55 protein-coding genes and 1 pseudogene (1 of these 56 only partly in view) are annotated in these 54,096 nt (G+C 68.4%); 30 read left to right on the forward strand and 26 right to left on the reverse strand.

Features of this window, described 5'->3' with window-relative positions:
* Positions 1-156 (reverse strand): annotated as a pseudogene (locus tag ASD34_RS27000) (TRAP transporter substrate-binding protein); the annotation flags it as partial.
* Between the two features lie 141 nt (positions 157-297).
* Between ASD34_RS27000 and ASD34_RS04650 the strand changes: the two are divergent.
* Positions 298-1,080 (forward strand): IclR family transcriptional regulator, encoded by a 783-nt coding sequence (locus tag ASD34_RS04650; RefSeq protein WP_056573429.1) that lies wholly within the window; start codon positions 298-300, stop codon positions 1,078-1,080.
* Positions 1,081-1,249: 169 nt separating this feature from the next.
* Here ASD34_RS04650 and ASD34_RS04655 read toward each other — a convergent pair whose 3' ends face one another.
* Positions 1,250-1,975, reverse strand: a complete 726-nt coding sequence (locus ASD34_RS04655; RefSeq protein WP_056573432.1) for a response regulator transcription factor — start codon at positions 1,973-1,975, stop codon at positions 1,250-1,252.
* Positions 1,976-2,455: 480 nt separating this feature from the next.
* On the opposite strand from ASD34_RS04655, the gene ASD34_RS27820 reads away from it, so the two are divergent.
* The 3 genes from ASD34_RS27820 to ASD34_RS04665 are packed head-to-tail and all read left to right on the forward strand — an operon-like array spanning position 2,456 to position 3,141.
* Positions 2,456-2,623, forward strand: a complete 168-nt coding sequence (locus ASD34_RS27820; protein ID WP_200937525.1) for a hypothetical protein — start codon at positions 2,456-2,458, stop codon at positions 2,621-2,623.
* A gap of 33 nt (positions 2,624-2,656) precedes the next feature.
* Complete coding sequence (locus ASD34_RS04660) at positions 2,657-2,878, forward strand: hypothetical protein (protein WP_235509976.1); 222 nt, start codon at positions 2,657-2,659, stop codon at positions 2,876-2,878.
* A gap of 11 nt (positions 2,879-2,889) precedes the next feature.
* Complete coding sequence (locus tag ASD34_RS04665) at positions 2,890-3,141, forward strand: hypothetical protein (RefSeq protein WP_056573669.1); 252 nt, start codon at positions 2,890-2,892, stop codon at positions 3,139-3,141.
* A gap of 36 nt (positions 3,142-3,177) precedes the next feature.
* Here the strand turns inward: ASD34_RS04665 and ASD34_RS04670 are convergent, their stop codons facing one another.
* Entirely contained in the window at positions 3,178-4,131 is a 954-nt protein-coding gene (locus ASD34_RS04670) for a formate dehydrogenase accessory sulfurtransferase FdhD (RefSeq protein ID WP_200937526.1), read from the reverse strand.
* 107 nt (positions 4,132-4,238) lie between these two features.
* On the opposite strand from ASD34_RS04670, the gene ASD34_RS04675 reads away from it, so the two are divergent.
* The 14 genes from ASD34_RS04675 to ASD34_RS28520 all read left to right on the forward strand — a co-directional run bounded on the left by ASD34_RS04675 (position 4,239) and on the right by ASD34_RS28520 (position 19,706).
* Positions 4,239-4,829, forward strand: coding sequence for a DUF3305 domain-containing protein (locus ASD34_RS04675; RefSeq protein ID WP_056573676.1), 591 nt, complete (start codon positions 4,239-4,241; stop codon positions 4,827-4,829).
* Entirely contained in the window at positions 4,822-5,436 is a 615-nt protein-coding gene (locus ASD34_RS04680) for a DUF3306 domain-containing protein (RefSeq protein WP_056573436.1), read from the forward strand. The genes ASD34_RS04675 and ASD34_RS04680 overlap by 8 nt, the downstream gene beginning before the upstream one ends.
* Entirely contained in the window at positions 5,396-7,474 is a 2,079-nt protein-coding gene (locus tag ASD34_RS04685) for a 4Fe-4S dicluster domain-containing protein (RefSeq protein ID WP_056573439.1), read from the forward strand. The genes ASD34_RS04680 and ASD34_RS04685 overlap by 41 nt, the downstream gene beginning before the upstream one ends.
* Positions 7,471-8,088: a molecular chaperone gene (locus ASD34_RS04690; RefSeq protein ID WP_056573442.1), complete on the forward strand. Its 618-nt coding sequence runs from the start codon at positions 7,471-7,473 to the stop codon at positions 8,086-8,088. Before ASD34_RS04685 ends, ASD34_RS04690 begins: the two co-directional genes overlap by 4 nt.
* A 113-nt stretch (positions 8,089-8,201) precedes the next feature.
* Positions 8,202-8,426 carry a hypothetical protein gene (locus ASD34_RS04695; RefSeq protein ID WP_056573445.1) on the forward strand — a complete coding sequence of 75 codons (225 nt, stop codon included), beginning with the start codon at positions 8,202-8,204 and terminating at the stop codon, positions 8,424-8,426.
* A gap of 9 nt (positions 8,427-8,435) precedes the next feature.
* Entirely contained in the window at positions 8,436-11,411 is a 2,976-nt protein-coding gene (locus ASD34_RS04700; RefSeq protein WP_056573448.1) for a formate dehydrogenase subunit alpha, read from the forward strand.
* Positions 11,412-11,420: 9 nt separating this feature from the next.
* A complete protein-coding gene (gene fdh3B / locus ASD34_RS04705) occupies positions 11,421-12,041 on the forward strand; it encodes a formate dehydrogenase FDH3 subunit beta (RefSeq protein WP_056573451.1) in 621 nt (206 codons plus the stop codon).
* Between the two features lie 14 nt (positions 12,042-12,055).
* Positions 12,056-12,289, forward strand: coding sequence for a hypothetical protein (locus tag ASD34_RS04710; protein ID WP_157609638.1), 234 nt, complete (start codon positions 12,056-12,058; stop codon positions 12,287-12,289).
* Positions 12,290-12,301: 12 nt separating this feature from the next.
* Entirely contained in the window at positions 12,302-13,561 is a 1,260-nt protein-coding gene (locus tag ASD34_RS04715) for a formate dehydrogenase subunit gamma (RefSeq protein WP_056573460.1), read from the forward strand.
* On the forward strand, positions 13,558-13,944 hold the full coding sequence (locus ASD34_RS04720; RefSeq protein WP_056573461.1) for a hypothetical protein: 387 nt from the start codon (positions 13,558-13,560) through the stop codon (positions 13,942-13,944). Before ASD34_RS04715 ends, ASD34_RS04720 begins: the two co-directional genes overlap by 4 nt.
* 150 nt (positions 13,945-14,094) lie before the next feature.
* The gene (glp, locus tag ASD34_RS04725; protein ID WP_056573464.1) at positions 14,095-15,348 is read left to right on the forward strand and encodes a gephyrin-like molybdotransferase Glp; all 1,254 of its coding nucleotides are present in this window, start codon (positions 14,095-14,097) and stop codon (positions 15,346-15,348) included.
* Positions 15,345-17,267 carry a molybdopterin biosynthesis protein gene (locus ASD34_RS04730; protein WP_056573467.1) on the forward strand — a complete coding sequence of 641 codons (1,923 nt, stop codon included), beginning with the start codon at positions 15,345-15,347 and terminating at the stop codon, positions 17,265-17,267. Before glp ends, ASD34_RS04730 begins: the two co-directional genes overlap by 4 nt.
* 38 nt (positions 17,268-17,305) lie before the next feature.
* Entirely contained in the window at positions 17,306-18,136 is an 831-nt protein-coding gene (locus ASD34_RS04735; protein WP_056573470.1) for a substrate-binding domain-containing protein, read from the forward strand.
* 76 nt (positions 18,137-18,212) lie between these two features.
* Positions 18,213-19,706: an ABC transporter permease gene (locus tag ASD34_RS28520; protein WP_056573472.1), complete on the forward strand. Its 1,494-nt coding sequence runs from the start codon at positions 18,213-18,215 to the stop codon at positions 19,704-19,706.
* Between the two features lie 12 nt (positions 19,707-19,718).
* Here the strand turns inward: ASD34_RS28520 and ASD34_RS04745 are convergent, their stop codons facing one another.
* Both ASD34_RS04745 and ASD34_RS04750 read right to left on the reverse strand, forming a co-directional pair.
* A complete protein-coding gene (locus ASD34_RS04745; RefSeq protein ID WP_056573476.1) occupies positions 19,719-21,236 on the reverse strand; it encodes a tripartite tricarboxylate transporter permease in 1,518 nt (505 codons plus the stop codon).
* A gap of 16 nt (positions 21,237-21,252) precedes the next feature.
* Positions 21,253-21,741 carry a tripartite tricarboxylate transporter TctB family protein gene (locus ASD34_RS04750; RefSeq protein ID WP_056573481.1) on the reverse strand — a complete coding sequence of 163 codons (489 nt, stop codon included), beginning with the start codon at positions 21,739-21,741 and terminating at the stop codon, positions 21,253-21,255.
* A 260-nt stretch (positions 21,742-22,001) separates the two neighbouring features.
* Here ASD34_RS04750 and ASD34_RS04755 point away from each other — a divergent pair, with 260 nt between their 5' ends.
* Entirely contained in the window at positions 22,002-22,424 is a 423-nt protein-coding gene (locus ASD34_RS04755; RefSeq protein ID WP_056573484.1) for a MarR family winged helix-turn-helix transcriptional regulator, read from the forward strand.
* A 4-nt stretch (positions 22,425-22,428) separates the two neighbouring features.
* On the opposite strand, the gene ASD34_RS04760 is transcribed toward ASD34_RS04755, so the two are convergent.
* Genes ASD34_RS04760 through ASD34_RS04775 form a run of 4 tightly spaced genes read right to left on the reverse strand, consistent with a single transcriptional unit; the run spans position 22,429 to position 26,682 of the window.
* Positions 22,429-24,039, reverse strand: a complete 1,611-nt coding sequence (locus ASD34_RS04760; RefSeq protein ID WP_056573486.1) for a GMC family oxidoreductase — start codon at positions 24,037-24,039, stop codon at positions 22,429-22,431.
* 6 nt (positions 24,040-24,045) lie between these two features.
* Positions 24,046-25,047 carry an ABC transporter substrate-binding protein gene (locus ASD34_RS04765; RefSeq protein WP_056573489.1) on the reverse strand — a complete coding sequence of 334 codons (1,002 nt, stop codon included), beginning with the start codon at positions 25,045-25,047 and terminating at the stop codon, positions 24,046-24,048.
* 46 nt (positions 25,048-25,093) lie between these two features.
* Positions 25,094-25,918 carry an ABC transporter ATP-binding protein gene (locus ASD34_RS04770; protein WP_056573492.1) on the reverse strand — a complete coding sequence of 275 codons (825 nt, stop codon included), beginning with the start codon at positions 25,916-25,918 and terminating at the stop codon, positions 25,094-25,096.
* Complete coding sequence (locus ASD34_RS04775) at positions 25,915-26,682, reverse strand: ABC transporter permease (RefSeq protein ID WP_056573495.1); 768 nt, start codon at positions 26,680-26,682, stop codon at positions 25,915-25,917. Before ASD34_RS04775 ends, ASD34_RS04770 begins: the two co-directional genes overlap by 4 nt.
* Positions 26,683-26,825: 143 nt before the next feature.
* Between ASD34_RS04775 and ASD34_RS04780 the strand changes: the two genes are divergently transcribed.
* From ASD34_RS04780 to ASD34_RS04795, 4 genes are all read left to right on the forward strand, one after another.
* Positions 26,826-27,524 (forward strand): GntR family transcriptional regulator, encoded by a 699-nt coding sequence (locus tag ASD34_RS04780; RefSeq protein ID WP_235509977.1) that lies wholly within the window; start codon positions 26,826-26,828, stop codon positions 27,522-27,524.
* Positions 27,521-28,672, forward strand: a complete 1,152-nt coding sequence (locus ASD34_RS04785) for a mandelate racemase/muconate lactonizing enzyme family protein (RefSeq protein ID WP_056573501.1) — start codon at positions 27,521-27,523, stop codon at positions 28,670-28,672. Before ASD34_RS04780 ends, ASD34_RS04785 begins: the two co-directional genes overlap by 4 nt.
* 178 nt (positions 28,673-28,850) lie before the next feature.
* Entirely contained in the window at positions 28,851-29,636 is a 786-nt protein-coding gene (xth, locus tag ASD34_RS04790; RefSeq protein ID WP_056573504.1) for an exodeoxyribonuclease III, read from the forward strand.
* A 5-nt stretch (positions 29,637-29,641) separates the two neighbouring features.
* Positions 29,642-30,175, forward strand: coding sequence for a hypothetical protein (locus tag ASD34_RS04795; RefSeq protein ID WP_056573507.1), 534 nt, complete (start codon positions 29,642-29,644; stop codon positions 30,173-30,175).
* 27 nt (positions 30,176-30,202) lie between these two features.
* Here ASD34_RS04795 and ntrC read toward each other — a convergent pair whose 3' ends face one another.
* The 12 genes from ntrC to ASD34_RS04855 all read right to left on the reverse strand — a co-directional run bounded on the left by ntrC (position 30,203) and on the right by ASD34_RS04855 (position 44,062).
* Entirely contained in the window at positions 30,203-31,735 is a 1,533-nt protein-coding gene (gene ntrC, locus ASD34_RS04800) for a nitrogen regulation protein NR(I) (protein ID WP_056573511.1), read from the reverse strand.
* A gap of 26 nt (positions 31,736-31,761) precedes the next feature.
* Entirely contained in the window at positions 31,762-32,841 is a 1,080-nt protein-coding gene (glnL, locus tag ASD34_RS04805) for a nitrogen regulation protein NR(II) (RefSeq protein ID WP_056573514.1), read from the reverse strand.
* 14 nt (positions 32,842-32,855) lie between these two features.
* A complete protein-coding gene (locus ASD34_RS04810; RefSeq protein ID WP_056573517.1) occupies positions 32,856-33,383 on the reverse strand; it encodes a hypothetical protein in 528 nt (175 codons plus the stop codon).
* A 236-nt stretch (positions 33,384-33,619) separates the two neighbouring features.
* Positions 33,620-35,035, reverse strand: coding sequence for a type I glutamate--ammonia ligase (gene glnA / locus ASD34_RS04815; protein ID WP_056573520.1), 1,416 nt, complete (start codon positions 35,033-35,035; stop codon positions 33,620-33,622).
* 147 nt (positions 35,036-35,182) lie between these two features.
* Positions 35,183-35,983, reverse strand: a complete 801-nt coding sequence (locus ASD34_RS04820) for a competence/damage-inducible protein A (RefSeq protein ID WP_200937527.1) — start codon at positions 35,981-35,983, stop codon at positions 35,183-35,185.
* Complete coding sequence (locus ASD34_RS04825) at positions 35,980-36,879, reverse strand: EI24 domain-containing protein (RefSeq protein ID WP_056573525.1); 900 nt, start codon at positions 36,877-36,879, stop codon at positions 35,980-35,982. Before ASD34_RS04825 ends, ASD34_RS04820 begins: the two co-directional genes overlap by 4 nt.
* Positions 36,880-36,936: 57 nt before the next feature.
* A complete protein-coding gene (locus ASD34_RS04830) occupies positions 36,937-37,911 on the reverse strand; it encodes a sterol desaturase family protein (protein WP_056573529.1) in 975 nt (324 codons plus the stop codon).
* Between the two features lie 16 nt (positions 37,912-37,927).
* Positions 37,928-38,764, reverse strand: a complete 837-nt coding sequence (locus ASD34_RS04835; RefSeq protein WP_056573532.1) for a polysaccharide deacetylase family protein — start codon at positions 38,762-38,764, stop codon at positions 37,928-37,930.
* A complete protein-coding gene (locus tag ASD34_RS04840) occupies positions 38,748-39,755 on the reverse strand; it encodes a YncE family protein (protein WP_056573536.1) in 1,008 nt (335 codons plus the stop codon). The genes ASD34_RS04835 and ASD34_RS04840 overlap by 17 nt, the downstream gene beginning before the upstream one ends.
* A gap of 105 nt (positions 39,756-39,860) precedes the next feature.
* Positions 39,861-40,601 carry a pseudouridine synthase gene (locus ASD34_RS04845; protein ID WP_056573541.1) on the reverse strand — a complete coding sequence of 247 codons (741 nt, stop codon included), beginning with the start codon at positions 40,599-40,601 and terminating at the stop codon, positions 39,861-39,863.
* A 61-nt stretch (positions 40,602-40,662) separates the two neighbouring features.
* Positions 40,663-42,399 carry a gamma-glutamyltransferase gene (gene ggt, locus ASD34_RS04850; RefSeq protein WP_056573543.1) on the reverse strand — a complete coding sequence of 579 codons (1,737 nt, stop codon included), beginning with the start codon at positions 42,397-42,399 and terminating at the stop codon, positions 40,663-40,665.
* A 58-nt stretch (positions 42,400-42,457) separates the two neighbouring features.
* The gene (locus ASD34_RS04855) at positions 42,458-44,062 is read right to left on the reverse strand and encodes a methyltransferase regulatory domain-containing protein (protein WP_056573546.1); all 1,605 of its coding nucleotides are present in this window, start codon (positions 44,060-44,062) and stop codon (positions 42,458-42,460) included.
* Between the two features lie 146 nt (positions 44,063-44,208).
* Here ASD34_RS04855 and ASD34_RS04860 point away from each other — a divergent pair, with 146 nt between their 5' ends.
* Positions 44,209-44,415, forward strand: a complete 207-nt coding sequence (locus ASD34_RS04860; RefSeq protein WP_056573549.1) for a hypothetical protein — start codon at positions 44,209-44,211, stop codon at positions 44,413-44,415.
* 39 nt (positions 44,416-44,454) lie between these two features.
* On the opposite strand, the gene ASD34_RS04865 is transcribed toward ASD34_RS04860, so the two are convergent.
* Complete coding sequence (locus tag ASD34_RS04865) at positions 44,455-44,892, reverse strand: PPC domain-containing DNA-binding protein (RefSeq protein ID WP_056573552.1); 438 nt, start codon at positions 44,890-44,892, stop codon at positions 44,455-44,457.
* A gap of 31 nt (positions 44,893-44,923) precedes the next feature.
* Positions 44,924-45,283: a hypothetical protein gene (locus ASD34_RS27430; RefSeq protein ID WP_157609629.1), complete on the reverse strand. Its 360-nt coding sequence runs from the start codon at positions 45,281-45,283 to the stop codon at positions 44,924-44,926.
* A gap of 246 nt (positions 45,284-45,529) precedes the next feature.
* Between ASD34_RS27430 and ASD34_RS04875 the strand changes: the two genes are divergently transcribed.
* Positions 45,530-46,306: a MauE/DoxX family redox-associated membrane protein gene (locus ASD34_RS04875; protein WP_056573558.1), complete on the forward strand. Its 777-nt coding sequence runs from the start codon at positions 45,530-45,532 to the stop codon at positions 46,304-46,306.
* 134 nt (positions 46,307-46,440) lie between these two features.
* Here the strand turns inward: ASD34_RS04875 and ASD34_RS04880 are convergent, their stop codons facing one another.
* The gene (locus ASD34_RS04880; RefSeq protein ID WP_056573561.1) at positions 46,441-47,307 is read right to left on the reverse strand and encodes a c-type cytochrome; all 867 of its coding nucleotides are present in this window, start codon (positions 47,305-47,307) and stop codon (positions 46,441-46,443) included.
* Between the two features lie 74 nt (positions 47,308-47,381).
* Between ASD34_RS04880 and ASD34_RS04885 the strand changes: the two genes are divergently transcribed.
* Genes ASD34_RS04885 through ctaD form a run of 3 tightly spaced genes read left to right on the forward strand, consistent with a single transcriptional unit; the run spans position 47,382 to position 51,252 of the window.
* A complete protein-coding gene (locus ASD34_RS04885) occupies positions 47,382-47,804 on the forward strand; it encodes a c-type cytochrome (protein ID WP_157609630.1) in 423 nt (140 codons plus the stop codon).
* On the forward strand, positions 47,801-48,742 hold the full coding sequence (locus ASD34_RS04890) for a c-type cytochrome (RefSeq protein WP_056573567.1): 942 nt from the start codon (positions 47,801-47,803) through the stop codon (positions 48,740-48,742). The genes ASD34_RS04885 and ASD34_RS04890 overlap by 4 nt, the downstream gene beginning before the upstream one ends.
* Positions 48,739-51,252 carry a cytochrome c oxidase subunit I gene (ctaD, locus tag ASD34_RS04895; RefSeq protein WP_056573570.1) on the forward strand — a complete coding sequence of 838 codons (2,514 nt, stop codon included), beginning with the start codon at positions 48,739-48,741 and terminating at the stop codon, positions 51,250-51,252. Before ASD34_RS04890 ends, ctaD begins: the two co-directional genes overlap by 4 nt.
* Positions 51,253-51,381: 129 nt before the next feature.
* Here the strand turns inward: ctaD and ASD34_RS04900 are convergent, their stop codons facing one another.
* Positions 51,382-51,873: a hemerythrin domain-containing protein gene (locus ASD34_RS04900; protein WP_056573573.1), complete on the reverse strand. Its 492-nt coding sequence runs from the start codon at positions 51,871-51,873 to the stop codon at positions 51,382-51,384.
* Positions 51,874-52,152: 279 nt separating this feature from the next.
* Between ASD34_RS04900 and ASD34_RS27825 the strand changes: the two genes are divergently transcribed.
* Complete coding sequence (locus tag ASD34_RS27825; RefSeq protein ID WP_157609631.1) at positions 52,153-52,305, forward strand: hypothetical protein; 153 nt, start codon at positions 52,153-52,155, stop codon at positions 52,303-52,305.
* 16 nt (positions 52,306-52,321) lie between these two features.
* Entirely contained in the window at positions 52,322-53,530 is a 1,209-nt protein-coding gene (clsB, locus tag ASD34_RS04905; RefSeq protein ID WP_056573575.1) for a cardiolipin synthase ClsB, read from the forward strand.
* A 26-nt stretch (positions 53,531-53,556) separates the two neighbouring features.
* On the opposite strand, the gene ASD34_RS04910 is transcribed toward clsB, so the two are convergent.
* Positions 53,557-54,096: the 3' portion of a cysteine hydrolase family protein gene (locus tag ASD34_RS04910; protein ID WP_235509978.1), read on the reverse strand. 42 nt of this gene lie beyond the right edge of the window; the window shows 540 of its 582 coding nt (coding positions 43-582); its start codon lies off the right edge, out of view; its stop codon occupies positions 53,557-53,559.

Consider the following 54,096-nt stretch of genomic DNA (forward strand, 5'->3'; position numbering starts at 1 on the left):
CTCGGCGAAGCGCTTGACGCCGAAGCTCACGGGATGGTCGGCGTTGTTCAGGTGGCCGAAGCGGATCACGCGCTCCTGCTGTGCCTGCGCCGCAGCAGGAACGACCAGGGCGAGGGCGAGGCCGGCGGTGGCCAGCGAGCGGTAAAGCGTTCTCAAAGTTGTTCTCCAGCGTGCGATGTGAGCGATCCATGCCGGGGCGCCCACAAGCGCCTCCGGCCCCAGACGGCGCGATCTTATCGAGTTAGTGGAAAATCTTTCTACTAGTGAAAACACTTGGCAAAATGCTAGAGTCGTCGCATGACCGCCATACTCGAACGCAGCTTCAAGGTGCTCGAACATCTCTCCGGCCACCCCGAGGGCCGCGCGCTTTCCGCGCTGTCGGCCGAGCTGGAAATGCCCTTGAGCGCCACCCATCGCCTGCTGAGTGAACTGGTGCGCTACGGCTACGTGCGGCAAGACCAGAGCCATGGCGACTACATGCTGACCATCAAGCTGGTCTCGCTGGGCCTGAGCTTCCTGAGCAACAGCGGCATCGTCGACGTGGCGCAGCCGCTGCTCGACAGGCTCGCGGTCGAATCGGGCGAGCTGGTGCGGCTGGCGGTGGTCGATGGCGACGAGCTCACCTTCGTCGCGAAGGCGCAAGGCGCCACGCGCGGGCTGCGTTACGACCCGGACATGGGCCTGTCGGTGAACCTCTCGTGCAGCTCCGCGGGCCACGCCTGGCTCTCGACCATGACGGACGAACAGGCGCTGCAACTCGTCGCAAAACAGGGCTTCGGCCAGCCGGAAGATTTCGGCCCCAAGGCGCCGACCACCATGAAGGCGCTGCTCGTGTTTCTGCGTGCCACGCGCAAGCGCGGCTTCTCGATGATCAACGAGGTGTTCTCCCCCGCCATGACCGCCATGGCCGCGCCGGTGCGCGGCGCGCACGGCGGCGTGATCGGCGTCATCACCGTCGCGGGACCGCTGGTGCGGCTCACGGAAGAACGCATGCTCGCGCTCGGCCCGCGGCTGCTGGCCGCGGCGGACGACGTGGCGCGTGCCAGCGGCGCGTCCGCGCTGTTCAAGCGCCGGGCCTGAAGGCCCCGCCAGGTCGTCAGTCGACCTCGACCCCGAACAGCACGAAGCCCGCGCCGCCTGCGGGATGGACCATGGTGCAGGCCACCGCCGCAGCAGGCAGCGCGTTCACGGCGTGTTCTTTTCGCAGCCTGTGAGCGACGCCGGTGTGGTGCCCGTCGCCCGCGCCCCTTCAATCGACGCGGCGATGGTGCGCGCGTTCCAGCGTGTAGCCCACGCCGTAAAGCGAGCGCACCCGGAATTCGTCGCCAACGATCGATTCCAGCTTCTTGCGCACGCGGGACACCAGCGCGTCCAGCGACCGGCTGGCGCCCTGCTCGCCATTGCACCGGGGACCCTGGGGCAATTGCTGCCGCGACACGGGCATGTCGAGGTAGCGCACGAGCACCCGGGCGATCTCGAATTCGCTCGGCGTCAGGATGGTTTCGCGGTTCGCGTACGCCACCGCCAGGCGGCTGCGCACGAGCTGAAAGCCGTAGAGGCTTTGCGGCTTCATGTTCCGGCGCAAGGACTTCTGGCCGCACAGCAAGGACACCCGCGCCACCACCTCGTCGGGGCTCCACGGGCACACCAGAAAATCGTCGACGTCGAAGACCGACACGCGCGGCGTTTCCAGCACGGTGCGCGAGCGCGTCAGCGCAATCACCGGCGCCGTGGCCGAACGACTGGCGCTGATGCCGAACAGCATTTCCAGCAGCGAGCCCTCCATCGCCTCGCCCATCAGCAGGAACAACCCGACGCCCGGCATCGACGCGGCCTCCAGCAGGTCATCCTCGTTCACGACACACAACGGGTTGAAGCCCGCGTCCTTCAACCGGCTTCTCAGCCAGTCGACCTCCTCATCGGGATCCGTCAGCACCACCACGCGACTGTTCTTCTGCTCCACCCTGTCCACCATCGGCTTCCTTTTTCATCCGCTCCCCTGCGCGTCTCACAACGGAGTGAAATGTATTAACGATTATGAACAGTCGACAGGGAAAAGTGCCGATATTGGCCAACGGAAACAGGTAGGTCTGTTCTTTTGTCATCGTGTGCGAACAAACGCACACTAAACAGACCTCATCTCCTCGCGACGAGGGTCGATGGTTTCCTTGATCAAGCTTGCATTTCGCCAAGGCCGATCAATCAGGAAGCCCTCTGCGAAATACCCGGAAACTGGCGACGAGACGCACGAACGGTTCACGGGCAGGTGCGGTCCGAGCTCCGAGGCGCAGCACCGCCCAGCCGTGAAATACTGCGCAATCCCGCTCGGAGATTGGCCACGCCCTTCCCAATTTGCTCACAGATGTGAGCATTTCCCTGTGCGATTGTTAATGCTGCAACTATCGTCCTGCCCCTGAGCACCCGAGGTGCACAAGAAATCAAACAGGGAGTTCCCATGACCAGATCCACCCCCTCCACGATCACCGTGATGCTCGCGCTGGCGGCATCCGTTCTCATGAGCGCATGTGTGCACCACCACGCGCCACCGCGTGCAGAACCCGGCCCCGCGCACAAGGGTGGCAACTTCTGCCCGCCGGGCCAGGCCAAGAAGGGCAACTGCTGATCGCCCGCGATGCTGAATCCATTCCTGCGTGACATGAGTCCCGACGAACTCCCGGCCGGCACGTCGCGGCCGGCTTACATCGCGCTGCTGCCTGTGCTGGCCTACGTGCTCGTGGCCGTCGTCTTCCTGAGCATGTCGGTGGTCGTGCCGAGCCTGGTCGTGGCCTGCCTGTTCGCGACTGCTGCGGCCATGTCGCTGGGTGCGGGCGTGGTCCTCGGCATGAGCCTCTGGATCTTTCCGCAGCTGTCGTGCTGAGGGTCGGCTGCATGAGCACATCGAACGCCTCGGTCTTCCGCGTCCAGAGCTGGCGCACGACCCTGCTCGCGGCCTCGGTCGTGCTGCTGATCGTGATGGCGCTGCTCATGAAGTGGCTCGTCGAGCTGCAGGTGGAAACGGCGCAGGAGCGGCAACTGCGCGAAGCCGTGGCGCGCGAGGCGCAAGCCCGCTGCTTCTTGCTCGCCACACGTCAGGAAGCGGACGCCTGTCGGGCCGCCACCGCGGCGAACGTGACACCCTGACGTGGGTCGCGCGCCCGTGACGACGCCCGATGAACCTCAGTCGGTCGCGAACATCTGCGCCTGTACCCGCGCCTCCCCGTTCGCCTGCGGCTCGGCGTCGAAGCGCTCGAACCCGCAGTAGCACAGGAAGTGGCGGTTGGCGGCGCGGCCGAACAAGGTCATGCCGAGCTTGCTGGCCAGCTCGTGGCCCATCGCGGTGACGCCGTTGCGCGAGACGATGATCGGCACGCCCATGTGGGCCGATTTCATCACCATCTCGCTGGTCAGCCGGCCCGTGGTGTAGAAGACCTTGTCGCCGCCATCGATGCCATGCACCGCCATCCACCCGGCAATGGAATCGATGGCGTTGTGTCGTCCGACGTCTTCCACGAAGACCAGCATCTCGGTGCCGCGGAACAGCGCGCATCCGTGCACCGAGCCGGCCCGCCGGTGCACGCTGTTGCGCGATTTCATGCGTTCGAGAATGCGCAGCAGCGTGCCCTGCGCAATGCGCGCCGACTGCGACGTCGGCAGCTGCACGGCGCCGATCTGGGCCATCGCGTCGCCGAAGACGGTGCCTTGTCCGCAGCCCGTGGTCACGACCCGGTGCGCGGTTTTTTCAGCGAGATTGGTGATGCCCGCGTGCGTCTTCACGGCCGCTGCCTCGACGCTCCAGTCGACATCGATGCTCTCGACATCGCTCGCTCGGCGCACCAGGCTCTGATTGAGCAGGTAGCCCAGCACCAGCAGTTCGGGCGCGGCGCCCAGGGTCATGAGCGTCACGAGTTCGCGCTTGTCGACGAAGACGGTCAACGGCCGCTCCGCCGGGATGTCGATGTCACGGCGCTCGCCGTGCTGGTCGACGATCTCGATGCGGCGCAGCAGCGGGCCACGCGCCGGGTTCAGCCGCGGCGCGTCGGCGCGCGGGGGCAGCGCCACGGCGTCGAAAGCCAGCGGCACTTCGTCTGCGTCGTCTGCTTGGGCTGCTTCGTCTTCATCAAGTAAGGCCATGCGGGGAATGCTACGCCACCACGCTGCCGCGACATGCCGGGGTTTTCGCGTCGGCCATCGAGGGGTACTGCGCGCAGACTCGCGTGCCATCGGCTATGGTTCGCTCAATGCTTTCTTCGGACACCCCTGCGACCGCGCCCACGGGCCGCCCGACGCTCGACGTCGCGGTGGTCATGCGCCGCGAGCGCCTGCATGGCCCGTCGAGCCACTGGCAACCGTGGCGCTGGACGCTCGACAGCGTGCAGCCCGACGAGCCCGGCTTCGGCACCGAACCGCGCCTGCTGCGCGACGACGCCGGCGAGCAGCAATGGCTGCATCCCGGCTTCAAGGTCGAGCTGTTCCGCGACGAGGCCGAGGGCTATCACCTCAACGCGATCACGCCGACGCCGTGCTGGTTCGTGCTGTGGCGCATGGACGAGGAAGCGACGCTGTCCACGGAGCCCATTCCCCGCCCCGTCGTGGTCACGCTCAGCTATTACGAGGCCGGGCGCTGGCTCGATGCGCAGGAAACCGTCGAGCAGGTGCCGGCCCCCGCAGAGGTGGTCGACTGGGTGCGCGCGTTCGTCGACGAGCACTACGTGGTCGAGCCCAAGCGCCGTCGGCGGCCCGAGAGCTTCCGGTCGCTGGTCGACCGTTTCGGCAACGCCGCGAGCGTGTCGACCGAGAAAAAACGCGGACGGGGTGCGGGCGATGTCTGAGGGTTTTCTCGGACGGTGGTCGCGCCGCAAGCAGGAGGTGCGCGCGGCCGAGACCGTCGTGGAAGAGAAGAAGGCGTCGCCAGCAGATGACCCCGTTCCGGCGCCCGCCCTCGTCGCGGAACCGGCCGCCCTGCCGCCCGAAGCCGATCCGCACGCCGCGCCGCCATTGACGCTCGCGGATGTGGACGCGCTCGGCATCGAGTCCGACTACACGCCCTTCCTCACGAAGCAGGTGGCACCCGAGGTCAAGAACGCGGCCTTCCGCAAGCTCTTCGCCGATCCGCATTTCAACGTGATGGACGGCCTGGACACCTACGTCGACGACTACTCCCGGTCCACCCCCGTGCCCGAAAGCGTGCTGCGCCAGATGGCCAGCGCCCAGTTCCTCAAGCTCTTCGACGAAGGCCCCGAAGACATTCCCCCTGAAACCCCCGACGACGCCGAGGCGACGGACGTGGCACAGTGCCAGGGTTCCGAAACGCTTCCCAGCCCGCCGGTTGCACAGACGCAACCCGCCAGCCAAGAAACCGATGACCACCACGCTGATCTGCGATTGCAACCAGACGATGCCACTCGAGCCGAAGACGCTCGGCGCGGCACTGGCTGAAACCCTCCCGCTGCATTCATCGCTGTGCCGCCGCGAGGCGACCTCTTTCCAGCGAGCGATCCAGTCCGGCGACGACGTCGTGGTCGCCTGCATCCAGGAAAAACGGCTGTTCGGCGAACTCGCCACGCAGACGCCCGACGCCACCTCGCCGATCCGCTTCATCAACATCCGCGAGACGGGCGGCTGGAGCCGCGACGCGAAAAGCGCGATGCCGAAGATCGCCGCGCTGCTGGCCGCCGCCAGCCTGCCCGAGCCCGACCCCGTCTCGACCGTGACCTACAACAGCCAGGGCCGGCTGCTGATCATCGGCCCGCTCGACGCCGCCGAGCGCGCCGCGGTGCTGGTCGGCGACACGCTCGACGTCACCGTGCTCGCGCAGGGCCCCGGTGCGGCCGGTGGCGCCCAGGCGCGCCGCTGGCCGGTCATTGCCGGGCGCATCGATTCGCTCAAAGGCTGGCTCGGCGCCTTCACGCTGCGCTGGACGCGCGACAACGCGATCGACCTCGACCTGTGCACCCGCTGCAACGCCTGCGTGGCCGCCTGCCCCGAGCAGGCCATCGGGCTGGACTACCAGATCGACAACGCGCGCTGCACCTCGCACCGCGACTGCGAACGCGCCTGCAGCGTGGCGGGCGCCATCAATTTCAGCCGCGAGCCCCAGGCGCTCGACGCGGCCTTCGACCTCGTGCTCGACCTCGGCGCCGCGCCGCAGATCGACTGGCACGCGCCGCCGCAGGGCTACTTCCACCTGCCCGGCGGCGTCGCGCAGACCGAAGGCCTGCAGACGCTGCTGCGCCTGCGCGAGCTGGTGGGCGAATTCGAAAAGCCCAAGTTCTTCGACTACAAGCAGAAGCTCTGCGCGCACAGCCGCAACGAAGTGGTCGGCTGCAACGCCTGCGTCGACGTGTGCTCGGCCCATGCCGTGAGCAGCGACCCGCAGCGCCAGCGCATCGTGGTCAACCCGAACCTGTGCGTCGGCTGCGGCGCCTGCACCACGGTGTGCCCGACGGGCGCGCTGGGCTACACCTACCCGCGCGCGCCCGACCAGGGCCTGAAGCTGCGCAAGTTGCTCGGCACCTATGCGGCCGCGGGCGGGCGCGACGCCGCGCTGCTGCTGCACAGCCAGGAAGGCGGACAAGCGCTGATCGAGCAACTCGGGCGGCAGGCGCAGCTCGGCAAGGCGCAGGGCGTGCCGGCGCGCGTGATTCCGGTCGACCTGTTTCATGCGGCCAGCACCGGCATCGACCTGTGGCTCAGCGCGATTTCCTTCGGCGCCTCGCAGGTCGCGGTGCTGTGCACCGGCGAAGAGGCGCCGCAGTACCTCGCCGCGCTCAAGCAGCAGATGAAGCTCGCGCAGGCGCTGCTGCTGGGCCTGGGCTACACCGGCACGCACTTCCACGTGATCGAGGCCGATTCGCCTGTGGTTCTGGACGCCGCGCTGGCCGGCTTGCGCACGACCACGCAGCGCGTGCCCGCCACGGCCGCCCGCTTCGCCGTCGGCGCCGACAAGCGCGACCGGCTCGAGATGACGCTCGACCACCTCATGGGCGCGGCCCCTGCCCTGCAGACGCCCACGGAGGCGCCGCTGGCTTTCGCGCTGCCGGCCGGATCGCCGCTGGGCGCCATCGCAGTCGACAAGGACAAGTGCACGCTGTGTCTGGCCTGCGTCAGCGCCTGCCCGTCGGGCGCTTTGCTGGACAGCCAGAGCGCGCCGCAACTGCGCTTCATCGAAAAGAACTGCGTGCAGTGCGGGCTGTGCGAGATCACCTGCCCCGAAGACGCCGTCTCGCTCGTGCCGCGCCTGCTGGCAGCGCCGGAGCGCAAGCAGCAGGTGCTGCTGAACGAGGCCAGGCCCTGGGCCTGTATCCGCTGCAGCAAACCCTTCGGCACGCAGAAAGCCATCGAGGCCATGCTCGGCAAGCTGGCCGGGCACGCCATGTTCCAGGGCGAAGCGCTGGAGCGCCTCAAGATGTGCAGCGACTGCCGCGTCATCGACCTGTACAGCGCCACCAACGAAGTGAAGATCGCCCCGCTATGAGCCAGACCTTTCCCGCCACGTCCGCACTCGACGAGGAGGTGGCCCGGGCCGAGCTCTACGGCCTGCTGGCGCGGCTCTGGTACGCCGCGCCCGATACCACATTGCTCGAAGCGTTCCAGGTCGCCCCCACCGAGGCGCCGGCCGCCGGCGCCTTTCTCGAAGAACCGTGGCGCCAGCTGGTCGGTGTCGCACGCGACACCACCGCGGGGGCCGCGCACGAGGAATACGACGCGCTCTTCGGCGGCATCGGCAAGCCCGAGGTGCTTCTGTTCGGTTCGCATTACCTCAGCGGTTTTCTCAACGACAAGCCGCTCGTGCAACTGCGCAACGACCTCGACCGGCTGGGCCTGGCGCGCACCGAGACCACCTACGAAACCGAGGATCACATCGCCTGCCTGTTCGAGGTCATGCGCTACCTGATCGCCGGGGAGGACGTGGAGGTGGCCAACCTCACGCAGCAGCAGGCCCTCTTCTCCAAACATATCCAGCCCTGGCTGCCCGCGCTCTGCGATGCGGTGTCGCAGCATCCGCGGGCCCGGTTCTACGCGGCCCTGGCCGTCTTCACGCGCGCGTTCGGCGATGTCGAGGCGCAGGCCTTCGACATGCTGGACTGAAGCGAACGAATGCAAGGGGTATTCAGGTTGCTCACACGTTGTTGCTGGTCTAGTATCCACAAGGCCGACCGGGTTTCCCTCTCGCGTCGCGCCTAGCCACTCCTGGAGTCAATATGCAGGACAGCCAAAACACCGGCATCAAGCCGGCCTCCCGCCGGGGATTCTTCATCGGCGCCGCCACCGCCGGCGCCGCCGCAGTGGCCGTCACGTCGCTGCCAAAAATGGCCGAGACGCCCGCCGCCGCCGCCGCCTCTTCCTTGCCGCCCCCGCCTGAAAACGGCGGGGGCTATTCCCTGAGCGAACACGTCAAGCGTTACTACGCCACCACGTCAGCCTGAGGAGACCCCGTGCTTCTGACCAGAAAATCCCCAGGCACCGCGAGCCAGCGGGCCTCCGACACCTCGCCCTTCGTCCACAGCTTGCGGCGCGGCCTCGCGAACGCCTTGCCAACGATGGACCGCCGCGCGTTCCTGCGTCGCTCCGGCCTCGGCGTCGGCGTCGGCCTGGCGGCCACCCAGCTCACGCTGATCCAGAAAGCCAAGGCCGCCGACGGCAGGCCCACGGCCATCGGCGCCGGCAAGATCGAAGTGAAGCGCACCGTGTGCTCGCATTGTTCGGTGGGCTGCGCGTCCGACGCCGTGGTCGAGAACGGCGTGTGGGTACGGCAGGAACCCGTGTTCGACTCGCCCCTCAACCTGGGCGCCCACTGCGCCAAGGGCGCGGCGCTGCGTGAGCACGGTCACGGCGAATACCGCCTGCGCTACCCGATGAAACTCGTCAACGGCAAGTACGAGCGCATCAGCTGGGACACCGCCCTCGACGAAATCACGGCCAAGCTCAAGGAACTCACCAAGGCCAGCGGGCCCGACGCGATCTACTGGATCGGCTCCAGCAAGCACAGCAACGAGCAGTCGTACTTGCTGCGCAAGTTCGTGAGCTTCTTCGGCAGCAACAACTGCGACCACCAGGCGCGCATCTGCCACTCGACCACGGTTGCGGGCGTGGCGAACACATGGGGCTACGGCGCCATGACCAATTCGTACAACGACATGCGCAATTCGAAGATTGCGATGTACATCGGCTCCAACGCGGCCGAGGCGCACCCCGTGAGCATGCTGCACATGCTGCATGCCAAGGAAAACGGCTGCAAGATGATCGTGGTCGACCCGCGCTTCACCCGCACCGCGGCCAAGGCCCATGAATATGTGCGCATCCGCTCGGGCTCGGACATCGCGTTCCTGTTCGGCATCCTGCACCACATCTTCAAGAACGGCTGGGAAGACAAGCGCTACATCAACGACCGCGTCTACGGCATGGACGAGGTGCGTGCCGACGTCATGAGCAAGTGGACGCCGGACAAGGTCGAAGAGGCCTGCGGCGTGAGCGAAGCCCAGGTGCTGAAGGTCGCGACGATGCTGCACGAGCACCGCCCCGGCACCGTGGTCTGGTGCATGGGCCAGACGCAGCACAGCATCGGCAACGCCATCGTGCGGGCGTCGTGCATCCTGCAGCTGGCGCTGGGCAACGTGGGCAAGTCCGGCGGCGGCACCAACATCTTCCGCGGCCACGATAACGTGCAGGGCGCCACCGATGTGGGCCCCAACCCCGATTCGCTGCCCGGCTACTACGGCCTCGTCGAAGGCTCGTGGAAGCATTTCGCCGCCACCTGGGGTGTGGACTTCGAATGGATCAAGGGCCGCTTCGCATCGCCCGCGATGATGAGCAAGCCCGGCATCACGGTCTCGCGCTGGATCGACGGCGTGCTCGAGAAGAACGAGCTCATCGACCAGGACTCGAACCTGCGCGGCGTTTTCTACTGGGGCCATGCGCCCAACTCGCAGACGCGCGGCCTCGAGATGAAACGGGCCATGGACAAGCTCGACCTGCTCGTCGTGGTCGACCCGTACCCCTCGGCCACGGCCGCCATGGCCGCGATGCCCGGCCGGCCCGAAGACGCCAACGCGAACCGCGCGGTGTACCTGCTGCCCGCGTGCACGCAGTTCGAAACCAGCGGATCGGTGACGGCATCGAACCGGTCGGTCCAATGGCGCGAGAAGGTCATCGAACCGCTGTGGGAGAGCCGCACCGACCACATGATCATGCAGCAGTTCGCCGACCGGCTGGGCTTCGGCAAGGAACTGAGCAAGAACTACAAGATGCAGAAGGTCAAGGGCATGGACGAGCCCGTGCCCGAAGACATCCTGCGAGAGATCAACAAATCGTGCTGGGCCGTCGGCTACTCGGGCCAGAGCCCCGAGCGGCTGCAGGCGCACATGCGCAACATGGCCGCCTTCGACGTGCGCACGCTCAAGGCCAAGGGCTCCGTCAAGGACAAGGTCAACGGCTACGACATCTCGGGTGACTACTTCGGATTGCCCTGGCCCTGCTACGGCACACCCGAACTCAAGCACCCCGGCTCGCCGAACCTGTACGACCCATCCAAGCATGTGATGGACGGCGGCGGCAACTTCCGCGCGAACTTCGGCGTGGAGCGCAACGGCAAGAACCTGCTGGCCGAAGACGGCTCCTATTCGATGGGCGCCGACATCACCACCGGCTACCCCGAGCTCGACCACCTGCTGCTCAAAAAACTCGGCTGGTGGGATGAACTCACCGAGGCCGAGAAGCCCAAGGCCGAAGGCAAGAACTGGAAGACCGACAGCTCGGGCGGCATGATCCGCGTGTTCATGAAGAACCACGGCTGCCACCCCTTCGGCAATGCCAAGGCCCGTGCGGTGGTGTGGAACTTTCCCGATGCGATTCCGCAGCACCGCGAGCCGATCTACGGCACGCGCCCCGACCTTGTCGCGAAGTACCCGACCCACGACGACAAGATGGCCTTCTGGCGCCTGCCCACGCTCTACAAGACCGTGCAGCAAAAGAACATCGCCGACAAGATCGCCGAGAAATTCCCGTACATCATGACGTCGGGCCGGCTCGTGGAGTACGAAGGCGGTGGCGAGGAAACGCGCTCCAACCCCTGGTTGGCCGAGCTTCAGCAGGAGATGTTCATCGAGATCAACCCGAAGGTCGCGGCCGAGAAGAACATCCGCAACGGCGAGCGCGCCTGGGTGCACACGCCCACCGGCGCCAAGCTCAACGTGCAGGCCCTGGTCACCGAACGCGTCGGGCCCGACACGGTGTTCCTGCCCTTCCACTTCTCCGGCCGCTGGCAGGGCGAAGACCTGCTCGCCTACTACCCGAAGGGCGCGGCGCCCATCGTGCGCGGCGAGGCCATCAACACCGCCACGACCTACGGCTACGACAGCGTCACCATGATGCAAGAGACCAAGACCACGGTCTGCAACATCGAGAAAGCATAAGGAATCACCATGGCAAGAATGAAGTTCGTCTGCGATTCCGAGCGCTGCATCGAATGCAACGGTTGCGTCACGGCCTGCAAGAACGAGAACGAGGTGCCCTGGGGCGTGAACCGCCGCCGCGTGGTCACGCTCAATGACGGCCTGCCCGGCGAGAAGTCGATCTCGGTGGCCTGCATGCACTGCTCCGACGCGCCCTGCATGGCGGTGTGCCCCGTGCAATGTTTCTACCGCACCGAGGAAGGCGTGGTGCTGCACGACAAGGACGTGTGCATCGGCTGCGGCTACTGCTCGTACGCCTGCCCCTTCGGCGCGCCGCAGTTCCCGTCGCAAGGCACCTTCGGCGCCCGCGGCAAGATGGACAAGTGCACCTTCTGCGCCGGCGGCCCCGAAGCCAACGGCTCCGAAGCCGAGTTCGAAAAGTACGGCCGCAACCGCCTGGCCGAAGGCAAGCTGCCGGCCTGCGCCGAGATGTGCTCGACCAAGGCCCTGCTGGCCGGCGACGGCGACGTCGTGGCCGACATCTTCCGCACCCGCGTCGTGCACCGCGGCACGGGCGCCGAAGTCTGGGGCTGGGGCACGGCCTACGGCTCGCAGCAGGCCGGCACGCCGCCGACCGGAGGCACCAAGTGAAGCGCGCGGCCGTGATGCTCTGCGCGCTGGCTTCGGGCACGATGCTGCTGGCAGCCTGCAGCGAGAAGCCGCAGACGAACGCCGAGGGCGTCAAGTACGACGCGGTGCCCTGGAGCGGCACCGGCACACAGGCCAACACCGGCACGGTCTTCACCGCGCCCGGCTGGAAGGTGGGCGACAAGGCGTCGTGGGAGCAGCAGATCAAGACGCGCTCCAACGGCCAGAACGAGTACACCCGAACGAACTGAACCGGAGGCCGCATGAGCGTCACCATTCGCACGAGGCACGCGTTCCACGCGCTGCTGGCGACCGCGCTCCTGGGCTGTGCAGCCGGGGCGCTGGCCCAGGAGGCCAACCCGGCCCCGGCCGCGAGCGGCGCTGTCACCGCGTCGCCCGCTTCGTCTGCCCCGGCAGCTGCGACAACGCCTGCGCCGAAGGCTGAAGGCGGCATCCGCAGCCAGAACATCTTCGAGGTCAAGCCCGAAGCCAGCGCCGACCCCAACTACCTCAACCAGACCAACGGCGAGCGCAACAAGGTGCAGCCCGGCAACAACGCGCCGATGTGGCGCCAGGTGAGCGGCGGCGTCACCGGCTACAGCAGCCTGCCTGTGAGCGAGGCGCCCGAGGCCGGCAACCTGATCCAGCGCTTCGTGCAATACCCGGGTTCGCGCTTCACCAACGCGGGCGAGGCCTGGCGGCAGGTGCGCAACGACTGGATCATTCCGTACGGCGCGGCGCTGCTCTTCGTCACGCTGCTGGCGCTGGCGATCTTCTATTTCACGCGCGGACCGATCCGCCTGCATGGAAAGGAAACGGGCCGCAAGATCGAGCGCTTCACGCCGTTCGAGCGCGCCACGCACTGGTCGAACGCACTGGCCTTCGTCACGCTCGCGGTGTCGGGCATCGTGATGGCCTTCGGCAGGTTCTTCCTGCTGCCGGTGCTCGGCAGCACGCTGTTCGGCTGGCTCGCCTATGTGCTCAAGACCGTGCACAACTTCGTCGGGCCGCTGTTCGTGGTGACCACGCTGTTCATGATCTTCACCTTCATTCGCAGCAACTGGCCGAGCAAGGACGACCTCACCTGGCTGCGGCACGGCGGCGGCCTGTTCGGCGGCAAGGAGCCTGCGTCGCACCGCTTCAACGCGGGCGAGAAGGCGGTGTTCTGGGGCGGTGTGCTGTTCCTGGGCAGCATCGTCATCGCCTCCGGCCTGTTCCTCGACAAGCTGCTGCCCGGCTTCGTCTACACGCGCGGCGAGATGCAGGTCGCGCACATGGTGCATGCCGTGGCGACGCTGCTCATGATGGCGATGATCATGGGCCACATCTACATCGGCACGCTGGGCATGACCGGCGCCTACAAGGCGATGCGCGAAGGCTACGTCGACGAGGCCTGGGCACGCGAGCACCACCGCCTCTGGTACGACGACATCGAGGCCGGCAAGATCCCCGCGCAGCGCTCGAAGCCCGCCGGCACGCCGGAACCTGCACGGCCGGTGACGGCGCAAGGAACCTCCGCATGAAGCACACGTTGACCCTTTTGTTCACGCTGGCTGCAGCGTCCGCGTTCGCCAAGCTCCCACCGCTTTCGCCAGAAGCCCAGGCCAAGGCCGCCGAGACCGCGGCCCGCACCGCGTGGACCGCCAAGACCGACGCCTACCTGCTGTGCAAGTCGCAGGATCAGGTCGCCGCCAGGTACCGCGCCAGCGCCGAAGCGGCCGGCAAGCCGACGACGGCCGCGTTGACCACGCCGCCCTGTTTGGACCCCGGCCCCTTCGCCGCCGCGCCTAAGCCCGAGACCAAGCCCATCGAGGCATCGGGCGCGCACTCCCCGGCCACCACGGCCGCGTCGCCCCCGAGTTCGAACCAGACCTCGGCACAGACGAATCCCGCGCCCAAGAAGTAGGCTGGGCAGTGCGCACCGCGCATGCGCGGACGCAATCCAAAGGCACCGAAAGCGGCCGGCTGGCACCTGTCGGCGTGGCCGCTTTTTGCATGGCTGTCGCGCGCAATGCCCCGACAACGCCAGAGACATCCAACTTCTATACTGGCCCCGATGCCCACACCCGAACGAACTGCCTCGCCCGATGTGCGTATGCGCGGCTTCACGCAGCGCGCCGAGGTGCCTGCCGCCCTCGCCTGGATCGACGCCCACACGCCCCTGCTGTCCGGTGAATCCGTACCTGTCGACGAGGCCACGGGACGCGTGCTGCTGCACGAGGTGATCGCGCCCATCGCGGTGCCCGAGTTCGATCGCGCGGCCATGGACGGCTATGCGTTGCGCGGCGGCGAAAGCACCGGCGCCGGCGAATACAACCCGCTCGAATTTCCGATCGCGGGCCATGCGTGGCCCGGCCGGCCTTTCGAAGGCGACGTGCCCGCGGGCGCTGCGATCCGCATCATGACCGGCGCCCCGGTGCCACAAGGCCTCGACGCGGTGGTGCCCGCCGAATACGCGAGCGAGCAGGACGGGCGCCTGACCATCACGCGCGCCGTCGCGCCGGGCCAGCACGTGGGCCATGTCGGTGAAGACATCGCGCGTGACAGCACGGCGCTCGCCGCGGGCCGCCGGCTGCGTCCGCAGGATGCCGGACTGGCGGCCTCGCTGGGGCTGGCCCAATTGCAGGTGGTGCGTCGGCCCCGCGTGCGGCTGCTTGTCACGGGCAATGAAGTGCGCGCGCCCGGCATGCCGAAGGGGCCGTTCGAGATCTACGACGCCAACTCCGTGACCTTGCGCGGCCTCGTGCTGCGCGATGGCGGCGTGCTCGCGTCGCACCAGCGCTTGGGCGACGACCCGCAGGTCATCGCACAGGCGCTTACGGCGCCCGGCGCCGACGTCGTACTCATCTCCGGCGGCTCCAGCGTGGGCGCCGAGGACCACGCGCCGCGCCTGCTGGCCGAACTGGGCGAGCTGGCGATCCACGGCATCGCGATGCGGCCCTCCAGTCCTGCTGGCATGGGGCGCATCGGCGACACGCTGGTATTCCTGCTGCCGGGCAATCCCGTGTCCTGCCTGTGCGCGTACGACTTCTTTGCCGGACGCGCCATCCGCCAGCTCGGCGGACGGCCCGCCGACTGGCCCTACCCGCGCACACGTGCGACCGTCGCGCGCAAGATCGTCTCGCAAGTGGGCCGCGTCGACTACGTGCGCGTGAAGATCGGCAGCGACGGCGTCGAGCCGCTCGCGCTGTCGGGCGCGTCGGTGCTGAGCTCGACCACGCGCGCCGACGGCTTCGTGATCGCGCCTGCCGAAAGCGAAGGCTTCGGGCCAGGGACCGACGTCACTGTTCATCTTTACGAGTGCCCGTGAAAGCCCAATCGCAATTCCTCGATGTCGTCACGCGGGACGAGGCCGAGCGCCGCTTCCGCGAACACCTGACCCTCGCGCCGCTGGGTCGCCAGACGCTGCCCCTGCACGCGGTGCTGGGCCGGGTGCTGGCCGAAGACGTGGTCGCCGCCATCGACGTGCCGGGCTTCGACCGCTCCAACGTCGACGGTTTTGCCGTGCAGGCCGCCGACACCTGGGGCGCGATGGAAGAACAGGTCCGCGCGCTGGCCCTCGTGGGCGAAACGCTCGCGCCCGGCATCGTGCCGCAGTGCGAAGTGACGCCCGGCCATGCCACTGCCATCGCCACCGGCGGCATGCTGCCGCGGGGCGCCGATGCGGTGGTGATGGTGGAACACACCGATCTCGACCACGGCCACGTGCAGGTTCGCCGCGCCGCGACGGCGGGCGAGAACGTCAGCTACGCCGGCACCGACATCGCACGCGGCGAGACCGTGCTGCGCGCGGGCCAGCCGCTGAGCTCGCGCGAGATCGGCGTGCTTGCGGCACTGGGCCTGGCCGAAGTCGGCGTGTACCGCAAGCCGCGCGTCGCCATCTTCTCCACCGGCAACGAGATCGTCGCGCCCGGCGCGCCGCTGCCCACGGGCGCCGTGTACGACTCCAACGCCGCCATCATCGGCGCCGCAGTCGAGGAACTGGGCGGCGAGCCCGTCCGGCTGGGCGTGATTGCGGACGACGAGGCCCTGCTGTCGGCCGCGCTTGCACGCGGGCTGGAATGCGACGCTGTGGTCTTCTCAGGCGGCACGTCCAAAGGCGAAGGCGACCTGTCGTACCGCGTGGTGGCGGCCCTCGGCGATCCGGGCGTCGTGGCGCACGGCGTGGCGCTCAAGCCCGGCAAGCCAGTGTGCCTGGCGGTCACGGGCGGCAAGCCGGTCGTGATCCTGCCGGGCTTTCCGACCTCGGCGGTCTTCACCTTTCACGAGTTCCTCGCACCCGTGATCCGCGCCTTTGCAGGCCAGCCGCCCGAGCGGCGAGAGCATGTCGATGCCACGCTGCCCCTGCGCGTGAACTCCGAGCGCGGTCGCACCGAATATTTGCTGGTGGGTCTGGTGCCCACCGACGACGGCATGGCCGCCTACCCGATGGGCAAGGGCTCCGGCTCGGTCACCACGTTCAGCAGCGCGGACGGCTTCATCACCATCGGCCAGCACACCGAGATCCTCGACGCTGGCGCACCCGTGCAGGTGCAGCGCCTGGGCCAGGGGCTGGACGCCGCAGACCTCATCTTCATCGGCAGCCATTGCGTGGGCCTCGACTGGCTGAGCGGCGAACTGATGCGCCAGGGCCTGCGCATCAAGGCCATGAACGTGGGCAGCACGGGCGGGCTGATGGCCGCGAAGCGCGGCGAATGCGACGTGGCAGGCATCCATTTGATGGACCCGGCGACGGGCGTCTACAACCGGCCGCTGCTCACGCCCTCGCTCGAGCTGGTTCCGGGCTATGGCCGTATGCAGGGCATCGTCTACCGCCCGGGCGATGCGCGCTTCGAGGGACTGGACGCCGCCACGGCCATCGCCGCCGCCACCACGCAGCCCGGCTGCACCATGGTCAACCGCAACGCGGGCAGCGGCACGCGGATCCTCATCGACCGCCTGCTCGCCGGCGCGAAGCCGCCTGGTTACGGCGTACAGACCAAGTCGCACAACGCGGTCGCGGTGGCCGTGGCGCAAGCGCGCGCCGACTGGGGCCTGGCCATCGACACGGTCGCGCGGCAGTACGGCCTGGGCTTCATTCCGGTGCAGGAGGAACGCTACGACTTCGTGATGCCCAAGACGCGGCTGGCGCGCGCGCCCGTGCAGGCCTTCGTTGCGCTGCTGCAGTCGGTGGCGGCGCGCGAGGCGCTGGGCCGGTTGGGCTTTCGCGTCGTCGAACCCGCCGCCTGATCACAGAACTGCTTCTTCCACTCACAAGGACTTCGACGATGGCTTTGCGCAGACGCTTCACCCTCCTCGCTCTCACCGGCGCGCTCGCCGGCACGTTGCTCGCGCCGATCGCGCACGCGCAGGACAAGTTCATCGTGCTGGCATCGACCACCTCGACGGAACAGTCGGGCCTGTTCAAGCACCTGCTGCCGCAGTTCACCCAGGCGACGGGCACCGAGGTGCGCGTGGTGGCCGTGGGCACCGGCCAGGCGCTGGACATGGCGCGACGCGGCGATGCCGACGCCCTGTTCGTGCACGACCAGCCCGCCGAAGAGAAGTTCGTCGCCGAAGGCTTCGGCCTCGCGCGCCAGGCGGTCATGTACAACGACTTCGTGCTGATCGGTCCGAAGTCCGACCCGGCCGGCGTGCGCGGCAAGGACATCGCGATGGCGCTCAAGCGCCTGGGCAGCACGGGCACGGCCTTCGTCTCGCGCGGCGACAAGAGCGGCACCCACTCGGCCGAACTGCGCCAGTGGAAGCTGGCCGGCATCGACCTCGCCAGTGCCAAGCCGGCCGGCTACAAGGAATGCGGCTGCGGCATGGGGCAGGCGCTCAACATTGCCGCGTCGACCAATGCCTATGTGCTGTCCGACCGCGGCACCTGGCTCAACTTCAAGAACCGCGCCGACCTGGGCATCGTGGTCGAGGGCGACAGGCAGCTGTTCAATCAGTACGGCGTGATCGTCGTGAACCCAGCCAGGCACCCGCACGTGAAGAAAGACCTGGCGCAAGGCTTCGCCGACTGGGTGGTGTCGCGCGACGGGCAAGCCGCCATTGCCTCGTACAAGATCGGCGGCGAGCAGCTCTTCTTCCCGAACGCGAACCAGTGAACGGTGCGCCGGTCGATGGCGGGGCTGGGTCGCGCGATGCACATGGCCCCGCGCTGGCGATGAAAGCCGCCGGCCAATGAACACCATGACCGAAGGCTGGGCGCTGGCCTGGCAACTCATCGCCGCCGCCGACCCCGAACTCGTGCGCATCACGGCGCTCTCCCTGCAGGTGAGCGCGACGGCCTGCGCGATCGGCGCCCTGTTCGGCCTGCTGCTCGGCGCCTGGCTGGCGGTGGCGCGGTTTCCGGGGCATGTGCTGGTCGTGTGGTTGGTGAACACGCTGCTTGCACTGCCCGCCGTGGTGGTGGGCCTGCTGGTGTACCTGCTGCTTTCGCGCTCGGGGCCGCTGGGTCAGCTCGGCATTTTGTTCACGCCGTCGGCCATGGTGGTGGCGCAGAGCGTGCTCGTCACGCCGCTGATCGCCGCGCTGTCGCGCCGGCTCGTGATGGCGGCACTCGCCGATGGCGGCGACCAGCTGCGCTCGCTGGGCGCAGGTCCGCTCGCCACGTCGCTCCTGATGCTGGTGCACGACCGGATGGGCGTGGCGACCGTGCTGCTCACCGCCTTCGCGCGCGCCATCGCCGAGGTCGGCGCCGTGATGATCGTCGGCGGCAACATCGCCGGCGTGACGCGCGTGATGACCACCACCATCGCGCTGGAAACCAGCAAGGGCGATCTTGCGCTGGCCCTGGCGCTGGGCATCGTGCTGCTGGCGGTGGTCGGCGCGGTCAACGGCGCAATCGGGCTTTTGCAGTGGCTGGCCACGCGCCCGCCGAGCGCCGCCGCGCCGGGAAGGCCGCAAGCGGCGCGCCCCCCGCCCGCTCCTCGCACACCGGTGGCCGCCGAGGCCACACCGTTGATCCGCGCCGAGAAAGTCACCGTGCGCTTCGGCCAGGTGGTCGCGCTGAACGACGCATCGCTGACGCTGCTCCGGGGCGAGCGGCTCGTGCTCGTCGGCGCCAACGGCTCGGGCAAGACCACGTTGCTGCGGCTGCTGCATGGCCTGCTGCCCTGCAAAGGCCGCTGCGAGCGCCTGCCGCTGCAGCCACAGGGCCGCCTTCCGCGCGCGGCCATGCTGTTCCAGCGCCCCTTCCTGCTGAGCCTCTCGGTGTGGCGCAACGTGTGGGTGGGCCTGTGGCTGTCGGGCGTGCCGGCCGCCGAGCGCAGCGAGCGCTGCGGCCTGGCACTGGCGCGCGTGGGCCTGCTGGACCACGCGGCGCGGTCGGCGCGCTCGCTGTCGGGCGGTCAGCAGCAGCGCCTCGGCCTGGCGCGCGCATGGGCGCTCCAGCCGGACATCCTGTTCCTCGACGAGCCGACTGCCAGCCTGGACCCGGGTGCCAAGAACGAGATCGAGGCCCTCATCGAAGAGGTCGCCCACAGCGGTGTGACGATCGTGATGAGCACCCACAACCTCGGCCAGGCCAAACGCCTGGCCACGCGCGTGGCGTACCTGCATGCAGGACGCATCGTCGTCGAGCGGCCCGTGGCGGACTTCTTCGGCTCGGACGATCTGCCGCCCGAGGCCGCCCAGTTCCTGCAGGGCGAACTGGGCTGGCATCTGCGGCCCTAGCGCAGCTTCGGCCTATCCCTCTTCGACGAACGCCTCCTCCCGCTTGGACCGGATGGAGGGCAGGAGCACGATCAGCATCAGCACGACCGCGGCGGCGAGCAGGCCTGCCGAGATGGGGCGTGACACGAACACGCTCCAGTCGCCGCGCGACAGCAGCAGCGCGCGGCGCAGGTTCTCTTCCATCATCGGTCCGAGGATGAGGCCGAGCAGCAACGGCGCCGGCTCGCAGCCGAGCTTGATGAAGCTGTAGCCCACGACCCCGAAGATCGCCACCAGCCAGATGTCGAAGACGTTGTTGTTGGTCGAGTACACGCCGATCGCGCAGAACAGCACGATGGCCGGAAAGAGCCACTTGTACGGAATGGTCAGCAGCTTGATCCACAGACCGATGAGCGGCAGGTTCAGGATCACGAGCATCAGGTTGCCGATCCACATCGACGCGATCAGGCCCCAGAACAGCTCGGGGTTGCTCGTCATCACCTGCGGCCCGGGCTGGATGTTGTGGATCGTCATGGCGCCGACCATCAGCGCCATCACCGGGTTGGGCGGAATGCCCAGCGTCAGCATCGGAATGAAGGAGGTTTGCGCGCCCGCGTTGTTGGCGGCTTCGGGGCCCGCCACGCCGCGGATGTTGCCCTTGCCGAACGGCACCTCGCCCGGCTTGAGCTGGATCTTCTTTTCGAGCGTGTAGGCCGCAAAGGCCGACAGCAGCGCGCCGCCGCCCGGCAGGATGCCCAGCGATGAACCCAGCGCGGTGCCGCGCAGCACGGCCGGCAGCATGCGCTTGAAGTCTTCCTTGGTGGGGAACAGGCCGGAGACCTTGGCGGTGAACACCTCGCGCTCATCCTCGGGGCGCGCGAGGTTGGCGATGATCTCGCCGTAGCCGAACACGCCCATGGCGATGGCGATGAAGCCCAGGCCGTCGGTGAGCTCCGGAATGTCGAAGCTGTAGCGCGCCACACCGGAATTGACGTCGGTGCCGACCAGCCCCAGCAGCAGGCCGACCAGGATCATGCAGATGGCCTTGAGCAGCGAGCCCGAGGCCAGCACCACGGCACCAATGAGGCCGAGGATCATCAGCGAGAAGTATTCGGCCGGGCCGAACTTGAACGCGACTTCCGTCAGCGGTGGCGCGAACGCGGCCAGGATCAGCGTGCCCACGCAGCCCGCGAAGAACGAGCCCAGGCCCGCGGCCGCGAGCGCGGGCCCGCCGCGCCCCTGCTTGGCCATCTGGTGCCCGTCGATCACGGTGACCACCGACGAAGACTCGCCAGGCAGGTTCACCAGAATGGCAGTGGTCGAGCCGCCGTATTGCGAGCCGTAGTAGATGCCGGCCAGCATGATGAGCGCCGCCACCGGTGGCAACGCGTAGGTGGCAGGCAGCAGCATCGCGATGGTGGCCGTCGGGCCAATGCCCGGCAGCACACCGATCAGCGTGCCCAGCAGGCAGCCGATGAAGGCATAAAGAATGTTCTGCAGCGAGACGGCAGTGGCAAAGCCGAGCGACAGGTGTTCGATGAGTTCGGACATGGTACGGGTTCCCTGCTCAGCCGCTGATGAAGGTCGGCCAGACCTGGAACTGCAGCTTGAGCCCCACGATGAAGGTCAGGTAGCTGCCGATGGCGAGCACGGTTGCCAGCACGAGCGACAACTTCATCGAGAAGTGCGCGCCCGCCATGCACGCAACGATCACCAGCGCGTAGATCGCGAGCACCAGACCCATGGCCGGCAGGCCGATGCTGCGCAGGCCCGCGAGCAGGATGCCGAACAGCAGGTTCGCGCCGATGATGAATCCGAGCGGCTTCCAGGCGATCTTGCCGACGGGGTCGCCGTCGACGGTGTCGATCTTGAAGGCGCTGGCGATGACCACCAGGCCCAGCACCGTCAGCAGGCAGCCGATGAGCAGCGGAAAGTAGCCGGGGCCCATGCGCGCGGCGCTTCCCACGTTGTAGTTGTTGGCGCCGAGCGCAAAGGCCGCACCGACGCAAGTGAACATGATGCCGGAGAAGAAAGTCTTCTGGCTCTTGATCCGCATAGGCAATCTCTTTCACGGGTAAAAAATGGACACGACCGCACGACCCCGCCGCACGGGCGGCAGTGAACAGAACGGACGGGGATGACACGCACGGCGGGCAGAGCTTGCGCAGCACTTCGCACAAGTCAGCTTCCGGACAGGTATCTCATGTTATGAGGTTTATTACATCATATTGTGAGTAATTACCCTTTGATCCTGCCGCCGAGTCCGCCGAAGCCGCTGCTACATTCCCGCTCTGGGCACACACACGGAAAACAACAATGGCCAGTCCGCGCGACACCATCGAGAAACAGCACCTGGAAGCGCTGTCCGACTTCAGGTTCAGGCTTCGCAGCTTCCTGCGATTCAGTGAAGACGCCGCACGCGCGGAAGGCATCACGGTGCTTCAGTACCAGCTGATGCTTCACACGCAGGCTTTCCCCGGCCGCGAATGGGCCACCGTCAGCGAGATCGCCGAGCGCCTGCAGGCCCAGCCTCACGGCGTGGTCGCCCTCGTGTCGCGTTGCGAAGAAGCGGGGCTGGTCAAGCGCAAGCCCAGCACGACCGACCGGCGGCAGGTCGAAATCCACCTGCTCGCGGCCGGGCGCCGCAAGCTCGAACGACTCGCGCTGCTGCACAAGTCGCAGGTGGCAGACCTGGCGGAAGTCGTGGCGCTCGCGAGCGCCGGGGGAGGCGGCGCCTAGCGCGTCAGCCGGCGCGCCCCAGCAGCAGGTCCGCGCCCTTCTCGCCGATCATGATGGCCGCCGCGTTGGTGTTCGCGGAGGTCATGGTGGGCATCACCGATGCGTCGATCACGCGCAGCGCCTCGACCCCGCGCACGCGCAGTGACGCGTCGACGACCGCGCCGTCGTCCTCGCCCATGCGGCAGGTGCCGACGGGGTGGAACACGGTGCCGCCCTTTTCGCGCGCGAATTGCGCCAGTGCCGCATCACTGCGCGTCGCGTTGCCGGGCAGGTACTCCTCGCCCGTCACCAGCTCGCGGAACGCAGGCTGGCGGTAGATCTCGCGCAGCATCTTCAACCCCTCGACCAGCACCTTCACATCGTGCGGCTGCTCGAGGTAGTTGGAGACGATGCGCGGCGGCGCCAGCGGGTCGGCCGAGCGCAGCCCCACGCTGCCGCGCGATTCGGGCCGGCACTGCGCCGCGGAGGCTGAAAAGCCCGAGAAGCGATGCAGCGGATCGCCGGGCTTGTCGACCGACAGCGGCATCACGTTGAAGAGCACGTCGGCGCGCGCGTCCTTTGCGACCGCGGTGCGCACCATGCCGCCGACCTGCCCGGCCCCCACGGTGAGCGGGCCGCGCTGGCCGAACAGCCATTGCGAGCCCATGCGCGCCAGTCCCAGCGGGCTGCGCACCTGGTCGTTGAGCGACATCTTGTGACGCAGCTTGACGATCACGCGTGCCTGGTAGTGGTCCTGCAGGTTGGCGCCGACGCCGGGCGCGTCGACCTGCACATCGATGCCGTGCGCACGCAGCATCGCGGCCGGGCCGATGCCCGAGAGCTGCAGCAGCTGCGGGCTCTGCAGCGCCCCCGCCGAGAGCACCACCTCGGCGTCGGCGCGCGCCTCGCGCGGGCGGCCGTCCTGCAGCCACTGCACGCCGACGGCGCGGCCGTTTTCGATCAGCACGCGCGTGACATGCACGCCGGTGCGCACCTGCAGATTCGCGCGCCGGCGCGTGGGGTTCAGGAAGGCGGTGGCCGCGTCGCAGCGCCAGTGGCCGCCGATCGTGAGCTGGTAGGCGCCGAGGCCCTCGTCCTGCGCGCCGTTGAAGTCGGCGCTGGACGGGAAGCCCGCCTGCGCGCCGGCCGCGAGCCAGGCCGCGCAGTACGGGTGGTCGTTGCGCAAGTCGGAGACGCACAGCTCGCCCGAGGCGCCGTGGTATTCGCTCTCGCCGCCCGCGTAGCGCTCGGACTTGCGGAAGTACGGCAGCACGTCGCGGTAGCCCCAGCCGGTCGCGCCCCGGCGGGCCCAGTCGTCGAAGTCGGCATGCTGGCCGCGGATGTAGAGCAGGCCGTTGATGGCGCTGGAACCGCCCAGCACGCGCCCGCGCGGCCAGACGATGCGGCGATGCGCCGTCTGGGCCTGCGGCTCCACATCGAACTGCCACGAGAAGCGCGTGTCGTAGATGGAGCGGAAGTAGCCCACCGGCAGCCGCAGCCAGAAGTTGCCGCCCGTGCCGCCGGCCTCCAGCAGCAGCACGCGGCGCGCGCCGTCGGCGCTGAGCCGGTTGGCGAGCACGCAGCCGGCCGAGCCGGCGCCGACGACGATGTAGTCCCAGTCGCCTTCAGCCTGCATGCCGCGTCACGCCTTCACCACCTCGTTGAAGATCGACGGATCGAAGTACTGCTCGGCCTTCACCGCGTTGGCGATGCTGGCGTTCTGCACGAAGAAGTCGGTCACCTGCTGCAGCCAGCGCGTGGCGGTGCCGTCGGCGTACTTCACGCGCCAGTCGGGCGAGCTGTAGTACTTGGAGGCCTTGAACTGCTCCTTGAACTCGGCCAGCGGCACTTCCTTGTACTGCGCCTTCTGCAGCGCCTCGGCGGCGGCGTCGGGGTTGTTGACGATGTGGTCGTTCACCGGCACCCAGGCCGCCACCAGCTTGCGCAGCGTGGCCTTGTTCTTCTCGTAGTAGTCGTTGCGCGCGGCCCAGCCGCCCATGATGGCCGCCTGCGGGAAGAAGGCCGAGGCGTCGATCAGCTTGCGCGCGCCGGCCGCCTTCTGGCGCACCGTGCTGTCGAAGGGCGACCACAGCGCCACGGCGGGCACCGCGCCCGAGATGAAGGAGGTGACGGCTTCCGCCATGCGCTGGTTGACGATGCGCACGTCACGCGCCGGATCGAGCTGCGCCGAGCGCAGCGCGCGGTCCAGGAAGACGTGCGCGGTAGTGCCGGTGGTGGTGGCGATCTGCTTGCCCTTGAGGTCGGCCAGCGAGGCGATGCCCGCGTCGCCGCGCACCCACAGCTGCGCGGTCGCGTACTCGATGTTGTTCAGCAGGAAGACCTTGCCCTGCCCGCGCGCCGGAAAGTTCGACAGCACGGCGCCGGTGGCCAGCACGTCGAGGCTGCCGCCGATCATGGCCTGGAAGAGTTCGAGCCCGGTGGTGAACTGCACCAGCTCCAGCTCGAGCCCCTGCTTGGCGAACGCTCCGCTTTGCTGGCCCAGCCAGATGTGCCCGTCGACCGCCGGCGTGTGCAGGTAGCCGACCTTGACCTTGGTGCGGGACTGTGCCAGCAGCGGTGCCACGGTGGCGGCCGCCGCGGCGCCGGCGGCGGCGCGGATGAGGGTTCTACGCTGGATGGCCATGGTGTCTCCTGGGAGTGCCTGTGATGAAGAAGGGGCGGTGTGCCGGTCAGTCCGACAGCCGCACGGTCTGCCGCGCCTGGGCCGCATACTCTTCCATGACGAGGGCGCGGATCTGCGCGCGCAGCTCGCCGAAGCGCGGGTCTTCGTGCACGTTCTCCGCGCGCGGGTAGCCGAACGGCACGTCGATCACGGTGCGGATGCGCGCCGGCCGCGCGGTGACGACCACGATGCGCGACGACAGGTAGATCGCCTCTTCCACCGAGTGCGTGATCAGCATCACCGTCTTGTCCTCGGTCTGCAGCACCTCCAGCAGCAAATCCTGCATGGCGCTGCGGGTCTGCGCATCGAGTGCACCGAAGGGCTCATCCATGAGCAGGAACTGCGGCCGCACCGCATAGGCGCGCGCAATCGCCAGCCGCTGGCGCATGCCGCCCGACAGGTGCTTGGGAAAGTGGTCGGCAAAGTCGCGCAAACCCATGAGCCCCATGTAGCGCGCGACGATGGCGTCGTGCTCGGCCTTGGGCACGCGATTGCCCGCGAGCTTCAGGCCGAAGGCGATGTTCTGGCGCACGGTGAGCCACGGGAAGACGCCGTACTCCTGGAAGATCACGCCGCGGTCGGGCCCGGGACCGCGCACCGGTTGGCCGTCGAGCAGCACCTGCCCCGACGTCGGTTGCACGAAGCCGCCGAGGATGTTCATCAGCGTGGTCTTGCCGCAGCCCGAAGGGCCGATGACCGACACGAACTCGCCCTGGCGGATGTCGAGCGACACGCCGTCGAGCACGCGCATCGGGCCCTGCGCCGTGGGGAATTCCACCGAGACGTCGCGGAAAGAGACGCGCACCGGCGTGTCGTGATTGGGTGTCGTCATGCGATGCGGTCCTGCCAGGCCAGCAGCCGGCGGCTGATGGCGCGCAGCGCGAGGTCCATCGCCAGCGCGATGAAGCCGATGCAGATGATCCCGACATAGATGATGTCGAGCTGGAAGAAAGACGATGCGTTCTGGATCAGCGCGCCCAGCCCCTGCTGCGCGGCGATGAGCTCCGAGGCCACCAGCGTGGCCCAGGCCACGCCCAGCGCCACGCGCACGGCCGTGAGGATGTGCGGCACCGTGAGCGGCACGATGACCTTGCTGAAAATCTCCAGGTCGCTGGCGCCCAGCGTACGCGCCACGCGGATGTAGATCGGGCTGATCTGCGCGATGCCTTCGTACATCACGATCACGCCGGCGAAGAAGGCGGCATAGAACAGGATCACCGTCTTGGCCACTTCGCCGATGCCGAAGTACACGATGACCAGCGGGATCAGCGCAATCGGCGGCAGCGCCCGAAAGAAGTTGATCACCGGATCGATGAAGCTGCGCAGCCCCTTGTACCAACCCAGGCAGAAACCCACCGGCACCGCCAGCAGCGTGCCCAGCGCCACGCCGATGAAGACGCGCTGCGTCGACATCCAGATGTCGGCCACCAGCCGGTCCTGCAGCAACTGCACGAAGCGCGCCGCCACCTCGTGCGGCGCCGGCACCAGCGACGGGTTGACCAGCCCGCTGGCGCGCACCGCATACCACAGCACAAGCAGCACCACCCAGGGCGCGAGAATCAGCGCGAAGCGCCACGGCGCTGGCCGGCTCAGCATGAAGCATGTCTCCAGGTCAAAACGGTGAACCTCGGGGATGGTTGTTTCTGTGATTTGGTCGTACTATAGACCAGACGTTTAGACATATGCAAATAACCCAGACACAGGTTGCGGGCGGTCCGCCCCGCTATGCCGACAGTCCCATGCCGCGCTACCTGCAGGTGGCCGACCTGCTGCGCCAGCGCATCGCGCGCGGCACCTGGCCCGAAGGCCATCGACTGCCCTCGCTGGAAGAACTGGTGACGGAGTTCGGCGTGGCCCGCGTCACGGTGCGCCAGGCCGTCGAGCTTCTGGCGCGCGACGGCCTCGTGTCGCCGCAGCAGGGGCGTGGCACCTTCGTGACCGGACGCCCGCCCAACGAGCGCTGGCTCAACGTGGTCACCACGCTGGACGCGCTGGCGCGCGTGTACCGCGACACCGAGCCGCAGATCCTCAACATCGACGAAGCCACCTCCGCGCCCGCACTGCGACCGGGCGAAGGCGTGCCCGCCGAGCGCTACGCCTACATGCGCCGCGTGCACTCGCGCGACGGCAAGCCCTACTGCGTGATCGACATCCACCTGGACGAGCGCATCTTCCGCCGCAGCCCCAGGCGCTTTCGCGAGGAAACCGTGATCCCGCTGCTGACCTCGATGAAGAGCGTGAAGATCGCCAAGGCGCACCAGGTGCTGACCATCGGCACCGCCGACATGGAAGTCGCGCGCCTCATCGACGTGCCGCTGAACGCGCCGGTGGCCGAAGTGCGCCGCGTCTTCCGCGACCCCGACGACCGGGTGATCTACCTGGCCGAAGTGGTCTATCGCGGCGACGCCATCCACGTGGAGATGGACCTGAAACCATGAGCCCTGCCGCCCTGCCCGAGCTGCCATTGACCATCGCCCGGCTGGAGGCGATGGTGTTCCGCTACCCGGTGAAGACGCCCGTGCGCACGTCGTTCGGCGTCATGCACGACCGGCCGGCGCTGTTCGTGCGCGTGGAGGACACCGAGGGCGCGGTCGGCTGGGGCGAGGTGTGGTGCAACTTTCCAGGCTGCGGTGCGGAGCATCGCGCGCGGCTGCTCGACACCGTCATGGCGCCGCTGCTCCTCGGTCGCGCCTTCGACAGCGCGCAGGCGGCCTTTGCGCACCTGAGCGACGCCACCGCCGTGCTCGCGATCCAGTCGGGCGAGCCGGGCCCGATCGCGCAGACGATCGCCGGCATCGACCTCGCGCTGTGGGACCTGTGCGCGCGGCGCGCCGGCGTGCCGCTGTGGCGCCTGCTTGGCGGCGCCCGCGGCCATGTGCCCGTGTACGCCAGCGGACTCAACCCCGACCGGCCCGAAGAACTGGCGCTGCAGCGCCATGCCGAGGGCTATCGCGCGTTCAAGCTCAAGGTCGGCTTCGGCGAGCAACGCGACATCGCCAACCTGACAGCCCTGCGCGCGGCGCTGGGCGACGACACGCCATTGATGGTCGATGCCAACCAGGCCTGGTCGCTCGCGCAGGCGCGGCACATGGCCGCGCGCGTTGCACCGTTCAAACTCGGCTGGCTCGAAGAACCGCTGCGCGCGGATCGCCCCTGGGACGAATGGCGCACGCTGCAACAGGGCACGACGCTGCCGCTGGCCGGCGGCGAGAACCTGGCCGGCAACGCCGCCTTCGATGCCGCGCTGCAGGCCCGGGTGTTCACCGTGCTGCAACCCGACGCCGCCAAGTGGGGCGGCATCTCGGGCTGCTGGCCGGTGATCCGCCGCGCGCAGGCGGCCGGCCTGCGCTACTGCCCGCACTACCTGGGCGCCGGCGTCGGCCTGCTCGCCTCGGCCCACCTGCTGGCCGCGGCCGGCGGCGACGGGATGCTGGAAGTGGACGCGAATCCGAACCCGCTGCGCACCACACTCAGCCCACCATTGCAGCGCATCGAGGACGGCCGGATCGACCTGGGCGAGACGCCCGGCATCGGCATCGAGCCCGACCCGGCACGGATCGCCGACGCCAGCGCCAGCGCCCTCTAGCCGCGCCAGCGCCTGCCCTGCGTGGCTGTTGCGCCTGCTTACCTGCCCCCGCCGGGCGGCGCGCCCCTTTTGCTAAGCTGGCGAGGCGCGCCTGCCGCGTGCGCAGCCGGGCCTGCAAGCCCGAAGCGCCCCACGCAGAAATAGAATTTTTGAAATCCATCCATCACTCAGAGCCACCATGAAAATCGCGACCTGGAACGTCAACTCCCTCACGGCGCGCCTGCAGCATGTGCTCGACTGGCTCATCGCCAACCCGGTCGATGTGCTGTGCCTGCAAGAGCTCAAGATGACCGACGACAAGTTTCCGCTCGAGGTGCTGAAGTCGGCCGGCTACGAGGCCGCGGTGTTCGGGCAGAAGACCTACAACGGCGTGGCCATCCTCAGCCTCGCGCCGGTGCGCGACGTGGTGAAGAACATCGAGAACTTCGCCGACGAGCAGTCGCGCGTGATCGCGGCCACCATCGAGACGCCCTCGGGTCCGCTGCGCGTGGTGAACTGCTACTTCGTGAACGGCCAGGCGCCGGGCAGCGAGAAGTTCGCCTACAAGATGAAGTGGCTCGACGCGCTGCACGACTACATCGCGCGTGAACTCGCGGCGCACCCGAACCTCGTGCTGCTGGGCGACTTCAACGTCACGCCCGAAGACCGCGACAGCTTCGACCCCGTGGGCCTGAAGGAAACGATCCATCACACGACCGAAGAGCGCGACCACTTCAAGGCGCTGCTCGACCTGGGCCTGACCGACAGCTTCCGCATGTTCGAGCAACCCGAGAAAAGCTACTCGTGGTGGGACTACCGCATGCTGGGCTACCAGAAGAACCGCGGCCTGCGCATCGACCACATCCTCGTGAGCGAGCCGCTGCGACCACGCGTGAAGGGCTGCGTCATCGACCGCGTGCCGCGCAAGTGGGAAAAGCCGAGTGACCACGCCCCCGTGGTGCTCGACCTCGGCCCGCGCGCCTGACGGCCATGACGATGCCGATGGCCGCACGCCTCGCCCGTTCTGCCGTGATCGTTGCCGCGGCACTCGCCCTGGCCGCCTGCTCTTTCCTCAAGCCGGGCGGCAGGTCGGAAAGCGGCACGGGGACCACGTCGCCCGGCGGCGAAACCGCCACCACGGAGAGCAGCCGCGACGTGCCGACCGTGCGGCTGATCACGGCGCAGACGCCCGCGATCCGCACCTACCGCAAGACGGGCGCGCGCCACATCTACAAGGCCTACGCCAACCGCATCTACAAAGGCAAGATCCCACCGCTGGTGTATGCCGTGGTGGTGGTCGAGACCGACATCGACGCGAACGGCAAGGTCAACAACGTGACCTTCAGCCGCGTGCCCAGCCATGCGCCCGAAGTGCCACCGATGATCGCGGAGCTGATCAAGGCCACCTCGCCCCTGCCGAGCCCCGGCAAGCTGGGCGGCCACACCTACGTCGACACCTGGCTCTGGGACAAGAGCGGCAAGTTCCAGCTGGATTCACTCACGCTCGGCCAACGCAGCCGGTAATGGAAAAAAGGCCCTGGGAGGGCCTTTTCATTCGATACCGAGTTCCTGGATTTTCCGGGTGATGGTGTTTCGCCCGATGCCCAGTTTCTGGGCCGCCTCGATGCGCCGGCCGCGCGTGTTGGCCAGCGCGGTGAGGATCAGCCGCGATTCGAAGCGGCGCGTGAGCACGTCCCACACGTCGGTGCGGCCTGCGGCGAGCAGGGCCTGCGCTTCGGCTTCGAGGCCGCTTTCCCAGGCGCTGGCGCCGATCGACGCGCTGGACACCGTCTCAGGCGCAACCGCGGCAACCGGCGCGGAAGCAGCGTCGTGCGCGAGAGCCGCAGGGGCCATCGCGACGGCCTGCGCGGGCGCAGCGGTCTCGGCGACCACCGCATGCCCTTCCGCCCCACCACCCGCCATCACTTCGGGCGGCAGGTCCTTGGATTCGATCAGCTGCGCCGGCGCCATCACCGTGAGCCAGTGGCAGATGTTCTCGAGCTGGCGCACGTTGCCCGGAAAGTTGAAGGCCGCGAGCTTGGCGAGCGCGGCGTCGGAAATGCGCTTGGGCTCGACGCCCAGCTGGCGCGCGCTCTGCTGCAGGAAGTGGCGCGTGAGCGCGGGCACGTCTTCGCCGCGTTCGCGCAGCGCGGGCAGGCGCAGGCGGATCACGTTGAGGCGGTGGAACAGGTCTTCGCGGAAGCCGCCGAGCTTCACGCGCTGCTCGAGGTCCTGGTGGGTGGCCGCGATGACGCGCACGTTGGCCTTGACCGAGTTGTGGCCGCCCACGCGATAGAAGTGGCCGTCGCTGAGCACGCGCAGCAGGCGCGTCTGCAGGTCGAAAGGCATGTCGCCGATTTCGTCGAGGAACAGCGTGCCGCCCTCGGCCTGTTCGAAGCGGCCACGGCGCATGGTCTGCGCGCCGGTGAAGGCGCCGCGCTCGTGGCCGAAGAGTTCGCTTTCGAGCAGGTCCTTGGGAATGGCCGCGGTGTTGATCGCCACGAAGGGGCCGCTGGCGCGCGGCGAGTGCTTGTGCAGCGCGCGCGCCACCAGCTCCTTGCCCGAGCCCGATTCGCCGGTGATGAGCACCGTGACGTTGCTCTGCGACAGCCGCCCAATGGCACGGAACACGTCCTGCATCGCGGGCGCCTGGCCGAGCATCTCGGGCGCAGCGGCCATGCGCTCTTCGGACACTTCCTCGCGCTGGCTTTCGTCGACGGCGCGGCGGATCAGCTCCACGGCGCGCGGCAGGTCGAAGGGCTTGGGCAGGTACTCGAAGGCGCCGCCCTGGAAGGCCGAGACCGCGCTGTCGAGGTCGGAGAAGGCGGTCATGATGATGACCGGCAGGCCGGGGTGCTTGGCCTTGATCTTGTCGAGCAGGTCGAGTCCCGAGCCGCCCGGCATGCGGATGTCGCTCACCAGGACCTGCGGGCCCTGCTGCTCGTCGCCTTCGGCCTGTTCGAGTGCGGCCAGCACTTCGCGTGTGTTCGTGAAGCTGCGCGTGGGCAGGTCTTCGCGCAGCAGTGCCTTCTCGAGCACGAAGCGTATCGATTGGTCGTCATCAACTATCCAGATCGGCTTCATGCATCTCCTCTGTTGCCGGGGCTGCGCTAGGGCAGCGGAATCAATATCTTGAAATCGGTTCGGCCCGGGACGCTGTCGCACTCGATCACGCCGTGATGCTGTTGCACAAAAGTTTGCGCAAGCGTCAGTCCCAGCCCGGTCCCGCCTTCCCTGCCCGAAACGAGCGGGTAGAAGATGCGGTCCTTGATCGTGTCCGGCACACCCGGTCCATTGTCGATGACATGCAATTCCAGTGCCAATCGATACCACTGCTTGTTGAAGATCACCTGGCGGGCCACGCGCGTCTTGAAAGTGATCTGCGCATCGCCCGCGGCGCGGCGCTCGGCCAGGGCCTGCGCCGCGTTGTGCACGATGTTGAGCGTGGCCTGGATCAGCTGCTCGCGGTCGCCTCGGAATTCGGGAATCGATACGTCGAAGTCGCGCTCGATGTGCAGGTCGCGCGGAAACTCCGCGAGGATGACCGAGCGCACGCGCTCGCAGACCTCGTGGATGTTCACGTCGCCCACCACGTGCGGGCGCCGATGCGGTGCCAGCAGCCGGTCGACCAGCGTCTGCAGCCGGTCGGCCTCGTGGATGATGACCTGGGTGTACTCGATGAGGTCGCGCGACTCGACCTCCATCTGCAGCAGTTGCGCCGCGCCGCGGATGCCGCCCAGCGGATTCTTGATCTCGTGCGCGAGGTTGCGGATGAGCTCCTTGTTGGCCTGCGCCTGGTCGATGAGGCGCTCTTCGCGGTCCTGGCGCACCTGCTGCTCCAGCGGCGACATTTCGATGATGAGTTCGCCCTTCTTGTCGCCGTGCGCGAGCGTGACCTGCACGGGCATGAGCTCATGGTTCACGCGACGCAGGAAGGCCTCGTAGCGCAGCGTGGCGAAGTCGTTGCTGCTGGCGCCGTCGAGGGCGGTGCGCAGCACTTGTGGCTCATGGAAACAGGCGCCGAACTGCGAGCCCTCGAGCGTGCGGCGCGAGGTGCCCAGCGCATCCTCGAGGCCCGCGTTGGCAAACAGCACCGAACCGTCCCTGTTGACCACCGCGATCAGCGTGGACAGCAGGTCGAAGGCGCGAAAGCGTGGATTGGCGCCAGTCGCCTTCTTGCCGAACACCATGGGTGGCGCGCCGCTTACTGCGCTTGCGGCTTGCCGGGCAGGCGGCCGATTTCGCGACGGATGCCAGCGATGTCGCTCTCGTTGCGCGCGAGTTCGGCCTTCATCTCAGCCACCCGGTCGAGGTACTTCTGGTAGTTGCGGCCTTCGCTGCCCTGCTTCTCGGGCTCGCCGTTGTTGTATTCCTTCTTGAGCTCGGTCTGGCGGGCCTCCGCCTTGCGCAGTTCGGCCTCGAGCACCGAGCGCGCCTCGCCGTCGCGGGCGCGCTGGTCGACGCCTTCGACGCGCGGGCTGCCCGCCGGGGCGCGCGCGGCCGAACCACCCGAACCCGACGACGACGCGCTGCCACCACCGCCGCCCGAGGGCTTCGTGCCCTGCACGACGGTGACGTTGCCGCCTTCCATGATCTTGCAGCCCTTTTGCTGGGCCACGGTCGCGTTGTTGGTGTACTCGTTGCCGCAGCGCCAGACGCGCTCCTGCGCGAGTGCCGGTACAGCGGCGGCGACGGAGGCAGCGGCCAGGAAAATCAGGGAAGCAGTCTTCATTGGAGTCCGGTGAGGGCGCGACAAACGCGCATTTTGATGCAATTCGAGCCCTCTCACGATGGGATGTTCCGCACCAAGGAAAAAGGACGGCCGAGGCCGTCCTTTTGTCTTACTCATCAGGCTCGCGCCCTTCGCGAAACACCGCGGAACCGGCTTTGCCGGGCCGCTGGTGTTGCCCCCGGTAGGGGGTTGNNNNCGAAGCGACACGAAGTGCGCGCAGCCTGGGGGCGAGCCGCTTACAGCGAGTAGTACATGTCGAACTCGACCGGGTGCGTCGCCATGCGGAAACGCGTGACTTCCTGCATCTTGAGGTCGATGTATGCGTCGATGTACGAGTCGGTGAACACGCCGCCCTTGGTCAGGAACGCACGGTCCTTGTCCAGGTGCTCCAGGGCCTGGTCCAGGCTGTGGCAGACGGTCGGGATCAGCGCGTCTTCTTCCGGCGGCAGGTGGTACAGGTCCTTGCTGGCGGCTTCGCCCGGATGGATCTTGTTTTCCACGCCGTCCAGGCCCGCCATCAGCAGCGCGGCAAAGCCCAGGTACGGGTTCATCAGCGGATCGGGGAAGCGCGCTTCGACGCGGCGGCCCTTCGGGTTCGCCACGAACGGGATGCGGATCGAGGCCGAGCGGTTCTTGGCCGAGTAGGCCAGCTTCACCGGGGCTTCGAAGCCGGGCACCAGGCGCTTGTAGCTGTTGGTGCCGGGGTTCGTGATGGCGTTCAGGGCACGGGCGTGCTTGATGATGCCGCCGATGTAGTGCAGCGCGAAGTCCGACAGGCCTGCGTAGCCGTCGCCGGCGAACAGGTTCTTGCCGTCCTTCCAGACCGACTGGTGCACGTGCATGCCGGAGCCGTTGTCGCCGACGATGGGCTTGGGCATGAAGGTGGCGGTCTTGCCGTAGGCGTGGGCCACGTTGTGGATCACGTACTTCTGCAGCTGGACCCAGTCGGCGCGCTGGACCAGCGTGCTGAACTTGGTGCCGATTTCGAGCTGGCCGGCGTTGGCCACTTCATGGTGATGCACTTCGACCGGGATGCCCAGCGATTCGAGCACCAGGCACATTTCCGAGCGCATGTCCTGGAAGCTGTCGACCGGGGGCACCGGGAAGTAGCCGCCCTTGACCGCCGGACGGTGGCCGCTGTTGCCGTGCTCGAACTCCTTGTCGGTGTTCCACGAGGCTTCCTCGGACTCGATCTTCACGAAGCAGCCCGACATGTCGTTCTTCCAGCGCACGCCGTCGAAGACGAAGAATTCGGGTTCCGGACCGAAGTAGGCGGTGTCGCCCAGGCCGGAAGCCTTCATGTACGCCTCGGCGCGCTTGGCGAGCGAGCGCGGGTCGCGCTCGTAGGCCTTGCCGTCGGCCGGATCGATCACGTCGCAGGTCAGGATCAGCGTCGTTTCTTCGAAGAACGGGTCGATGTTGGCGGTGTTCGGGTCGGGCATGAGCTGCATGTCCGAGGCTTCGATGCCCTTCCAACCGGCGATGGACGAACCGTCGAACGCGTGGCCCGAGGTGAATTTGTCTTCATCGAAGTGCGACACAGGCACGGTCACGTGCTGTTCCTTGCCGCGGGTGTCGGTGAAGCGCAGGTCGACGAACTTGACCTCGTTTTCCTTGACGAGCTTGAGTACATCGGCGACGGTCTTTGCCATCAGTTTCTCCTGAGTTGGATGGGTGGTTGGAAATACGGGAGGGGAGGATGCAGTTTCTGTGCCATTGTCGCCCCGCCGGATGAGGCCCGGGTGACGGTCAGAAGGCTGCCGGGAAAGGAAATAATCACCAAATTGGTGCGCATCAGATTAACGCACCAATTCGGGGCCAAGCTTCGCATCAAAGCTGTGCAGGCCTTCGATGAGCTGGCCGTAGGCGGCGTCGAGCCGGCCGGGGTCGCCCTTGACGCCCAGCTCGATGTGGCGGCCGTACTGGGGGTGATCCACACTGGGGAGGCTGAATACCTTGATGCCGGCATGGGCCTGCTCGATGGCCTGCATCAGCGGCGTGAGGGTGGCTTCCATCGCACCGAAAACGATCACGGACTTCTCGGCGATGGCGTTTCGGGTGAAAAGATCGGCGTAGCGGCTGTCGAGCACCGACTCGATCATCGGCCAGGCCATGACCGGAAAGCCCGGCACGAAATGGACGTGCTCGACGCTGAACCCCGGAATCTTGTTGTACGGGTTGCGGATGATCGACGCGCCCTGTGGAAACACGCCCATGTTCAGGCGGTGGATGTTGTCCGGCCGGTCGGGCTCGTAGGGCACGCCCTGCTCCTTCGCCGTGTCCTGCATGCGCTCGCGGATCAGCACTTCGGCTTCGGGGTGCAGCGCCAGCGGCACGCGCAGGGCCTGGGCGGCGCACTGGCGGGTGTGGTCGTCGGGCGTGGCGCCGATGCCGCCGGTCGAGAACACGATGTCGCCCGAGGCAAAGGCCCGCATGAGGGCGGCGGTGATGCGCGTGGGCTCGTCGCCCACGTATTCCGCCCAGCCCAGTTGCAGGCCGCGCGCGGCCAGCAGCTCGATGACCTTGGCCATGTGCTTGTCGGCCCGCTTGCCGGAAAGGATCTCGTCGCCGACGACGATGAGACCGAATGCGCGTGTCATGGTGAACCCCATTGAGAAAGAGCAGCCTTGTTGGCCTCGGTGGCTTCGGCCGCCTCGAGAGCCGGCGCGTCGCCGCTGCCTGTCACGGGCTGCAGCGCCGCGCGCTGGGCGCGCAACTGGGCCAGCGCGTCCAGGCAGTAGTGGGCGAACCAGAGCGCGGAGAAGGCGAAGACCAGCGTGTAGATCCAGATGGCGATCGGCACCAGCGCGAAGAAGGCGGCGGCGAACAGCAGGCCCGAGGCCCAGACGATGCTCGGCGCGGCGCCCAGGTAGCCGCACAGCACGCCGATGCACAGCAGCGGCAGCCGGTGGGCGCGCAGCAGCGCGGCGCGTTCCTCGGGGCTGGCGTGCTCGGCCAGCGCGTCGAAGCTCATCACCCGGTAGGTGAGCCAGCCCCAGATCAGCGGCGGCAGGATCAGCACCAGCGGCGGAATCAGCCACAGCGGCATCGACACCACCAGCGCGATCAGCGCCAGCACGGTGGCGCCGAGCGAGCGCAGCACGCTGCCAAAGAAGGAAGCGCCCTTCTTCTGTTCGAGCGACGGAAAGCGCCGTTCGGCCACGAGCCTGGTGAGCGCCGGCGCCATGAAGCCGGCCACGATCAAGAGCGACAGCACCACGATCAGCGGCGTGACGCCGAACACCACCACCAGCGGCGCCAGCGCGGCCGTGACGTCGCTGGAGAAGAGGCGCCCGATCCAGGCCCAGAAGCTGGACAGCAAGGGCCAGGCGTCGAGGGCTTCGCGCGTCCAGGCGACGGCCGCGTCCCAGTAGAAGTAGCCGAGCCCCGCGGCCAGCAGCACCATGAGCGCCAATGGCAGGAGCGACAGCACGATCACGCGCGGGAGCATGCAATAGGCCACCGCGCGCCAGAAGGAGTCGAGGAGCAGGCGCATGAGGCGTCGAGGATAGCGCAAGGCCCCGGCCCGCCAGCCGTAAGACCTCTGCCCGGATCAGGCGCGGCCGAACAGCCGCTTCAGGCCCAGCCACTGCTGCGACCAGAAGCCCCGGCCGTAGTCGCGCGGCCGGCCGTCGGCGCCGGGCTCGACCTGGTCGCGGATGCCGGTCGGGTCGTAGCGGTTCTCGAAGTTGGCGGTGCCAAAGAGCATGTCCCACCAGGGCAGCAGCACGCCGAAGTTGTGGCCGCCCAGCGTGCTCCGGCCATGCGACTCGTGGCCCAGCCCGATGCTGTGGTGCAGCCGGTGGAAGCGCGGGCTGACCCACAGCCACTCGCCGAGGGCGCCGAAGCTCAGCCGCAGGTTGGCGTGTTGCAGGCTCTCGCTGAGCTGGGTGAAGGCCACGACGGCGATGAACTGGCCCGGCGCCACGCCGATCAGCTGCGCCACGATGACGATGAGCGTGTCGTGGATGACGTCGTCCAGCAGGTGGTTGCGATCGTCGCTCCACATCGTCATCTGGCGCTGCGAGTGGTGCAGCGAATGCAGGCTCCACCACCAGTTGAACTGGTGCTGGCCGCGGTGGATCCAGTAGCCGACGAAGTCGAGCACCACGAGGTAGATGGCAAAGGCCACCCACGGCACGTCGGTCACGCCGGGCCAGGCCTCGTCCAGGTGGAAGGTGCCCCACCCCGCCATGCGCAGGCCGCCGAGCAGGTCGTCGAACAGCGGCTGCAACGTGAAGAACAGCACCAGCCGGAACAGGCCGAGCCGGTGGATCAGCGTGTAGAGCACGTCGGTGCGGATGGCGCGGCGGTCGGTCACGGGCTCGACCGCGCGCCAGCGCTGCAGCGGGCCGATCACGGCCAGCAGCACGAGGATCTGGACCACGCCGACGAGCAGCCATCCCGTGGCGTCGAAGGCGTCCTCGGCCCAGCCGCCCAGGCCGATGGCGTACACCAGCGGCTGCACGGCGGTCTCGAAGAGCCAGCCCTGCATGGCGGAAAAAACGTCGGTCAACCAGTCGATCACGGCGACAACCCAGGATTCAAGGGTGGGAGGCGATCCAGGCGCGATAGTCCGGATGCTGGCGCAGGGTGCGGAAACAGAAGCCCCTGGCCTTCAGCCCGACGATCAGTGGCTCGAGGTTGGCGGGCGCCCATGGGTCCTTGCGCGACCAGATGCCCAGGTGCGCCAGCAGGATGTCGCCGGGGCGGATGCCCGCCAGCGCCTGGGCCAGCAGCTTGGGGTTGCTGAAGGTTTCGCTCGGCAACTCGTCGCCCAGGAAGCCGGCGGGCGACCAGCCCACGTGCGCATAGCCGCAGTCCCTGGCGGCCGCCAGCAGCGCGGGCGAGGTCTTGCCACCCGGCGCGCGGTACAGCGGCAGCGGCTTCTTGCCGGTGATGGCGGCCAGCCGGTCGGACGACTTGCGGATGTCGGCGCAGTACTGGGCCGCGCTCCAGACCGACTCCTTGCCGGTCTGCGGGCCGGCCGACGGCCTGATGCGAAAGCTCGGCGGCGTGCCCTTGGCGTCGCCGCGCCAGTAGGCGTGGTCGTAGGTGTGCGAGGCGAACTCGTGGCCCTCGGCCGCCCTCGCCTTCCACCACGGCGCCCAGTGGTCGTCCAGGCTGTCGCCGTCGGTCTGGGTGCGCTCGGCGGCGGCGAAGAAGGTGACGCGCACGTCCTGGCGCTTGAGCACGTCGGCCACCAGCGGGGCGATGCCCATGTGGCCGGTGTCCAGCGTCAGGTAGACCGGCTTGTCGCAGGGGGCGCCCGCGGCTTCCTGTGCCCCGGCCGCCGGCAGGGTGGCGCAGGCCAGCGCCGCGACGGCACAGGCGACACCGCCGAAACGCCACCCGCGCACGAACTCAGATCCGCTTCGCATGGTCGAGCGTCCAGACGCCGTGCGGCGAGCGGCCGACGTTGACCTGCCGCACGACCTTCTGGCTCGCGAGATCGACCACCGTGAGCTTCTTGGCCCAGCGCGAGGTCACGTACAGCGTCTTGCCGTCGGCCGACACGTCCATGCAGTCGGGGCCGCCCGGCACGTTGTAGGTGGCGACGACCTTCAGCGTGGTCAGGTCGATGCGGCTGATGGTGTTGGCGACCCGGTTGCTCACGAACACGGTCTTGCCGTCGCCGGCCGAGCGGAAGGCGTGGGCGCCCTTGCCGGTGGGAATCTTGCCGACCAGCCTGGGCTGGGCGCCCGCCACGTCGAACACCTGCACGCCGTCGCTGCCGGTGAGGCCCACGAGCAGCGTCTTGTCGTTGTGGGCGCCGAAGATGTCGGCCGGCATGGCGCCGGTGGCCAGGCGCCAGCGCACGGTCTGCGTCGGCAGGTCGACCGCGATCAGCTCGTCGCTGTCCTGCATGGTGACGTAGGCCACCGTGCTGGTGTTGTCGATCCAGATGTGGCTGGGCGTCTTGCCGGTGGCGATGCGCTTGGCCAGCTTCAGGTCCTTGCCGTCCCAGCGGTAGATGTCGACGTGGTTCAGGCGGTTGGCTGCCGTGACGAACCACTTCATGTCGCGCGAGAACTGCAGCTGGTACGGGTCGATGATCCCGTACACCACGCGCTGCACCTCGGCCGTGCGCGGGTCCAGGAAGGTGAGCGAATCGCCCGCCGAATTGGCCACGATGACCGACTTTTCGTCGGGCGTCATGTAGATGTGGTGCGGTTCCTTGCCGGTGGGAATGCGCTGCTTCTCGGTCCAGTCGACCGGGTTGATCACGCTCACGCTGGCGTCCAGCGAATTGAGCACAAAAACCGGTGGAGAGGCCGGCGGCGCCGCCGCGACGGGGAGGGTCACCAGGGCTGTCAGGCAGGACAGCAGGAAGGCCGCGATGCGGCCGTTCGGGCGGGCAGGGAGTCGCAAGGGAAGGTTCCGGGAGAGAGTTAACAATCTTAACGGTCGAACCCGACGAACAGCTGACCGCGGGCGCCCCCTCACCCGCTGTCGGACCCCGCGCCTTGACCTATGTCAAGCGGCCCGGGGCACGGGCGCCCGCAGCTGGGCCACCTGCTCGGCCGTGAGCCAGCGCCATTGCCCCGGCGCCAGGTCGTCCGGCAGCGCCAGGCCGCCGATGCGCGAGCGGTGCAGGCCCTCGACCCGGTTGCCGACCGCCGCCAGCATGCGCTTGACCTGGTGGTACTTGCCCTCGGTGAGCGTGAGCCGCAGGTGCAGCGGGCTGTCCGATTCGCAGGCGGCCGCGCGCACGGGCTTCGGATCGTCGTCGAGCACCACGCCGGCGAGCAGTTTCGCGATCTGCGCCTCGTCGATCGGGTGCTTGGCCGTCACCTCGTAGACCTTGGGCACGTGGTGCTTGGGCGAGCCCATCTTGTGGATGAACTGGCCGTCGTCGGTCAGCAGCAGCAGGCCCGTCGTGTCCTGGTCGAGCCGGCCGATGGCCTGCACGCCCTGCACCGCGCCCTTGTTGGGCCGCAGCCGCAGCGGCGACGGCAGCAGCGTGTAGATGCTCGGGTAGGTCGAGGGCTTCTGCGAGCACTCGGTGCCAGCCGGCTTGTGCAGCATCAGGTAGGCCTTCTCGTGGTACGCCCACGGCGTGCCCTGCACGGTGTAGAGCAGGCCTTCGGGGTCGAGGTCGGCGAAGGGGTCGGTCACGGCCGCGCCGGCGATGCTCACGTGGCCTTGCTGGACCAGGCCCGCGCACACACGGCGGGTGCCGAAGCCCTGGGTATAGAGGATGTCTTGCAGGTGCATGGGAAATGAAAAAAGCGGCCGTGCCGACAGGGGCACGACCGCCTTCGAGTGTGCCGCAGGTTCAGTACCCGGCGGCCAGGCCCGTGTTGCGACGGGGATCGTTGGCGCCGTAGAAGCGGTTCGCGCCCACCGGCTTGCCGCCCAGCGAGGGCGCGCCGACGATGATCGCCGCCAGGTGGTTGGCCGGCTGCGGCACGCCCAGGTTGTGGCCCATGTCGGTCAGGATCTTGCGGGTGTCGGGGCTGATCGCGAAGGTCTCGACGTTGGTGACGTCGGGCAGCCATTGCTGGTGGAAGCGCGGCGCATCCACCGCTTCCTGCACGTTCATGCCGTAGTCGACCACGTTCAGGATGGTGTGCAGCACGGCCGTGATGATGCGGCTGCCGCCCGGCGTGCCGACCACGAACACCGGCTTGCCGTCCTTGGACACGATGGTCGGGCTCATCGAGCTCAGCGGGCGCTTGCCCGGGGCGATGGCATTGGCCTCGCCCTGCACCAGGCCGTACATGTTGGGCACGCCGACCTTCGAGGTGAAGTCGTCCATCTCGTTGTTCAGCAGCACGCCGGTCTTGTCGGCCGTGACCTTGGCGCCGAACCAGTCGTTCAGCGTGTACGTCACCGAGACCGCATTGCCCCACTGGTCGGTGATCGAGTAGTGGGTGGTGTTGCTGCCTTCATGCGGCGCGACGCCGGGCTTGATGTCCTTCGACACGCCCGCCTTCTTGGGGTCGATGGCCGCGCGGATCTTCGCGGCGTAGCCCTTGTCGAGCAGGCGGTCGAGCGGGTTCTTCACGAAGTCGGGGTCGCCCAGGTAGCTGTTGCGGTCCACGTAGGCGTGGCGCATGGCTTCGATCTGGTAGTGCACCGACTCCGCCGAGCGGTAGCCCAGGTCCTTCAGCGGATAGCCCTCCAGGATGTTGAGCATCTCGCAGATGATCACGCCGCCCGAGCTCGGCGGCGGCGCCGACACCACGCGGTAGCCGCGGTAGTCGCACTCGACCGGCGCGAGTTCGCGCGTCTTGTACTGGTCGAGGTCGGCCTGCGTGATGATGCCCTTGCCGGCCTGGCTCGACGCCACGATGGCCTTGCCGACCCAGCCCTTGTAGAAGCCGTCGGTGCCCTTGGCGCTGATTTCCTTCAGCGTCTTCGCCAGGTCTTTCTGCACCAGCTTCTGGCCGACCGCGAAGGGCTCGCCCTTGTTCAGGAAGATCGCGCCGGAAACCGGGTCTTTCTTGAAGTCGTTGGTGGCCGTGAGCAGCATGTCGATGTCGCCCTGCTCCAGCGCAAAGCCCTTGTCGGCCAGCTGGATCGACGGGGCGATGAGGTCGGCGCGCTTCATCGTGCCGTACTTCTCGCGCGCGTACTCCATGCCCGACACCGAACCCGGCACGCCCACGGCCAGGTGGCCATTGGTGCTCAGGCCCTTGATGACGTTGCCGTCCTTGTCCAGGTACATGTTGGCCGTGGCGGCCAGCGGGGCCTTCTCGCGGAAGTCCAGGAAGGTCTTGCGGCCGTCGGCCAGCTGCACGGTCATGAAGCCGCCGCCGCCGAGGTTGCCCGCCGCGGGGTAGACCACCGCCAGCGCATAGCCCACGGCCACGGCCGCGTCGACCGCGTTGCCACCGCGCTTGAGCACGTCGACGCCCACCTTGCTGGCCAGGTGCTGCGCGCTCACGACCATGCCGTGCTCGGCCGCGACCGGCGCCTGCGACGCAGCCTGTGCGCCGCTGGCCGCCGCCCACGTGAGCGCGACCGCGACGGCGGCGCGCAAGGTGGGGGTCCACTTGAATTGCTGCATGGAAAAATCTCCTCTGTGCGTTGGATGAAGAATGAGGGAGGGGTGAACGGTGTGGCCTTCAGGCCGTGAGCAGCGCCTTGCGCCGCAAACCTTGCAGCGCCTGCGCGACCTGCTCCTGCGCAAAAGCGCCGAGCGCCGACGGGTCGGTCAGCGGCTGGTCGTCCTTCAGGAAGCGCAGGCGCTCGGCACGCACTTCGCCGAGCAGGAAAGCGGCGAGCGCCTCGTGCGTGTGCGCCCCATCGAGCAGCGGCAGCAGGCTGCGCTCGAGCACGGAGAGCGACACCGGCTCGTGCCACTGGTTGCAGACCACGGCCGGCGTTGGCAAGGCGTGCGACCCAGGCACGCCGGCCAGCGCGCGGCGCACCGGCGCCAGCACCTGCGGCAGCGCGGACACGGCAGACGCCGCAGGCACCGGCGTGCGCCGGATGCGCAGCGCGCCCAGGATCAGCAACTCCTCGAGCATGGCGAGCACGATGGGTTCGACCGCCGCGTGGGCCTCGCCGGTGAGCGTCACCACCGCGGCCAGCAGCGCCTCGGTCGACATCGAACACGGATAGCTCGCATCGAGCGCCTGCGCCACCGCCTTGTGCGCCGGCAGCCGCAATGTGACCTTCAGGTCGCGCAGCGCGGTGCAGGGCTGCTCGCGGGTGTCGATGGCGAGCGCATCGCCCCCATCGACGCGGAAGGTGCCAGCGAACTCCAGCGCGCGCAGGCGGGGAACCTCGAGCCGGTAGCGGATGTTCGCGGCATTGCCCTGCTTCACCAGCAGCGTCTGCCGGAAGGTGCGGTTGACGAGAAAGTCGAGGTACTGCTCCATCATCACCTGGCTGCCGCCGCACTCGCGCAGCAGCGGGTCGCGCACCTTCTCGCCGTAGTTCTGCACGAACATGGTCGAGGGCTCGGCGTCGCACAGGTAGGCCAGCCCGCGGGCCTCGGCACGCGCGACGAACTCCTTGAAATAGCAGGGCTCGTTGCAGGGTTCGAGGAACTCGTGCAGCAGGTAATAGTTGCCCGAGTTGCGCACGATCGGCATCGTCTCTTCGAGCGTCTTGCGCAGCACACTGTCGGGCCGTGCCGATTGCTCCAGAAACTCGAGCATGCCGCGCGCGTACGAGAGCTTTTCTTCGGGCGTGTCGCGCGGGCCGCCGCGCAGGATCATCGCGTCGCGCACGATCTCGCGCGCCTTCCAGCCCGGGTACACGTTGTAGCTCACGTACACCACGCCGTTGGGCGCCAGGTTCTCGTCGCACACGCGCAGGATCGCGTCCTGCACCGGCCCCGGCACCCAGCTGTAGACGCCGTGGCAGACGATGTAGTCGAAGAGGCCGAACGACGCATCGATGTCGGCGATGTTGAAGGCCTTGAGCTCGATGTTCGACAGCCCCGCCTGGTCGAGCGCCGAAGCGCCCTGGGCCACCTGCACGCGCGAGAGGTCGACGCCCACGGCTTGCGCTTCGGGATGGCGCACTGCGAACGGAATCAGGTTGCCGCCGGCAGCGCAGCCCAGCTCCAGGACGCGCGCCTTGCGGGGCGATGGCGCATCGAGGCCGAACAGGAAGGCCAGCGCTTCCAGGTGCTCCACGGCGGACTGGGGGAACGGGTGCGAGTCGTAGGGCACCGCGTCGTAATAACTGGTGAGCGTGGAAGTCAGAGAGTCCGGCACGAACGTCCTTTGGGGAGCGGAGGGGGCTGCAGCAGTGCTCGCAGACTATAGCCCCGTGCCCGGGCAAAAAGAAGCCGGCGCCCCTCGATGCGCCCTCCTCCTGACACCAGGCACCCCCGCGCGAGCGACCTCTTTAGAATGGCCCGATGAACTGGCGCATCACTCTGTTTCCCCTGGCTTTGGTCATTGCCGGCTGCTCGTCGCCGCCCAACCAGATCGTTCCCTTCCGCGACGGTGTGCTGCGCGCCATGACCTACACCCAGGCCTCGGACTACTGCAGCGCCAAGGGGCAAGATCCCAAGTGGCTGGGCAAGGCGCCCGCCGAATCGGGCGTGCTGTTCCAGTGCCAGTGAGCCACAGCCTCACACCGGGCTGACGCCCGGCCGCACCGCTCAGGCATCGATGTCGATGAGCGCCAACCCGCTCTCGCGGTCGCAGGTCTTGCGCAGGTAGCCCGGCGACTCGACCAACAGCACCTCGAGCGTGGGCTGTACGGTGGCCTGCAGCACATGGCCACCGACGGTGCTGCCGTCGCGCCGGCCGAGCACGGCATGCGCATGCACCGTGGGCTGGTCGCCATCGAGCGCGATGTCCCCGTTGAGGGACAGCACCTCCACCTGCTCGCCGACGGGGATGCGGTCGTAGTCCTTGCGTTCCCAGTCGAAGTAGCCCAGCACCGCCCCGCGCAGCGCACCGATGGCGCTGAAACGGCTGGCCGACAGCGCATTCGCCTTGGCGAACTGCTCCAGCAGCGGAATCACTTCGTCGCCCGTCTCGAAGACGAGTGCGATGGTGCGCTCGGGGCCGGCGTTGAGGATCTTGGATTTCATGGGAAGGCGTGTCCTTTCGGTCGTCCACGCGTCAGCGCGGGGAGTTCTGCTTGCAGTCCTCGGCAGTGCCGCGGCAGTCGTCCTGGCGCGAGGGCGCGCCGGGCTCATCTGCAGGCGGCCTGGTTGCCTTGTCGCCGGCAGGCTTGGCGTCGGCCGGCGGCTTTTTCACCAGGCCCGGATCGCGGTCGGCCGGCGCCGGCTTCACCAGCCGGGGATTGCCATGATCGGGCGGCTTCACGAGCAACTCGGGGTCGGGCTGTACTTGGGGCCTGGCCGTCGGCGAAGGCCTGTCGGCCGGCTGCGCGGCGACCGTCCCGGCCACCAGTGCTGCAACGCCGAGAACGCCGATCGCGAGACGTCCGATCGCTGTGGATTTCGTTGATTTGCGCATGGCGTTCACCCAGGACCCCAAGGTTTCACCGGAACGCGAGGGGCGGTGTAGGCCTCGTTCGCCAATGGCCGCAAGTCGGCGACGCGGTCCCCGGGCGCTCTCGTCCTTCTCGTCCTTCTCGTCCTTCTCGTCCTTCTCGTCCTTCTCGTCCTTCTCGTCCTGTCAGGCAGACATGACATCGTCCGACAGGATGCCGGCCGCTTCCGCGCGCCAATCGGGCGATCGATCCGAACGACGGAGCTCCCCATGGCCACCCGAACTGCCGACCACGCCGCCACCGACAAGACCGCCACGCTGTACCGCATGGTCATGCCCGAGCACACCTGCCCCTTCGGCCTGAAGGCGCGCTTCCTGCTGCGGCGCAAGGGCTACGCAGTCGACGATCGCTGGCTGACAACGCGCCAGCAGACCGACGCCTTCAAGGCCGAGCAGCATGTGAAGACCACGCCGCAGGTTTTCATCGACGGTCGCCGCATCGGCGGCTACGACGACCTGCGCCGCCACTTCGGCCTCGCGGTGCGCGAACCCGGCCAGACGTCGTACCGGCCGGTGATCGCGGTGTTCGTCGTGGCGCTGCTCATGGCCGGCGCGAGCCTGCTGGCCGCGGGCCAGACGCTCGCGAGCCCGCAGCTGCTGTCTTCGTTCATCGCCTTTGCGATGTGCATCCTGGCGCTGCTCAAGCTACAGGACGTGGAGAGCTTCTCGACCATGTTCCTCAACTACGACCTGCTGGCGCGGCGCTTCGTGCTCTATGCCTACCTCTATCCGTTCGCGGAGCTGCTGGCCGGCGTGCTGATGGCGGCGGGCCGGATGCACGCGGTGGCGATTCCCGTGGCGCTCTTCATGGGGAGCGTGGGCACGGTGTCGGTGCTCAAGGCCGTGTACATCGACCGACGCGAACTCAAGTGCGCCTGCGTCGGCGGCAGCAGCAACGTGCCGCTGGGCTTCGTGTCGCTGACCGAGAACCTCATGATGGTCGCGATGGCGCTGTGGATGCTCGCCTGGCTCAACCCGCCAGGCTGACGCGCACCACGTACGGCGGCGGCACGGCGATTTCGTCGCAGTTCGGCCCCGTGCTGCCGCGGTTGCGACGCGCGGCGTGCATTTCCCGACCGGGCTCGACCCCGCCTGAACCGCCGGGCGCGACACGTGCCCGCTCAGTCCAGCGTGGCCAGGTAGGCCGCGATGTCGCGCGCGTCCGCTTCGGTCACGCCCATCTCCGGCATCGCGGTGCGCGGATCGACGGTGTGCGTGTGGCGCAGCCATCGCACCATGTGCTCGGGGGTGTTGGCGAGCTGGCCGGCGATCATGTCGCGCCGCGCGACACCGGCCAGCGACGGACCCACGTGCGGCGACGAGCCCGTGACGCCGGGAATGACGTGGCACGCATTGCACGCGTACTGCGACAGCGCCCGCTGCCCGCGCCTGACGCTGTCGCCAATGCCGTCGTTGGCCCGCGGCCCCGCTGCACACGTCGGACCGGATGACGCACCGGCCGTCATCGTCACCTCGCCCGCCTGCGCCTGCTGTGCGTACTGCGGCGGCGTCATGTCGGGCAGGTGCTGCAGGAACGCCACCAGCGCCCACAGGTCGTCGTCGGACAGCCGGTATTCCCAGGCCGGCATGCCGCTCATGCGGATGCCGTTCTTCGTGACCCAGTAGAGCTCGCGCGCGTGCCAGCGCTGGCGCGCATCCACCAGCGGGCCGGGCAGCGGCTGCATGCTCTTGCCGATGTCGCCCTGCGCCACGCCCGGCGCGCCGTGGCATTGCACGCACTTGGCGCGGTAGCAGGCCGCGCCGCGCGTCACGAGCTGCGCGTCGTCCAATGACGGGGGACGGATGTCGCGGGCACGCAGGCGCACCGACTGGCGCATCGCGGTCTCCAGCAGCGTGTGCACGGGCTGGTAGTGCGGCGTGGTCGCGGCCACGTCGTACAGGCCGCCGAACACCACGCACGCAGCGCCCGCCAGCGCCGCCGCACCGAGCGCCGCGACGGTGAGGAGAAACGTCCTGGTCGTCCCCATTTGGCGGCATTGTCCGACGCGCACCCGCGCCGCCGTGTCGGCGCAGGCCGCGTCCGCGCTCGCAGAATCCGGCCATGGCCGCCCCCGCCGCCGCTCGTTGCGCCGCTCACGCCTTGCCTTCCCGCCGCACGGCCGCCGGGTTTCTCGTGCTTGCCTTGCTTGCCGGAGGCTGCGAAGTCGGCGAACGCCCCCTGCCCTACGGCGACGCGCCTTCGGCCCAGCGCCTGTCGGGCCAGCGCCTGCTCGCGCAGTACCAGTGCGGCAGCTGCCATGCCATCCCCGGCGTGGCCGCCGTGCGCCCGCAGACCACCGGCCCGGTGCTCGCGGCCTTCGGGCGGCGCAGCTACATCGCGGGCCACGTGCCCAACCGGCCCGACACGCTCGCGCGCTGGATCGCCGACCCCGCCTCGCTCGTGCCCGGCACGACCATGCCTGCGATGGGCGTCTCGTCCAGCGACGCGCGCGACATGGCGGCCTACCTGCTGGCACTGGAATGACAGGCGCCACGCCCCAGTCGGCACTGCACGCGGCCGGCCCCGTCGCCGACGCGCTGCTGGGCGTGACCGGGTTGCTCAGCGCGGGCGCGGCGCTGATTCTGCTCGGCGTGATGGCGCTGCTGGTGGTGGCGGTGCGCCGGCGCGAAGGCACGCTGAACGTGCGGCTGTGGCTTCTGGGCGGCGGCGTGGTGTTTCCGGTCGTGGTGCTCACGGCGCTGTTCGCGTACAGCGAATGGCACCGCCCGCCGTGGCAGCCCGTGCCGCCGAAGGACGCGCTCATCGTCGGCGTCACCGGCCACATGTGGTGGTGGGAGGTGCGCTACCGCGACCCCGCCACGGGCGCGGAGGTGGTCACGGCGAACGAGATCCGCATCCCTGTCGGCCGCCCCGTGTACTTCGGCCTGGGCAGCGCCGACGTGATCCACAGCTTCTGGATCCCCGCGCTCGGCGGCAAGATGGACATGCTGCCGGGCCGCGTGCAGCACCTGCGGCTGCAGGCCGACCGGGCCGGCGTGTGGCGCGGCCAGTGCGCCGAATACTGCGGCGAGCAGCACGCGCGCATGGCGCTGCACGTGGTGGCGCAGGCGCCTGCCGAGTTCGACGCCTGGCTCGCGGCGCAGGCCCGCCCCGCCCCGCCGGCCGGCGCGCTGTCACCCGCACTCGCACGCGGGCGCGAGGCCTTCCTGGCCCACCGCTGCGACGCCTGCCACACGGTGCGGGGCGTGAGCGCCACCAGCCGCCTCGGCCCCGACCTCACGCACGTCGGCAGCCGGCTCTACCTGGGCGCGGGCACCGTGGCCAACGACGCCGACGGGCGCGCTGCCTGGGTCGCCCACACGCAGGCGCTGAAGCCCGGCGCGCGCATGCCGTCGTCGCACACACGCCTCGACGACGCCACGCTGCGGTCCATTGCCGACTGGCTCGGCCACCTCGAATGAACGCATCCACCGCCCCCGCCCCCGTCGACCCGGACCGCGAAGCGCTCGAGCGCGCATGGCGCGCGCCGCGCGGCTGGCGGCTGCTCTCGGCCGTCAACAACACGCACATCGGCGGCTTCTACATCGCCACGGCCATGCTCTTCTTCGTGCTCGCCGGCGTGCTCGCGCTGGTGATGCGCACGCAGCTGGCCGTGCCCGACAACGACCTGGTCGACGCGCGCACCTACAACCAGCTCTTCACGATGCACGGCACCGTGATGATGTTCCTGTTCGCGGTGCCGATCGTCGAGGCGGTGGCGGTGTACCTGCTGCCCGGCATGCTCGGCGCGCGCGACCTGCCGTTCCCGCGCCTGTCGGCCTATGCCTTCTGGACCTACGCCATCGGCGGCATCGTCTTCTTTTGCACGATCTTCTTCGGCGCGGCGCCCGATGGCGGCTGGTTCATGTACCCGCCGCTCACGGGCAAGGAGTTCTCCCCGGGACGCGGTGCCGACTGGTGGCTGCTGGGCATCGGCTTCATCGAGATCTCGGCCATCGCAGGAGCCATCGAGCTGATCATCGGCATTCTCTTCACGCGCGCGCCGGGCATGACGCTGATGCGCATGCCGGTCTTCGCGTGGGCCATGCTGGTGAGCGCGCTGATGATCGTGTTCGCCTTTCCCGCCGTGATCGCGGCCACGATGCTGCTGGAGATCGAGCGCGCCTTCGGATGGCCCTTCTTCATGCCCGCGCGCGGTGGCGATCCGCTGCTGTGGCAGCACCTGTTCTGGTTCTTCGGCCACCCCGAGGTCTACATCATCTTCCTGCCCGCGGCGGGCATGGTGTCGATGATGGTCGCCACCTGCGCGCGCACGCCGCTCGTGGGCTACCGCGCCGTGGTGGTGGCACTGATCGGCGTGGGCGTGGTGAGCTTCCTGCTGTGGGCGCACCACATGTTCACGGCGGGGCTGGGCGGCGTGCCGATGGTGCTGGTGTCGGCGGCCAGCTTCGTGGTCGCGATCCCGAGCGGGCTGCAGGTGTTCGCGTGGATCGCCACTTTCTGGCGCGGCCGCGTCACGCTGCATACGCCGACGCTCTTCCTGCTGGGCTTCCACTTCATCTTCGTGCTGGGCGGGCTCACGGGCGTGATGGTCGCCGTGCTGCCCTTCGACTGGCAGGCGCACGACAGCTACTTCATCGTAGCCCACCTGCACTACGTGCTGATCGGCGGCATGGTCTTTCCGCTGTTCGCGGGCTTCTACCACTGGGCGCCGGTGTTCAACGGGCACCGGCTGTCCGAGCGCGCCGGGCGCTGGGTCTTCGGGCTGATGTTCGGCGGCTTCAACCTGGCGTTCTTTCCGATGCACATCGCCGGCCTGCTCGGCATGCCGCGCCGCGTGGTCACGTATGCGGGCGACCTGGGCTGGAATGGCCTGAACCTGGCGTCGACCCTCGGCGCCTTCGTGCTCGCGTCCGGCGTGCTGCTGTTCCTCATCGATGTGCTGCGCACCATGCGCCGCCCCGAGCGCGACCACGGCAACCCCTGGGGCGCGGGCACGCTCGAATGGCTGCCTCCGCGCGACTATGGCGTGCGCAGCATTCCCGAGGTCGATTCGCGCTACCCGCTGTGGCAGCAGCCCTCGTTGCCCCAGGAGGTCGAGGACGGCCGCCACTGGCTGCCGGGCTCCGTCTTCGGCGGGCGCGAGACGCTGGTGACCAGCCTGCGCGCCGCACGGCCCATGCAGTTGCTGCGCCTGCCCACCGACGGGTGGCTGCCCGTGGTGGCGGCGGCGGGCACGGCCGGCTTCTTCTTGCTGCTGACGGTGTCGCAGACGGTGGCGGCTTCCGCGTGCGGCGTGCTGGCGATCGTCGCCATCCTCCGGTGGCTGTGGGAGGCCGACCAGGCCCCGCCCGCGCTGACCGCAGATGTCGGGCATGGCGTGCGCCTGCCGGTCGTGGCGACCGGGCGCGACTCGCATTCGTGGTGGGCGATGGTCGTGCTCGTGGCGGTCGACATGACGATCTTCATCTCGCTGCTGTTCGCCCACCTGCACCTGGCGATGGCCGCAGAAGTCTGCCCGCCGCCGGGCGCCGCGCTGCCCGCGCTGCAATGGCCGTTGCTCTGCGCGCTGCTGTGGCTGGCCGGTTCGGGCGGCGTCGCGTGGGCCGGCCGCCTGCTCGGCGATGCGCGGCCGCAGCGCCAGCGTGCGCTGCGCTGGCTCACGGTGCTGGCGCTGTGCTGCACGCTGGGGGCAGTGGCGGTCGGTCTCGCCAGCCACCGCATGGCGGGCCTCGACCCGACCGACCAGGCCTGGAGCGCAAGCGTCGGCATGTTGCTGGGCTATGAGGCTTTCCATGCCGCCGTGCTGCTGTTTGCAGGCGGCTTCGTGCTGGCGCGCTCGTGGCGCGGCAAGCTGCAGCCCGTGGCGCGCGCCAGCCTCGACAACACGCGGCTGCTGTGGCATTGCGCAACGGCGCAGGGCGTGCTCGGTGCGCTCGTCGTGCAGGCGGCGCCGCGTCTTCTGGGCTGAGGCCCGTCAGGCCAGCGCCCGATCGCCGCGCAGCAGCGCCGACGGGCGCCGCGTGATCAGCACGCGCAGCCCGTCTTCTTCCGCGAGCCACCGCCCGCGTTCGCGCGTGACCGCCACATGGCGCCCGCGTCAGGCGGTTGCGCCGAACTCCTCCATGAGCTCTTCCTTGCGCTGTGCGAGCTGCTCGCGCATGGCCACGAGATCGAGGCCGCGCGCCGCGCGTGCCTTCACGAACATCTCGTTGCGCTCTTCCTTCACGTGGTGGTCGATGTATTCGCCCAGCACGATCACCTTGGCGTCGAACTTCTCGTCGATCTCGGTGGCGTTCTGGATCTGAGCGATCAGTTCCTTGGCGCTCGCGTGCTCCACTTCGGCTTCGTCGAGCAGGTCGGTTTCCTTGATGGCGGCCCGCAGTGCGGGGTAGAAGATTTCTTCCTCGATCTGCGCGTGGATGGTGAGCTCCATGCAGATCTCGTTGGCCAGCTCGCGCTTCTTCTGTTCTGCAGAGGCTGCGCGAGATTCGGCCAGTTCGCCGTATGTCTTGAACATCTTCTTCACGTGGCGGTGGTCGGTGTCGAGAAGGCTGCAGGCATCGGGTTCGTTGCGTCGGGTCGTGGGCATCGTGGGCTCCATGGGTTGAAGGAAGTAAAGACTGATCCGAAAGGGAAACGGAAACCGCACGATGGCGCCCGTCGAAAAAAATCGATGTAGGAAAGCTCCGTGCCCGCATGGCGGCGCACCGCGCAGGCCGCAACACCCCGCAACAGCGGCGTCGCCACGTCCGACCCGCAGGGTGCGCTTGGCCTGACACGGCGGTGGCGACGCTGCGCTAGCGTCGTGACGACACCCTGCCGATCCGGCCTGCTGCCGGCCGGCATCGTCTTCAGGAAGGAGCTTCCGATGATCCGCAAACTCGCATCCGGCCAGTACCGCCTCTACGCCCGCAAGGTCGACCCACAGACGGGCAAGCGCCGCAACCTGGGCACCTTCGACTCGCGCGAAGACGCGCAGCGGCACGAGCGCGAAGTGCAGTACTTCAAGCACCGGCACTGAGCCCCGGACGCACGACGTGAAGCGCTCGGACTGGACCCACGGCAACGCGGCGCGCCTGCTGGAGAACGGCGACGCATTCTTTCCACGCGTCTTCGAGGCCCTGGGCCAGGCCCGGCACGTGGCCCTGCTGGAAACCTTCATCCTCGAAGAAGACAAGGTCGGCCGTGCGCTGTGCGACGCGCTGTGCGCCTGTGCCGGGCGCGGCGTGCGCACCGTGCTCACCATCGACGGCTTCGGCTCGCCGGGGCTCTCCGAGGACTTCTTCGGCCGGCTCACCGGCGCCGGCGTGCAGGTTCGCATCTTCGATCCCGGCCGCTCGCTGTTCGGCCAGCAGCTGAACCTGCTGCGGCGCATGCACCGCAAGCTGGTGGTGATGGACGATGCCGTGGCCTTCGTCGGGGGCATCAACTTCTGCGCCGACCAGCTGCTGGACTTCGGCGAGATGGCCAAGCAGGACTACGCGGTGGAACTGCACGGTCCGATCGTCGCGCGCATCCGCGGGTTCATGGCGCGCACCGCGGGCATCGGTGCCATCGACGGCATGGCCGGCTCATCCAGCCTGGCAGCCGGCTCCGCCGCCGTGCTGTTCGCGGCGCGCGACGACAAGGCCTCGCCCGACGGCATCGAGAAGATCTACCGGCAGGCGATTCGCACCGCGCGCTCGCGCGTGTGCATCGCCAACGCCTACTTCTTCCCCGGCTACCGGCTCTTTCGCGACTTGTGCCGCGCGGCGGGGCGCGGCGTGGAAGTGAAGCTCTTCCTGCAGGGCATGCCCGACATGAAGTCGGTGCGCTTTGCCGCGCGGCTGCTTTACGGCCACCTGCTGCGCGCGGGCGTCGAGGTGCACGAGTACTGCGCCCGGCCCATGCACGGCAAGATCGCGATCGTGGACGATGGCTGGGCCACCGTCGGCTCCAGCAACCTCGATCCGCTGAGCCTGGCGCTCAACATGGAAGCCAACGCGGTCGTGGTCAGCCGATCGTTCAATGCCGAGGTGGCGGCGCGGCTCGCCTCCCTCGAAACCCGCTGCCGGCCCGTGCGCCAGGACACGCTCCCGCTGTGGAACCGATGGCCGCCGCTGGGCAGTTTCATCGTCTTCCATGTGCTGCGCTGGGTCTCGCGCGTGGGCGCGTGGCTGCCGCGCCGACGGCAGCGCGTGCAAGCCCTGGGCGGCCGTGATGGCGCCGGGCGCCGTGCCCACCAGCGCACGCCACCGCTCAGGTGAAGCAAGCAACGCGTGCACGAAGAAGCTCACGACCCGCTTCGTCCTTTCGCGGCCGGCAGGCGGATGCGTGCGCCTGGCGTGGTCGGGACGCCGAAGGCCAGTTCGCACTGCGCCAGAAAGATCGACTGGCGGCGCGCGGTCTGCGTGCCGATGCAATCGCGCGGCAGCAGCACGTCGAGCTGGCGCATGCGCGCGTCGGTGGCGGTGCTGAGCACGCACTGGTCGCTCGCCACGCCCGTCACGATCAGGCGCCGCACACCGAGCACGCCCAGCAGTTGCGCCAATGGCGTGGCGACGAACGCCGACTGCTGCGGCTTCAGCACGAAGTAGTCGTCGGCTTCCGGCAGCAGTTCGGCGGTGATGCGCGCCCCCCCCGCGCCGCTGCCCATCGACAGCTCGACCTGCGCCGCGAAATCGGAGCGCCACCGGCCGCGGTTGTCGTTCGCGTAGATCACCGGCACGCCCCGCGCCTTGCAGCGGCGGCGCAGCGCCGCGATGCGCGGTGCGATGGCCAGCGCAGCGGGCAGCAACTTGTCGGCGTCCGGGAAATCCCAGGCGCTGATCAT

It is taken from the genome of Variovorax sp. Root473 (assembly GCF_001426505.1).
Classification (GTDB): domain Bacteria; phylum Pseudomonadota; class Gammaproteobacteria; order Burkholderiales; family Burkholderiaceae_C; genus Variovorax.

Bases quoted from the DNA above. Each gene is read 5' to 3' on its own strand.
- ASD34_RS04650 (WP_056573429.1), top strand. From the start codon at position 298: ATGACCGCCATACTCGAACGCAGCTTCAAGGTGCTCGAACATCTCTCC.
- ASD34_RS04655 (WP_056573432.1), bottom strand. From the start codon at position 1,975: ATGGTGGACAGGGTGGAGCAGAAGAACAGTCGCGTGGTGGTGCTGACG.
- ASD34_RS27820 (WP_200937525.1), top strand. From the start codon at position 2,456: ATGACCAGATCCACCCCCTCCACGATCACCGTGATGCTCGCGCTGGCG.
- ASD34_RS04660 (WP_235509976.1), top strand. From the start codon at position 2,657: ATGAGTCCCGACGAACTCCCGGCCGGCACGTCGCGGCCGGCTTACATC.
- ASD34_RS04665 (WP_056573669.1), top strand. From the start codon at position 2,890: ATGAGCACATCGAACGCCTCGGTCTTCCGCGTCCAGAGCTGGCGCACG.
- ASD34_RS04670 (WP_200937526.1), bottom strand. From the start codon at position 4,131: ATGGCCTTACTTGATGAAGACGAAGCAGCCCAAGCAGACGACGCAGAC.
- ASD34_RS04675 (WP_056573676.1), top strand. From the start codon at position 4,239: ATGCTTTCTTCGGACACCCCTGCGACCGCGCCCACGGGCCGCCCGACG.
- ASD34_RS04680 (WP_056573436.1), top strand. From the start codon at position 4,822: ATGTCTGAGGGTTTTCTCGGACGGTGGTCGCGCCGCAAGCAGGAGGTG.
- ASD34_RS04685 (WP_056573439.1), top strand. From the start codon at position 5,396: ATGCCACTCGAGCCGAAGACGCTCGGCGCGGCACTGGCTGAAACCCTC.
- ASD34_RS04690 (WP_056573442.1), top strand. From the start codon at position 7,471: ATGAGCCAGACCTTTCCCGCCACGTCCGCACTCGACGAGGAGGTGGCC.
- ASD34_RS04695 (WP_056573445.1), top strand. From the start codon at position 8,202: ATGCAGGACAGCCAAAACACCGGCATCAAGCCGGCCTCCCGCCGGGGA.
- fdh3B (WP_056573451.1), top strand. From the start codon at position 11,421: ATGGCAAGAATGAAGTTCGTCTGCGATTCCGAGCGCTGCATCGAATGC.
- ASD34_RS04710 (WP_157609638.1), top strand. From the start codon at position 12,056: ATGCTCTGCGCGCTGGCTTCGGGCACGATGCTGCTGGCAGCCTGCAGC.
- ASD34_RS04715 (WP_056573460.1), top strand. From the start codon at position 12,302: ATGAGCGTCACCATTCGCACGAGGCACGCGTTCCACGCGCTGCTGGCG.
- ASD34_RS04720 (WP_056573461.1), top strand. From the start codon at position 13,558: ATGAAGCACACGTTGACCCTTTTGTTCACGCTGGCTGCAGCGTCCGCG.
- glp (WP_056573464.1), top strand. From the start codon at position 14,095: ATGCCCACACCCGAACGAACTGCCTCGCCCGATGTGCGTATGCGCGGC.
- ASD34_RS04735 (WP_056573470.1), top strand. From the start codon at position 17,306: ATGGCTTTGCGCAGACGCTTCACCCTCCTCGCTCTCACCGGCGCGCTC.
- ASD34_RS28520 (WP_056573472.1), top strand. From the start codon at position 18,213: ATGAACACCATGACCGAAGGCTGGGCGCTGGCCTGGCAACTCATCGCC.
- ASD34_RS04745 (WP_056573476.1), bottom strand. From the start codon at position 21,236: ATGTCCGAACTCATCGAACACCTGTCGCTCGGCTTTGCCACTGCCGTC.
- ASD34_RS04750 (WP_056573481.1), bottom strand. From the start codon at position 21,741: ATGCGGATCAAGAGCCAGAAGACTTTCTTCTCCGGCATCATGTTCACT.
- ASD34_RS04755 (WP_056573484.1), top strand. From the start codon at position 22,002: ATGGCCAGTCCGCGCGACACCATCGAGAAACAGCACCTGGAAGCGCTG.
- ASD34_RS04760 (WP_056573486.1), bottom strand. From the start codon at position 24,039: ATGCAGGCTGAAGGCGACTGGGACTACATCGTCGTCGGCGCCGGCTCG.
- ASD34_RS04765 (WP_056573489.1), bottom strand. From the start codon at position 25,047: ATGGCCATCCAGCGTAGAACCCTCATCCGCGCCGCCGCCGGCGCCGCG.
- ASD34_RS04770 (WP_056573492.1), bottom strand. From the start codon at position 25,918: ATGACGACACCCAATCACGACACGCCGGTGCGCGTCTCTTTCCGCGAC.
- ASD34_RS04775 (WP_056573495.1), bottom strand. From the start codon at position 26,682: ATGCTGAGCCGGCCAGCGCCGTGGCGCTTCGCGCTGATTCTCGCGCCC.
- ASD34_RS04780 (WP_235509977.1), top strand. From the start codon at position 26,826: ATGCCGCGCTACCTGCAGGTGGCCGACCTGCTGCGCCAGCGCATCGCG.
- ASD34_RS04785 (WP_056573501.1), top strand. From the start codon at position 27,521: ATGAGCCCTGCCGCCCTGCCCGAGCTGCCATTGACCATCGCCCGGCTG.
- xth (WP_056573504.1), top strand. From the start codon at position 28,851: ATGAAAATCGCGACCTGGAACGTCAACTCCCTCACGGCGCGCCTGCAG.
- ASD34_RS04795 (WP_056573507.1), top strand. From the start codon at position 29,642: ATGACGATGCCGATGGCCGCACGCCTCGCCCGTTCTGCCGTGATCGTT.
- ntrC (WP_056573511.1), bottom strand. From the start codon at position 31,735: ATGAAGCCGATCTGGATAGTTGATGACGACCAATCGATACGCTTCGTG.
- glnL (WP_056573514.1), bottom strand. From the start codon at position 32,841: ATGGTGTTCGGCAAGAAGGCGACTGGCGCCAATCCACGCTTTCGCGCC.
- ASD34_RS04810 (WP_056573517.1), bottom strand. From the start codon at position 33,383: ATGAAGACTGCTTCCCTGATTTTCCTGGCCGCTGCCTCCGTCGCCGCC.
- glnA (WP_056573520.1), bottom strand. From the start codon at position 35,035: ATGGCAAAGACCGTCGCCGATGTACTCAAGCTCGTCAAGGAAAACGAG.
- ASD34_RS04820 (WP_200937527.1), bottom strand. From the start codon at position 35,983: ATGACACGCGCATTCGGTCTCATCGTCGTCGGCGACGAGATCCTTTCC.
- ASD34_RS04825 (WP_056573525.1), bottom strand. From the start codon at position 36,879: ATGCGCCTGCTCCTCGACTCCTTCTGGCGCGCGGTGGCCTATTGCATG.
- ASD34_RS04835 (WP_056573532.1), bottom strand. From the start codon at position 38,764: ATGCGAAGCGGATCTGAGTTCGTGCGCGGGTGGCGTTTCGGCGGTGTC.
- ASD34_RS04845 (WP_056573541.1), bottom strand. From the start codon at position 40,601: ATGCACCTGCAAGACATCCTCTATACCCAGGGCTTCGGCACCCGCCGT.
- ggt (WP_056573543.1), bottom strand. From the start codon at position 42,399: ATGCAGCAATTCAAGTGGACCCCCACCTTGCGCGCCGCCGTCGCGGTC.
- ASD34_RS04860 (WP_056573549.1), top strand. From the start codon at position 44,209: ATGAACTGGCGCATCACTCTGTTTCCCCTGGCTTTGGTCATTGCCGGC.
- ASD34_RS04865 (WP_056573552.1), bottom strand. From the start codon at position 44,892: ATGAAATCCAAGATCCTCAACGCCGGCCCCGAGCGCACCATCGCACTC.
- ASD34_RS27430 (WP_157609629.1), bottom strand. From the start codon at position 45,283: ATGCGCAAATCAACGAAATCCACAGCGATCGGACGTCTCGCGATCGGC.
- ASD34_RS04875 (WP_056573558.1), top strand. From the start codon at position 45,530: ATGGCCACCCGAACTGCCGACCACGCCGCCACCGACAAGACCGCCACG.
- ASD34_RS04880 (WP_056573561.1), bottom strand. From the start codon at position 47,307: ATGGGGACGACCAGGACGTTTCTCCTCACCGTCGCGGCGCTCGGTGCG.
- ASD34_RS04885 (WP_157609630.1), top strand. From the start codon at position 47,382: ATGGCCGCCCCCGCCGCCGCTCGTTGCGCCGCTCACGCCTTGCCTTCC.
- ASD34_RS04890 (WP_056573567.1), top strand. From the start codon at position 47,801: ATGACAGGCGCCACGCCCCAGTCGGCACTGCACGCGGCCGGCCCCGTC.
- ctaD (WP_056573570.1), top strand. From the start codon at position 48,739: ATGAACGCATCCACCGCCCCCGCCCCCGTCGACCCGGACCGCGAAGCG.
- ASD34_RS04900 (WP_056573573.1), bottom strand. From the start codon at position 51,873: ATGCCCACGACCCGACGCAACGAACCCGATGCCTGCAGCCTTCTCGAC.
- ASD34_RS27825 (WP_157609631.1), top strand. From the start codon at position 52,153: ATGATCCGCAAACTCGCATCCGGCCAGTACCGCCTCTACGCCCGCAAG.